At 36.6% G+C, this 57,671-nt stretch carries 54 protein-coding genes and 4 other annotated features (2 of these 58 cut by a window edge); of the genes, 29 read left to right on the top strand and 25 right to left on the bottom strand.

Annotated elements, in window-relative coordinates:
• Positions 1–17, bottom strand: the beginning of a protein-coding gene (locus FD688_RS05805) for a trans-sulfuration enzyme family protein (RefSeq protein ID WP_138742183.1). Its footprint begins 1,144 nt before the window's first position; the window shows 17 of its 1,161 coding nt (coding positions 1–17); it begins with the start codon at positions 15–17; its stop codon lies off the left edge, out of view.
• 808 nt (positions 18–825) lie between these two features.
• On the opposite strand from FD688_RS05805, the gene FD688_RS05800 reads away from it, so the two are divergent.
• The 4 genes from FD688_RS05800 to metF all read left to right on the top strand — a co-directional run bounded on the left by FD688_RS05800 (position 826) and on the right by metF (position 6,373).
• The gene (locus FD688_RS05800) at positions 826–2,097 is read left to right on the top strand and encodes an O-acetylhomoserine aminocarboxypropyltransferase/cysteine synthase family protein (RefSeq protein WP_138742182.1); all 1,272 of its coding nucleotides are present in this window, start codon (positions 826–828) and stop codon (positions 2,095–2,097) included.
• A 14-nt stretch (positions 2,098–2,111) separates the two neighbouring features.
• Positions 2,112–2,894: a homoserine O-acetyltransferase/O-succinyltransferase family protein gene (locus FD688_RS05795; RefSeq protein WP_138742181.1), complete on the top strand. Its 783-nt coding sequence runs from the start codon at positions 2,112–2,114 to the stop codon at positions 2,892–2,894.
• Positions 2,893–3,137: a binding site (T-box leader), on the top strand. (Overlaps the previous gene by 2 nt.)
• 67 nt (positions 3,138–3,204) lie before the next feature.
• Positions 3,205–5,463, top strand: a complete 2,259-nt coding sequence (gene metE / locus FD688_RS05790; RefSeq protein ID WP_138742180.1) for a 5-methyltetrahydropteroyltriglutamate--homocysteine S-methyltransferase — start codon at positions 3,205–3,207, stop codon at positions 5,461–5,463.
• 1 nt (position 5,464) lies between these two features.
• On the top strand, positions 5,465–6,373 hold the full coding sequence (gene metF, locus FD688_RS05785; protein ID WP_138742179.1) for a methylenetetrahydrofolate reductase [NAD(P)H]: 909 nt from the start codon (positions 5,465–5,467) through the stop codon (positions 6,371–6,373).
• A 63-nt stretch (positions 6,374–6,436) separates the two neighbouring features.
• Here metF and FD688_RS05780 read toward each other — a convergent pair whose 3' ends face one another.
• The 9 genes from FD688_RS05780 to FD688_RS05740 all read right to left on the bottom strand — a co-directional run bounded on the left by FD688_RS05780 (position 6,437) and on the right by FD688_RS05740 (position 16,877).
• Positions 6,437–6,793 (bottom strand): YisL family protein, encoded by a 357-nt coding sequence (locus FD688_RS05780; RefSeq protein WP_138742178.1) that lies wholly within the window; start codon positions 6,791–6,793, stop codon positions 6,437–6,439.
• A gap of 18 nt (positions 6,794–6,811) precedes the next feature.
• Positions 6,812–6,994: a DUF6440 family protein gene (locus tag FD688_RS05775; RefSeq protein WP_034530593.1), complete on the bottom strand. Its 183-nt coding sequence runs from the start codon at positions 6,992–6,994 to the stop codon at positions 6,812–6,814.
• Positions 6,995–7,114: 120 nt separating this feature from the next.
• On the bottom strand, positions 7,115–7,849 hold the full coding sequence (locus tag FD688_RS05770; protein ID WP_138742177.1) for an amino acid ABC transporter ATP-binding protein: 735 nt from the start codon (positions 7,847–7,849) through the stop codon (positions 7,115–7,117).
• Positions 7,833–9,323, bottom strand: coding sequence for an ABC transporter substrate-binding protein/permease (locus FD688_RS05765; protein ID WP_138742176.1), 1,491 nt, complete (start codon positions 9,321–9,323; stop codon positions 7,833–7,835). The genes FD688_RS05770 and FD688_RS05765 overlap by 17 nt, the downstream gene beginning before the upstream one ends.
• Positions 9,313–10,710, bottom strand: a complete 1,398-nt coding sequence (gene argH / locus FD688_RS05760; protein ID WP_138742175.1) for an argininosuccinate lyase — start codon at positions 10,708–10,710, stop codon at positions 9,313–9,315. The genes FD688_RS05765 and argH overlap by 11 nt, the downstream gene beginning before the upstream one ends.
• On the bottom strand, positions 10,703–12,004 hold the full coding sequence (locus FD688_RS05755) for an argininosuccinate synthase (protein WP_138742174.1): 1,302 nt from the start codon (positions 12,002–12,004) through the stop codon (positions 10,703–10,705). Before FD688_RS05755 ends, argH begins: the two co-directional genes overlap by 8 nt.
• Before the next feature lie 47 nt (positions 12,005–12,051).
• Positions 12,052–12,273: a binding site (T-box leader), on the bottom strand.
• A 33-nt stretch (positions 12,274–12,306) separates the two neighbouring features.
• Positions 12,307–12,535 (bottom strand) — a binding site (T-box leader).
• 50 nt (positions 12,536–12,585) lie between these two features.
• Positions 12,586–12,808: a binding site (T-box leader), on the bottom strand.
• Positions 12,809–12,859: 51 nt separating this feature from the next.
• Positions 12,860–14,185 carry a C1 family peptidase gene (locus FD688_RS05750; protein ID WP_138742173.1) on the bottom strand — a complete coding sequence of 442 codons (1,326 nt, stop codon included), beginning with the start codon at positions 14,183–14,185 and terminating at the stop codon, positions 12,860–12,862.
• Positions 14,186–14,199: 14 nt separating this feature from the next.
• Positions 14,200–15,516, bottom strand: a complete 1,317-nt coding sequence (locus FD688_RS05745; RefSeq protein WP_138742172.1) for a C1 family peptidase — start codon at positions 15,514–15,516, stop codon at positions 14,200–14,202.
• A 23-nt stretch (positions 15,517–15,539) separates the two neighbouring features.
• On the bottom strand, positions 15,540–16,877 hold the full coding sequence (locus FD688_RS05740) for an aspartate aminotransferase family protein (protein WP_225426114.1): 1,338 nt from the start codon (positions 16,875–16,877) through the stop codon (positions 15,540–15,542).
• A 228-nt stretch (positions 16,878–17,105) separates the two neighbouring features.
• Here FD688_RS05740 and FD688_RS05735 point away from each other — a divergent pair, with 228 nt between their 5' ends.
• On the top strand, positions 17,106–17,834 hold the full coding sequence (locus tag FD688_RS05735) for a hypothetical protein (protein WP_138742170.1): 729 nt from the start codon (positions 17,106–17,108) through the stop codon (positions 17,832–17,834).
• A 24-nt stretch (positions 17,835–17,858) separates the two neighbouring features.
• On the opposite strand, the gene lepB (FD688_RS05730) is transcribed toward FD688_RS05735, so the two are convergent.
• Together lepB (FD688_RS05730) and lepB (FD688_RS05725) are read right to left on the bottom strand one after the other, a co-directional pair.
• Positions 17,859–18,494, bottom strand: coding sequence for a signal peptidase I (gene lepB, locus FD688_RS05730; protein ID WP_138742169.1), 636 nt, complete (start codon positions 18,492–18,494; stop codon positions 17,859–17,861).
• A gap of 15 nt (positions 18,495–18,509) precedes the next feature.
• Complete coding sequence (gene lepB / locus FD688_RS05725; RefSeq protein ID WP_138742168.1) at positions 18,510–19,148, bottom strand: signal peptidase I; 639 nt, start codon at positions 19,146–19,148, stop codon at positions 18,510–18,512.
• Positions 19,149–19,358: 210 nt separating this feature from the next.
• Between lepB (FD688_RS05725) and FD688_RS05720 the strand changes: the two genes are divergently transcribed.
• A complete protein-coding gene (locus tag FD688_RS05720; protein WP_190242925.1) occupies positions 19,359–19,826 on the top strand; it encodes a hypothetical protein in 468 nt (155 codons plus the stop codon).
• A gap of 44 nt (positions 19,827–19,870) precedes the next feature.
• Here the strand turns inward: FD688_RS05720 and mnmG are convergent, their stop codons facing one another.
• From mnmG to rpmH, 6 genes are all read right to left on the bottom strand, one after another.
• Positions 19,871–21,799, bottom strand: a complete 1,929-nt coding sequence (mnmG, locus tag FD688_RS05715) for a tRNA uridine-5-carboxymethylaminomethyl(34) synthesis enzyme MnmG (RefSeq protein WP_054608614.1) — start codon at positions 21,797–21,799, stop codon at positions 19,871–19,873.
• A 41-nt stretch (positions 21,800–21,840) separates the two neighbouring features.
• The gene (gene mnmE / locus FD688_RS05710) at positions 21,841–23,232 is read right to left on the bottom strand and encodes a tRNA uridine-5-carboxymethylaminomethyl(34) synthesis GTPase MnmE (protein WP_138742166.1); all 1,392 of its coding nucleotides are present in this window, start codon (positions 23,230–23,232) and stop codon (positions 21,841–21,843) included.
• A 178-nt stretch (positions 23,233–23,410) separates the two neighbouring features.
• A complete protein-coding gene (gene jag, locus FD688_RS05705) occupies positions 23,411–24,139 on the bottom strand; it encodes an RNA-binding cell elongation regulator Jag/EloR (protein WP_138742165.1) in 729 nt (242 codons plus the stop codon).
• Between the two features lie 106 nt (positions 24,140–24,245).
• Positions 24,246–25,079, bottom strand: coding sequence for a membrane protein insertase YidC (gene yidC, locus FD688_RS05700; protein WP_054450956.1), 834 nt, complete (start codon positions 25,077–25,079; stop codon positions 24,246–24,248).
• On the bottom strand, positions 25,079–25,441 hold the full coding sequence (rnpA, locus tag FD688_RS05695) for a ribonuclease P protein component (RefSeq protein WP_138742164.1): 363 nt from the start codon (positions 25,439–25,441) through the stop codon (positions 25,079–25,081). The genes yidC and rnpA overlap by 1 nt, the downstream gene beginning before the upstream one ends.
• Positions 25,442–25,501: 60 nt before the next feature.
• The gene (rpmH, locus tag FD688_RS05690) at positions 25,502–25,636 is read right to left on the bottom strand and encodes a 50S ribosomal protein L34 (protein ID WP_034530627.1); all 135 of its coding nucleotides are present in this window, start codon (positions 25,634–25,636) and stop codon (positions 25,502–25,504) included.
• A 487-nt stretch (positions 25,637–26,123) separates the two neighbouring features.
• Between rpmH and dnaA the strand changes: the two genes are divergently transcribed.
• From dnaA to FD688_RS05605, 17 genes are all read left to right on the top strand, one after another.
• A complete protein-coding gene (dnaA, locus tag FD688_RS05685; protein ID WP_138742163.1) occupies positions 26,124–27,467 on the top strand; it encodes a chromosomal replication initiator protein DnaA in 1,344 nt (447 codons plus the stop codon).
• Positions 27,468–27,634: 167 nt separating this feature from the next.
• Complete coding sequence (gene dnaN / locus FD688_RS05680; protein WP_053791241.1) at positions 27,635–28,771, top strand: DNA polymerase III subunit beta; 1,137 nt, start codon at positions 27,635–27,637, stop codon at positions 28,769–28,771.
• 131 nt (positions 28,772–28,902) lie between these two features.
• Positions 28,903–29,997, top strand: a complete 1,095-nt coding sequence (locus FD688_RS05675) for a M24 family metallopeptidase (protein ID WP_138742162.1) — start codon at positions 28,903–28,905, stop codon at positions 29,995–29,997.
• 202 nt (positions 29,998–30,199) lie between these two features.
• On the top strand, positions 30,200–30,418 hold the full coding sequence (gene yaaA, locus FD688_RS05670) for a S4 domain-containing protein YaaA (protein WP_171819640.1): 219 nt from the start codon (positions 30,200–30,202) through the stop codon (positions 30,416–30,418).
• Positions 30,419–30,427: 9 nt separating this feature from the next.
• On the top strand, positions 30,428–31,543 hold the full coding sequence (recF, locus tag FD688_RS05665; protein WP_138742161.1) for a DNA replication/repair protein RecF: 1,116 nt from the start codon (positions 30,428–30,430) through the stop codon (positions 31,541–31,543).
• A gap of 23 nt (positions 31,544–31,566) precedes the next feature.
• A complete protein-coding gene (gene gyrB, locus FD688_RS05660) occupies positions 31,567–33,513 on the top strand; it encodes a DNA topoisomerase (ATP-hydrolyzing) subunit B (protein WP_138742160.1) in 1,947 nt (648 codons plus the stop codon).
• Between the two features lie 118 nt (positions 33,514–33,631).
• Positions 33,632–36,109 carry a DNA gyrase subunit A gene (gene gyrA / locus FD688_RS05655; protein WP_412174681.1) on the top strand — a complete coding sequence of 826 codons (2,478 nt, stop codon included), beginning with the start codon at positions 33,632–33,634 and terminating at the stop codon, positions 36,107–36,109.
• A 124-nt stretch (positions 36,110–36,233) separates the two neighbouring features.
• Entirely contained in the window at positions 36,234–36,707 is a 474-nt protein-coding gene (locus FD688_RS05650; RefSeq protein ID WP_138742158.1) for an MFS transporter, read from the top strand.
• Positions 36,658–37,524, top strand: coding sequence for an MFS transporter (locus FD688_RS05645; protein ID WP_138742157.1), 867 nt, complete (start codon positions 36,658–36,660; stop codon positions 37,522–37,524). Before FD688_RS05650 ends, FD688_RS05645 begins: the two co-directional genes overlap by 50 nt.
• A 121-nt stretch (positions 37,525–37,645) precedes the next feature.
• Entirely contained in the window at positions 37,646–38,734 is a 1,089-nt protein-coding gene (locus FD688_RS05640; RefSeq protein WP_138742156.1) for a hypothetical protein, read from the top strand.
• A 184-nt stretch (positions 38,735–38,918) separates the two neighbouring features.
• Complete coding sequence (rpsF, locus tag FD688_RS05635; protein ID WP_034533768.1) at positions 38,919–39,209, top strand: 30S ribosomal protein S6; 291 nt, start codon at positions 38,919–38,921, stop codon at positions 39,207–39,209.
• Between the two features lie 43 nt (positions 39,210–39,252).
• Positions 39,253–39,750, top strand: coding sequence for a single-stranded DNA-binding protein (gene ssb / locus FD688_RS05630; protein WP_053794926.1), 498 nt, complete (start codon positions 39,253–39,255; stop codon positions 39,748–39,750).
• Between the two features lie 28 nt (positions 39,751–39,778).
• Positions 39,779–40,015 carry a 30S ribosomal protein S18 gene (gene rpsR / locus FD688_RS05625; RefSeq protein WP_034530639.1) on the top strand — a complete coding sequence of 79 codons (237 nt, stop codon included), beginning with the start codon at positions 39,779–39,781 and terminating at the stop codon, positions 40,013–40,015.
• A 162-nt stretch (positions 40,016–40,177) separates the two neighbouring features.
• Positions 40,178–42,214, top strand: coding sequence for a DHH family phosphoesterase (locus FD688_RS05620; RefSeq protein ID WP_138742155.1), 2,037 nt, complete (start codon positions 40,178–40,180; stop codon positions 42,212–42,214).
• A gap of 71 nt (positions 42,215–42,285) precedes the next feature.
• Positions 42,286–42,738 (top strand): 50S ribosomal protein L9, encoded by a 453-nt coding sequence (gene rplI, locus FD688_RS05615; protein WP_138742154.1) that lies wholly within the window; start codon positions 42,286–42,288, stop codon positions 42,736–42,738.
• 24 nt (positions 42,739–42,762) lie between these two features.
• Positions 42,763–44,151, top strand: coding sequence for a replicative DNA helicase (dnaB, locus tag FD688_RS05610; RefSeq protein ID WP_138742153.1), 1,389 nt, complete (start codon positions 42,763–42,765; stop codon positions 44,149–44,151).
• A 60-nt stretch (positions 44,152–44,211) separates the two neighbouring features.
• The gene (locus tag FD688_RS05605; RefSeq protein WP_138742152.1) at positions 44,212–45,393 is read left to right on the top strand and encodes an MDR family MFS transporter; all 1,182 of its coding nucleotides are present in this window, start codon (positions 44,212–44,214) and stop codon (positions 45,391–45,393) included.
• Between the two features lie 28 nt (positions 45,394–45,421).
• Here FD688_RS05605 and FD688_RS05600 read toward each other — a convergent pair whose 3' ends face one another.
• Both FD688_RS05600 and FD688_RS05595 read right to left on the bottom strand, forming a co-directional pair.
• Positions 45,422–46,243 (bottom strand): hypothetical protein, encoded by an 822-nt coding sequence (locus FD688_RS05600; RefSeq protein ID WP_138742151.1) that lies wholly within the window; start codon positions 46,241–46,243, stop codon positions 45,422–45,424.
• Positions 46,233–46,556 carry a PadR family transcriptional regulator gene (locus FD688_RS05595; protein ID WP_138742240.1) on the bottom strand — a complete coding sequence of 108 codons (324 nt, stop codon included), beginning with the start codon at positions 46,554–46,556 and terminating at the stop codon, positions 46,233–46,235. Before FD688_RS05595 ends, FD688_RS05600 begins: the two co-directional genes overlap by 11 nt.
• A 606-nt stretch (positions 46,557–47,162) precedes the next feature.
• Between FD688_RS05595 and FD688_RS05590 the strand changes: the two genes are divergently transcribed.
• The 6 genes from FD688_RS05590 to FD688_RS05565 all read left to right on the top strand — a co-directional run bounded on the left by FD688_RS05590 (position 47,163) and on the right by FD688_RS05565 (position 53,416).
• Complete coding sequence (locus tag FD688_RS05590; protein WP_138742150.1) at positions 47,163–48,353, top strand: metal-dependent hydrolase family protein; 1,191 nt, start codon at positions 47,163–47,165, stop codon at positions 48,351–48,353.
• Positions 48,354–48,370: 17 nt separating this feature from the next.
• Positions 48,371–50,011 carry a peptide ABC transporter substrate-binding protein gene (locus FD688_RS05585; RefSeq protein ID WP_190242924.1) on the top strand — a complete coding sequence of 547 codons (1,641 nt, stop codon included), beginning with the start codon at positions 48,371–48,373 and terminating at the stop codon, positions 50,009–50,011.
• A gap of 178 nt (positions 50,012–50,189) precedes the next feature.
• On the top strand, positions 50,190–51,356 hold the full coding sequence (locus tag FD688_RS05580) for an aminotransferase class I/II-fold pyridoxal phosphate-dependent enzyme (RefSeq protein WP_138742148.1): 1,167 nt from the start codon (positions 50,190–50,192) through the stop codon (positions 51,354–51,356).
• On the top strand, positions 51,357–52,346 hold the full coding sequence (locus FD688_RS05575; protein WP_138742147.1) for a D-2-hydroxyacid dehydrogenase: 990 nt from the start codon (positions 51,357–51,359) through the stop codon (positions 52,344–52,346). It abuts the gene before it with no gap.
• Positions 52,347–52,443: 97 nt separating this feature from the next.
• Complete coding sequence (locus FD688_RS05570; RefSeq protein ID WP_138742146.1) at positions 52,444–52,893, top strand: MarR family winged helix-turn-helix transcriptional regulator; 450 nt, start codon at positions 52,444–52,446, stop codon at positions 52,891–52,893.
• A gap of 10 nt (positions 52,894–52,903) precedes the next feature.
• On the top strand, positions 52,904–53,416 hold the full coding sequence (locus tag FD688_RS05565; RefSeq protein ID WP_225426112.1) for a GNAT family N-acetyltransferase: 513 nt from the start codon (positions 52,904–52,906) through the stop codon (positions 53,414–53,416).
• 26 nt (positions 53,417–53,442) lie between these two features.
• Here the strand turns inward: FD688_RS05565 and FD688_RS05560 are convergent, their stop codons facing one another.
• From FD688_RS05560 to FD688_RS05540, 5 genes are all read right to left on the bottom strand, one after another.
• A complete protein-coding gene (locus FD688_RS05560) occupies positions 53,443–53,763 on the bottom strand; it encodes a hypothetical protein (protein ID WP_138742145.1) in 321 nt (106 codons plus the stop codon).
• Positions 53,764–53,850: 87 nt separating this feature from the next.
• Complete coding sequence (locus FD688_RS05555) at positions 53,851–55,218, bottom strand: aspartate ammonia-lyase (RefSeq protein WP_138742144.1); 1,368 nt, start codon at positions 55,216–55,218, stop codon at positions 53,851–53,853.
• Positions 55,219–55,357: 139 nt separating this feature from the next.
• Positions 55,358–56,767 (bottom strand): Fe-S cluster assembly protein SufB, encoded by a 1,410-nt coding sequence (gene sufB, locus FD688_RS05550; RefSeq protein ID WP_138742143.1) that lies wholly within the window; start codon positions 56,765–56,767, stop codon positions 55,358–55,360.
• Complete coding sequence (locus FD688_RS05545; protein WP_138742142.1) at positions 56,751–57,173, bottom strand: hypothetical protein; 423 nt, start codon at positions 57,171–57,173, stop codon at positions 56,751–56,753. The genes sufB and FD688_RS05545 overlap by 17 nt, the downstream gene beginning before the upstream one ends.
• Positions 57,160–57,671: the 3' portion of an aminotransferase class V-fold PLP-dependent enzyme gene (locus tag FD688_RS05540; RefSeq protein WP_138742141.1), read on the bottom strand. The gene runs 703 nt beyond the window's last position; the window shows 512 of its 1,215 coding nt (coding positions 704–1,215); the start codon falls outside the window, past its right edge; the stop codon is at positions 57,160–57,162. Before FD688_RS05540 ends, FD688_RS05545 begins: the two co-directional genes overlap by 14 nt.

Below are 57,671 nucleotides of genomic sequence, written 5' to 3'. Positions count from 1 at the left end.
GTGTTAAAACCTGTCATAATCAATCATCCTTTCAAAATTTAGAAATTAAAAAATCCCGCAGTCTAAACAAGACTACGGGACGTCGGTGCGTGTTACCACCCTGAATTTAAGCAGCCATTACTGACTACTACTCAACAAGTACGTTAATCATAGAGGTCGGATGATTAAGATACTCTGACGCGGTAACGGGCGCACCCGAATTAGACTTACCAAAGATCGCCTAGTTACTGTAATCAAAGACCATTTTCGGATTCTCCACCACACCGAATTTCACCATTCATCGGCTCTCTTGTTGAGGCTTATAAATCTTACTCATCTCTGCAAAGTTTTTTGGTTTTTTTGATTGACTCGAAGTTTACTCGTTATAATTTGTTTGTCAAACTAGATTTTTTAATTTTTGATACAAAAAACACGCCTAAAAGATAGTATATAAACTTTTTAAAAATTATTTCCACTAATCTTTTTCTAATAAAATTTTAATTTAACTGTTGACATTAGAAAAAACTAGGATTATCATTCAAAACAACTTAAACATTTAAGACGTTGAAGAGAAGAGTAACTCAAAACAATCGGTTCAAAGTGAGCATCGGATAGTGAAAAGGTGCAATTGATTGAGAGTTACAGATGAGCTCTGAGTCATGATCGATAGTGCAAGCTAGAAATCCGGTAGGAACCGATACCTTCCCAGACATGTTAGTGTCGTTGAGGCTTTATTAGCAATAATAAAGCGAAGTTGGGTGGTACCGCGGAAGCTTTCGTCCCATGTATTTAGTTATACATGGATCGAAAGCTTTTTTTGTTACCAAAATTTAGGAGGAATGTTTTATGAGTACAGATAAATTTGAAACTTTACAGATTCACGCAGGTCAACATATTGACGAAACTGGCGCCAGTGCAGTACCAATCTATCAAACCAGTTCATATATCTTTAAAGATGCTGCTCAAGCTGCTGGTCGTTTTGCTTTAACTGATCCAGGTAACATTTACACTCGTTTAACCAATCCAACCACTGATGTTTTCGAAAAACGTGTTGCTGCTCTGGAAAATGGTACTAGTGCTGTTGCTTTAGCATCAGGTGCAGCTGCAATTCACGCCGCAATCACTAACATTGCTGGTCAAGGCGATGAAATTGTTTCAGCCGGAACATTATACGGAGGAACATACAATTTATTCAATGCAACATTACCTAAGTTAGGTATTACCACTCACTTCGTAGATTCTGATGAACCAAAAAATTTTGAAAAAGAAATTAACGAACATACTAAGGCCTTATATCTAGAAACAATTGGTAATCCCGATATCAACCTAAGTGATATTGAAGCAATCGCAGACATCGCTCATAAACATAACCTATTATTAATCGTCGACAACACATTCGCATCCCCTTACCTATACCGTCCGTTGGATCACGGAGCAGACGTTGTCGTTGAATCAGCCACTAAGTTCATCGGTGGTCACGGTACCACAATGGGCGGAATTATCGTTGAAAACGGTAAGTTCGACTATCAAACAAGCGGTCGCTATCCTGGTTTCACAACTCCTGATACCCACTATAACGGATTAGTATTTGCAGAATTAAAGCCCGGTGCATTCACCACCAAGGTAAGAGCCGAAATTCTTCGTGATACCGGTGGTGCGATTAGTCCATTCAACTCATTCCTATTAATTCAAAGTCTAGAAACGTTGTCATTGAGAGTATCCAGACACGTTGAAAACACTCGTAAGGTCATTGAATTCTTATCTAACAACGATAAAGTCGCTTGGATTAAATACCCTGAACTACCATCCAGCAAGTACTATGAACAAGCCAAAAAGAGTTTCCCAAAGGGTGTCGGATCAATTTTCACCATTGGTCTAACAGGTGGCGAAGAAGCTGGTAAGAAGTTAATCGAAAATTTAAATCTATTCTCACTACTAGCCAACGTTGGTGACGCCAAATCATTAATTATTCATCCCGCTTCAACAACTCACGCTCAACTAAATGAGGAGGAATTAAAAGAAGCTGGTATCACACCTGACTTGATCAGAATTTCAATTGGAATTGAAAATGCTGATGACATTATTGATGATCTAAAACAAGCTTTCGCAAAAATTTAAAGGAGGTAAAGCCTATGGGTTGTATAAACATCCTATCTGGCTATTCACAAAATAGTCATCAAAAAATTGATGATGCTCTAAGTATTTTGGTGCTAAACCTAATGCCCAATCGGCTCGAGACTGAACACCAAATTATTGATTTACTTAAACAAACCGATTTAAACATTAATTTAACCTTCTGTCGTATGGCCAGCCATCATATAAAACATTTCAATCCAGAAATAATCGAAAAATACGTTACAACTAAAGATGTTTTTGAAGATCACTTTGACGCTTTAATCGTGACCGGAGCCCCACTAGATAGAAAGAATTTCCATGACGTTGATTACTGGAATGAATTCGTTGAATTTATCAAATGGCGTAAAAAACATGTCGACACATGCTTATTCAGCTGTTGGGCCGCGTGGGCTGCCGGGACAATCGATGGCATTCTAACCGGAAAACAGTTGGACCAAAAGATTTACGGGGTCTATACAACCGATGGTATTACAATGCCTCAATCACGTTATTTCATGATTCCACGAAATGACGTCAAAGCTAAAGTTTTAGCAGGAAACGACTCCATCGGAGCAACATTGATTTTCGATTCAAGCACTAATTCATACTACGTTACTGGTCATCTTGAATACGGGACGAAAACTTTAGCTGATGAGTATTTCCGCGATGTCAAAAAAGGTTTGGATACCAAAAAACCAAACAATTACTTTGATAGTCAGAATCACCCCGTCAATTCATGGCATACAGATGCCACCACCTTTTATATCAATTGGTTAAACCAATTTACATCATCTAAATAAATAGATATTGAGCAGATAAGTAAGTTTTTTCAAACGTTTACAGAGAGCTTTGATTACGCTGAGACGAAGCACGCAAGGAAACTGAAAATGGTCTAGGAATTATCTATCATCGTAAGTCTTTGACAAACGATGTTCGGGTACGCCCGTTATCGCGTAAAAGTATTTCTTACGAAGTACTTATTGAGTGTAATGCAGCGATGTATTACAAAATCAGGGTGGTAACACGAAGATTTCGTCCCGTAGTCTACATAGACTGCGGGATTTTTTATTCACCCACTAAAAATTTTTATTTACCTGAGGAGGTAACATTATGAGTACAAGTATTATTGGATTCCCAAGAATTGGAGAAAACCGCGAATTAAAACGTGCTACAGAAAAATATTGGAAAAAAGAAATTGATCAAGAAGAACTATTAAAAATTTCCGATGAACTAAAAGAAAAGAATTGGAAAATTCAAGAAGACGCTAAATTAGGGCTAATCAGTGCCGGTGACTTCTCATTTTTTGACAACGTTTTAGACGCTGCGACTTTATTAAACATCACCCCTAAACGTTATGCTGATTTAGGACTAAATCAATTAGACGAATACTTTGCCCAAGCCCGTGGTTACCAAGATGATAATCATTCAGTTAAGGCTCTACCAATGAAAAAATGGTACAACACCAACTACCACTACATCGTCCCAGAAATTGATGACGATACAGAAATCAAACTAGTAGAAACTAGATTTTTCGATGATATTAAAAAGGCTGTGGCAACACACAATAACGTCAAAGCTTCCTTGATTGGCCCATTTACCATTCTTAAGTTAAGCCGTTACATTGGGAAAAAATCAGCCCGCGACTTTATCGAACCAATCGTTGAAACATACAAAGATATTTTTAATCGTTTAAACAAAATCGATATTAAATGGCTACAAATCGACGAACCATCGTTAGTATTTGATCTAAGTTCTGAAGACAAAAAATTATTCGATGATCTATACACCCGTATCTTAGCTACCCCCCACGATTTTAAAATTAATCTTCAAACATACTTTGGTGATGTTCGTGATATCTATGAAGATTTAAATAAATTACCATTTGATGGACTGGGTTTAGACTTCTTAGAAGGAAAACAAACTGTTGATTTAATCAAAAAATACGGTTTTGACGACAACAAAGTATTATTTGCTGGAGTCGTTAATGGTAAAAACATCTGGCGTAACGAATACAAGAAAACCATTGAACTGCTAAAGAGTCTACCTGTTAAAAACATTGTAATATCAACTTCTTGTTCACTACTACATGTTCCATACACAGTCGATAACGAAACCGAATTAGACCAAGAACTAAAGCAACACTTAGCTTTTGCATACCAAAAACTAGACGAACTACATGACTTAAATGAAATCTTTTTTAATGGCAACACCGAACTATTGGATGAAAATGAAGCATTATTCAAAAACGTTAATCATCCCAAAGATCCAGAGGTTACTAAACGAATCAATAACCTATCAGATGATGATTACACTAGATTACCAAATCGTTCTGAACGTGAATTAATTCAAAAGGAAGAATTCAAATTGCCAGATTTACCAACTACTACTATTGGTTCGTTCCCTCAAACAAAAGACGTTAGAAAAAATCGTTCGCTATACAAGCATCATGAAATCGATAAAAAACAATATGACCAATTTAACAAAGACAAAATTAAACGAATCATTAAATGGCAAGAAGATGCCGGTTTTGATGTTTTAGTCCATGGTGAATATGAACGAAATGACATGGTGGAATACTTTGGTGAAAACCTAGAAGGATTCGCATTCACTAAAAAAGCTTGGGTTCAATCATACGGTACTCGTGCTGTCAAACCACCAATTATTTGGGGTGACGTTAGCCGTAGAAACCCAATTACAGTGGCTGCTTCTACCTACGCTCAAAGTTTAACTGACAAACCAGTTAAGGGAATGCTTACAGGTCCCGTTACTATCTTCAACTGGTCATTCCCACGTGAAGACATTCCGGCAAAAGAATCAGTAACACAAATTGCCTTAGCAATCCAAGACGAAGTATTAGATCTTGAAAAACACGGCATCAAGATTATTCAAATCGATGAAGCCGCACTACGTGAAAAGCTTCCACTACGTAAGAGTGATTGGTACAAAGAATACCTAGACTGGGCAATACCAGCATTCAAATTAGTGCATAGCAAAGTTCAGCCAACTACTCAAATTCATACACATATGTGCTATAGCGAATTTAATGACATCATTAAGGCCATCGATAACATGGATGCTGATGTTATTTCATTCGAAGCATCACGTTCTGATCTATCAATCATCGATAAATTAAAAGCAAATAACTTCGAAACCGAAGTCGGCCCTGGAGTTTATGACATTCATTCTCCACGTGTCCCTAGTCAAGCTGAAATTTATAGCGTTATCAGCGACATCCTAGATAAACTTCACGAAAGTAAAGTTTGGATCAATCCGGACTGTGGTCTAAAGACCCGTGGTGAATCAGAATCATTCGCTAGTCTCAAGAACTTCATCGCCGCTGTTCAACAAAAACGCGGAGAGTTGGGATAATATGAGTCTGAAAGATACATTTAAGAACAAAACGGTGTTCTCACTTGAGGTTTATCCTCCTAAAACACCGGAAGGTACCAAAAAATTAGTGAATGCCTTGACCGGAATTAAGCGAATTAAACCAGATTTTATTTCAATCACCTTAGGTGCTGGCGGATCACAAAATAATAACGCTTTGGAATTATCTAGCATGATTCAAAACGATTTAAACATCCCTGCCATGGCTCACATTCCAGGTATCTATCGTTCCAAAAAAGAAGTCGCTGATTTCTTAAAAGAATTAAGGAAACATAATATTAATAACGTATTAGCCCTTCGTGGAGACATTAATCCAAATGAAAATCCAGTTGGCGATTTTAATCATGCTTCTGAATTAGCTGCATTTATTAAGTCACAAGGTGATTTTGATATCTCCGGTGCTTGTTATCCTCAGAAGCATCCTGAATCAATTGATTTAGTAGATGACACTCTTCATTTGAAAGAAAAAGTAAATAATGGTGTCGGTCATTTAATCACTCAAATGGTATTTGATAATCAAGCATTCTATGACTTTCGTCAACGTTTGAAATTAGCTGGAATTAAAGTCCCTGTTGAAGTCGGTATTATGCCCTGTACCAACTTCAATCAAATTAAACACATTACAGAATTGTCAGGACTAGAAATGCCAAGAAAGTTCGTCGACATCATGAATAAATATGCCAACAACAAAGAGGCAATGCGAGATTCAGGAATCGCCTATGCGGTTGATCAAATCGTTGATTTAGTTGCCAATGGAGTTGATGGCATTCATCTATACACCATGAATAACACCTACGTTGCTAAAAAGATTTGGGAGGCAACCCACTCATTATTTGAAGCCACAAACTATCAATTACAACACCCATTTCTATCTGGAAGTGAAAAGCAATAAAAAAGAGAGTGAACAGTTATGTTCACTCTCTTTTTAAATACGCAGATTCTGCAATAATAACATTTAAATAAAATGAATAAATGGACGACCGCCAGCGACGATTAATCCAATTACAATCACTAAAGCAAAAACCAAGATTAAGCTCATCACCAATCCAACGGTTAAAGACTTCTTAGTCTTTTGAGCATAAGCCACTTCAATCAAACCAATTAAGAAAATGGCTGATAAAACCTTCAAAATCGTGAACATGGCATCACGTTCAAAGGCTTTACTAAATAATACAATTCCCGTCACGATGAATACTAGATAAGATACTCTAGTGGCCATCATGTAAGGTTTAAAATTCTTCTTTTTACATAGTGCAGTAATCACCAAAGCAATTAGTAATACCGCAAAAATTAAATGAATCCATAAAAACATGGTTTCATACTCCCCCGTTTATTTTTCTTTGTGTTCATAATCTTGATCAATTTCAGATTCATCAACAAACAAAGTTCCATCAGGGTTACGTAATGGTGTTAATGTACTTCCATATCCACCGTATTCAACACCTGTTCTTTGGTCGATATAAATGGATACTCCTGTAAATGATTCTTCTACTAGTTTAAAACGTTTAGACAATTGATTTCCTCCTCGGATTAATTCAAAATGTGTCATGTTTAGCTTTATTGTACAAAATAAAATGATAATAATCAAAAAGACCAACATTTATGTTGGTCTTTTTACGTATTTATAAACAGATTAAATCATTTTACTTAAAAAACGTTGGGCGTTAGGGGTTTTTGGATTTTCGAAAAAGTCTTTAGGTGCTTGTTTTTCTTGAATCTTTCCCTCATCCATAAACCAAATTTCATCTGAAACATTCTTAGCGAATTCCATTTCATGGGTAACAATAATCATGGTCATGTCTTTCTTAGCTAAATCTTGCATAACACTTAGCACTTCACCAACTTTTTCAGGGTCTAGTGCTGAAGTGGGTTCGTCAAATAGAATTACCTCAGGATCCATGGCTAGTGCACGGACGATTGCGATACGTTGAGCTTGACCACCTGATAGGCTGTCTGGGTATACGTTTGCCTTATCATCTAGACCAACTGTTTTAAGCAGTTCATGTGCTTTTTCTTCCGCATCAGCCTTGCTCATCCCCTTAACCTTAATGGGTGCCAGTGTGATGTTATCAATAACTGTCTTGTTTTCAAACAAGTTAAAGCTTTGGAACACCATCCCGATGTGAGTTCTTAACTGAATTAATTCCTTATCAGAACTACTTACTAAGTCTTTTCCATCCAATAAAATCTTTCCGGAAGTTGGTTCACCTAACATGTTAATGCAACGAAGGAAAGTACTCTTACCGGCACCAGAAGGACCTAAAAGTGAGATTACTTCACCCTTGTGTACTTCAGCGTTGATGTCAGAAAAGATGGTATTATTTTTAAATTTTTTGGTTAAATTTTCAATTTTAATCATTGGTTCCATGGCTGATCTTCCCTTCTAAGTGTTTCATGATTCTAGAAATTGTAAATGTGATTACAAAGTAAATGATCATAATGACAGCGATTGGTGCGACACCCAGGTAAGTATCAGCTTGAACGGCTCTCATTTGATACATTAGTTCTCCAACCCCAATTACAGAAGCTAATGAACTATCCTTGATCAAAGTTACCAATTCATTACCAAGTGCAGGCCAAATGTTCTTGAACGCTTGAGGTAATACGATGTATTGCATTGATTGTTTCTTGGATAAACCAAGTGATAATGCTGCTTCACTTTGACCGTCAGAGATAGAATTTATTCCACCTCTAATGATTTCAGCAACGTAGGCCCCAGAGTTAATTGAAATAGCGATAATTCCTGAAGTTAATGCTGGAACGTTAACAATAGTACCTAGGCCAAAATAGATAAACATAATTTGAACTAATTGAGGAGTTCCACGAATGAATTCGATGTAGCAAACAGCAATGGAGTGTAATAGCCAGTTGTGACTTAATCTCATTAGTGCAAAAATGATTCCCAAAATGATACCAAAGAATACTGATACCACTGAAATAATCATTGTGTATTCAATTCCTGAGATAAAGAAGTTCTTGTATTGCCACATTGTTTCAAATTGTGATTGTGACTTGTTGTTAGTGATGTGTTTTGCAGCTGCTGGAACGAATTTCTTGGTGTATAGGTTACCTTGGTTCACCTTATCAATTGTCTTATTGGCAGCATTTTCTAAACTAGTAGCACCTTTAGCGAATGCGATTTTATTAGAACTTTCTTGTCCTGGCATCTTAGCATCAATAATCTTTAGGCCAGGGTTATGAGATGCGTATGCTTGAGCAACAGCAGTATCCAATGGAATGGCTTCAATTTTTCCTGACTTTAAAGCAAGAATTAAATCATTGATGTTTTCCATTCCCTTTAGGTTGATGTTCTTGATACCCTTCTTCACGGCGTCGTATTGTACTGATCCGATTTGAGCACCGATAGTTTTACCTTGTAAATCCTTGTATGACTTAATTTTCTTGTCGTCAGCACTGTTCAACACCAAACTCAATCCTGATGAATAGTAAGTCTTACTGAAGTCCACACTCTTAGCTCTTTGTGGCGTTTCGTTCATTCCAGCAATAACCATATCAACCTTTTTAGTTTGAAGCGCAACTAGTAGTGAGTCAAATCCCATTGATTTAACCTTTAGTTTTACTCCTAAATCTTTAGCGATGGTCTTTCCTAATTCGATATCAGCACCATATACTTGTGATCCACCGTTATCTTTTCCAATAAATTCGTATGGAGGATAATCTGGGGCGGTTCCCATTACGATGTATCCTTTTTGCTTAATTTGTTGTAGTGAGTTATCGGAAGCTGATGCTTGAACACTTGGAACAGTAAATGCTGTTACGAATAGTGTTGCAATCATTAACAACATTGTAATTAACACGGAATGTTTCATCTTATTTTTCATGATTCATTTCTCCCTTCAATTTTTCTTTCGCTTTTTCAATCTGTTTATGAACTTCATCGAACCCAGTGGATCCATAACTCTTTCTTCTTTGAATCGCGACATGAGGTTTCAAATCTTCATATATGTCTTCTTCAAATAAGTCAGAATAGTTATGTAGTTGTTCTAATGATAAGTCCTGTAAATAGCAATTTTCAGTAATACATTTAGCAACCAATTCACCGGAGATACGATGAGCTTGCCTAAATGGTAATCCCTTGGCTGATAGGTAATCAGCTAATTCTGTAGCGTTTGAGTAATCCTTTTCAACCGCTTGTAGCATTCTATCCTTATTAACATGCATTGTTGCAATCATTTCAGTCATTAATTGTAAGATTGGTTCAATGTTTTCAACTGTATCAAACACCCCAGCCTTATCTTCTTGTAGGTCCTTGTTGTATGCCAGCGGTAGTGATTTCATCGTTGCTAGTAAGGCGTTTAGATGGCCATACACAACACCTGTCTTTCCCCTAATTAGTTCACACATATCAGGGTTCTTCTTCTGTGGCATGATTGAGCTTCCAGTACTGAAAGCATCTGATAATTCAACATACTTGAACTCGTAACTAGACCATAAGCAAATTTCTTCGCATAGTCTTGATAAATGCATCATTAGAATAGAAGCATTGCTTAAAAATTCAATGGCAAAATCCCTATCTGAGACTGCATCGATAGAATTATTGTAAGGCGCTTCTAAATCCAACTCCTTGGCGGTGAAATGTGGATCAATCGGGAAAGTGGTTCCCGCTAAGGCCGCTGCCCCAATTGGTGACATGTTAGTATGTTTTTGGTTGAATTCGAACCTATCGGCATCACGATTTAGCATTTCGTAGTATGCCATCAGGTAATGGGCAAATGAGATTGGTTGAGCGTGTTGTAAATGGGTATATCCTGGCATGATGGTTTCTAAATTTTCATCTGCTAGGTTAACCAATTCACTTTGAAATTTCCTAATTAATGCAATGATTTGAGGTAAACGTTTCTTAAGATATAAATGAAAATCTAGTGCTACTTGATCATTTCTTGAACGTGCCGTGTGTAACTTTCCAGCTACAGCACCGATTTTTTCAGTTAACACTGTTTCAACATTCATATGAATATCTTCATTTTGATAACTGAAATGAAGTTTACCTTCATTGAATTCTTCTTTAATTTCTTTTAAACCATTCACAATTTGGTCTTTTTCGTCGTCTGTGATGATACCAACATGACTTAGCATTGTGGCATGAGCAATTGATCCCTCAATGTCCTCATTTGCCATTTTAATATCAACATTGATTGAGGCACCAAGCCTCAAGAATAAGTCATTGGCATCGCCATTAAAACGACCACCCCATAGTTTCTCACTCATTAGATTCACCTTCTAACTTGTTTTCAACCAATACCTTTTCTTTTGTTTGTGACTTCATAACATCTTTCATAAAGTTCTTTTGTAAGTTTTTTTGTTTTACTTGTGAAGCAACTTGAGTAGGTAGTCCCCATAGTTTAATGAAACCAACTGAAGCATTTTGATCGAATGAGTCAGCAGCAGTATAAGTTGCTAGGTCTTCATCGTATAGTGATTCATCTGATTTAGAAGCTACTACGTAAACATTACCCTTGAATAACTTCACCTTAACTGTCCCACTAACAGTTTCTTGTGATGATTGGATAAATGACTTTAGTGACTTCATTAGTGGTGAGAACCATAATCCGTTGTAAGTAAGATTAGCAACTTGTTGTTCAATCATTGGCTTGAAGTGAGCTAAATCTCTTTCCATAGTTAGGTTTTCCATGGCCTTGTGGGCCTTTAGTAATACAGTAGCACCTGGGGCTTCGTATACTTCTCTAGATTTAATTCCAACTAAACGGTTTTCGATGTGATCAATACGACCGACTCCGTGTTCACCTGCAATCAAATTAACCTTTTTAATTACATCAGCGAAACTCATTTCCTCGCCGTCAACTGCGACTGGTTTACCTTGTTTAAATGTGATATCCATAAATTCCGGTTGATCCGGAGTTTCTTCGATTGGCTTAGTAATATCAAATGCATCTTCTGGTGCTTGGTTCCATGGATTTTCTAGTACACCACATTCATTAGCACGTCCCCAGATATTAGCATCAATTGAGTATGGAGAATCTAAATCAATCGGAATATCGATATTATGTTTCTTAGCAAATTCAATTTCCTCTTCTCTGTTCCAGTGCCATTGACGAACTGGAGTAACCACCGTCAATTTAGGATCTAGCGAATGAATAGCAACATCGAAACGAACTTGATCGTTTCCTTTACCAGTACATCCATGACAAATATATTCGGCATCTTCTTTATGTGCAATTTCAACTAGTTTTTGACTCATTAAAGGACGAGATAGGGCTGAGCTTAATGGATATTCGCCTTCATACATAGCATTAGCATCCAATGCAGTTAATAGGAAATCTTCAGCGAATTCGTCTAATGCATCAACAACATATGACTTAATGGCACCTACTTTTAACGCCTTTTCTTTAATTTGATTTAAATCTTTATGTTCACCGTAGTCCTCTCCTACATTAATGCAGCAAGCAATTACGTCAAAACCTTGTTCAATTAACCATGCAATTGAAACTGATGTATCTAATCCTCCGGAATATGCTAAAACGATTTTCTTTGATTGTTTCATGTGAAACATCCTCCTTTTTGTATATAAACAATGAAATTTTTATTTCAACAGAGGACGATGTAACCGCGGTACCACCTCACTTCCTAACACCCTCGCGAATGCTAGCTCATAAAGTCAATGACTTCCGCGTTAACGCCGCCGACGTTTGCTTCTACTCATTTCGAAGCTCACTCACAAGTACGATTAATCAAATGTCATTATTAACTCTCATCAACGTTAATTTCTCTGTAAATGATTGGTTTGATTAAATTCTTGATCTTCATGAAAATATTTATATAAAAAAAGTCCTCTAGGAATAAATCCTAGAGGACGAATAATCGTGGTTCCACCTCAGTTTCTGATGCTCTCACGAACATCAGCTCATAAAGTTTTTTCAAACTTTAACGATAACGCGTTAACGGTGAATTCTACTCGTTTCGAATTCAAACTCATAGGTACGATTTAATTAATGTCATCCTTAGCTCTCACCCGGCTTTGCTAAGTTCTCTGTAAATTACTGAATTAATTAAAATTCCTAATCAATGTTTTTAAATTTATATTCAAGTTTTTGGTATAAAAAAAGTCCTCTTGGATAAGATATCCAAGAGGACGAATAAATCGCGGTGCCACCTCAATTTCTAGTATTCTCACAAATACTAGCTCGAGAAGTTAAAATAACTTCTGCGTTAACGCCGCCAACGATTTTTTCTACTCATTTCGAAAAATGACTCTCAGGTACGATTCAATTACCGTGCTACCCACTCTCATAACCGTGAGCTCCCTGTGAAACACTCAATAATTAAAATTCCTGTTCAACGTCTTATTTGATTGTCACTTATATTAATACCATATTAAAAAAAATGCAACACTTTAATTTTATTCTAATGAATCCCAAGGTGCTAATTCTACCGGAGATTGGCTCAACAGTGCGATTTTGTCATTAGATAAATATTTTTTATTTATTACAATTTCATATACATATTCATTCATCCAACCATCATCCATGATGAAGTATCCATTTACACCATTCTTTGTTCCCCATGAATTTTCAACCTTCCATTTAGTTGGTTTATCGTCAACTAGGTCGACGCCTGTTAAAGCAGTAGCATGTGAAACAATGGCATCATGATATTGTAATCTTTGCTTTTTACTCATTGTTAAATCAACATCAAAAAGTTCATCGTAATGGTATAAATTTTCGGCTAAAAAGCCTTTTTTACGGTCAGATTGACGTGCAATATCATTAGCAAACCAAACAGCTTGACCGTCCTTTAATTGCGCAATTGCAGCATCTTTTAATTCTTCCATTGGTAGGTTTAAGAACTCAATCTTACGACCATCAACCACGTTTTCTTGAGCAGATAAACGATACATTTTGTTGTATTCCTTGTCAGGAGAGTTACTTAAGACAACATAATCGTCTAAATCAGCATCTGATAGATACTTTTCATAAAATGATTTAGGCGTTAAATTACGATCAATGTGATAATTGTCATTATCATCCCTATATTCAAAGTCAAACGTCTTTGGTGGTACTCCAAGTGAGTATGCAGCAATCTTGTAAACTTCAGACAGCATTTGTTCCCTAGCATCGTGGATGTCTTCTTCAGACACTCCGTCGTTTACCATGTTACGTAGTTTGTATGCATCATTTCTAAGTTTGTAATTCAAAATTGATTTCAAGTCACCAGTACTTTCAGAAACAGTAGTTTCACTGAACGCAGATGTTGGCACAACCCCATATTTTTGTACTAATGATACGGCCATCGCCCATTGACCACCATCTGCACCTGGTCCCACTTCTAGGAAATATTGAACGGTACGATCGTCTAGTGGCTTGTCAGCAGTGTTAACGATTCGATCGTAGAAAATATTAGCACGTTCAATCTTATCCCAGAAGAATAGATAGTTCTGGGATAATTCGAAGTCTTTAACGTTATACTTAGCACCAAATTGATGTTTTAAAGTATTTAATAACGCAAACATCCAGCAACGACCGGATTGTTTTTGGTTGGAAACCTTACCAGTCTTCACTTCAACAGAAAAGACGGGATTTAGTTTTTCAGTGGCTGTTTCATCGTATGAAACATTTCCAATTCCATTTTGTGTTACGGTTCTTTCCAAAATCGCATTGGTGGGATTTTCATCGTAGGCCGCACGTAATTCTTTTAGGTCTTGTTCGGTAATTTTTGTTTCAGTCATTATCTACGTCCTCCTTATACCGCTGCCCAAGGGTCTAAATCAACTGGGGTTTGTGCTAGTAATTGTCTTTGTGGATCGGTTAGGTACTTCTTGTTGACGATAATTTCAAAGACGTTATTGTCCATCCAGTTATCATCCATTACGAAGTAACCTTTTTCGCCGACCTTTTCTCCCCAAGAGTTTTCGACTTTCCACTTAGATGGTCTGTCGTCAACAATATCGACACCAGTAAGTGTCATCGCGTGGTTAGGAATGTTGTCGTAGTAATCTAAACGTTGAGCCTTGTCCATATTCATATCGATATCAAACAATTCAGCACGGCGGTATAAATCGTCGTCTAACAAACCGTTTTGACGGTCTGATTGTTCGGTCACAGTATTGGCAAACCAGACAGTTTCTCCATCTTTTAATTGCGCAATTGCGGCATCTTTCAATACATCCATTGGCATATTTAAGAATTCGATTTTGCGACCACCCACGATGTTTTGACCGGCCTTGTTACGGAATAATTGTTCCATTTTACGGTTAGGATAGTTTCCCAACACAACGTAATCATCTAAATTAATTTCAAAGTATTTATCAAAAAATTGTTTAGGTGTAATCCCTTCGTCAACATGGTAGTTTTGATTATCATCACGGTATTCAAAGTCAAATGTTTCACGTGGAACACCACATGCAAAACCAGCAATTCTATAGACTTCTTTTAGCATTTCCTTACGTTTTTCAACAATTTCGGCGTCACTGCTACCGGAATGAATCATATCACGTAAAACCATAGCGTCACGACGTAACTTACGATTAAACACTTCCTTTAAATCAGATGTATCCTCAGTTACGTTGCTTTCAGGAAAAGCAGAAGTTGGCATTACACCATACTTTTGTACTAGTGCGACTGCCATACCCCATTCACCACCATCTGCACCCGGTGCAGCTAAGTAGCAGCGAAGTTCGCGATCATCGAACGGCTTATTGGCAGTATCGATAATGCGATCGTAAAAGATGTTGGCACGTTCTACCTTATCCCAGAAAAATAGGTAGCTTTGTGATAGTTCAAAGTCTTTTACGTTGTAGCGTTTCGCAAAGTCGTGTTTTAAAACGTTTAACAATGAGAATAGCCAGCAACGTCCTGAACGTTTTTGGTTTGATACCTTACCAGTATCGATTTCTACAGAGTATGTGTGGTTTAATTTGGCCACTACTCGGTTGTCTTTGGCGGTATTGTTGATGCCGTTTTTCATAACGGAACGTTGTAATACCTTGTTTTTTGGATCACTGTCATATTTTTCGCGCATTGCATCAAAATCAGCTTGCGTTAACTTAGTATGAACCATTAATTACACCCCTAATTAACTTATTAATCAGTACTCCAACCAATAGCCTTGTCGAATTGAATACGACCGTTTGCTTCATCATCCATCGCTTGATCGATAACATCAAAGGCCTTTTCTAGTTGTTCTTCAGTAATTACCAAGGGTGGTTGGAATCTAAGCACATTTCCCCTAACGGTAATCATGATTACCCCTAGTTCAAACATTCGATAGATTAGTTTTGTAGCTACTTTGACGTCAGCTTTTCCGGTCTTAGGATCAATGATATCAATGCCACCATCCAATCCGTACATTCTAACGTCACCAACAAAATTGTACTTCTCTTTCATTCTATCAAAAAAAACCTTAGATTTAACTCCTAAACGATTACTTCGTTCTAGTAAATGTTCATCTTCAATGACATCAATAGTAGCCATTGCAGCCGCTGTGGTAACAGGGTTTCCGGCGGTGGTGTACACGTTTGCGGGTGCATCTAGAGATTCGATAATTTCTTTTTTACCGATTACCGCACTAAGTGGTAAACCAGAAGATAGTGACTTTCCAACGGTCATAAGGTCAGGATAAATGCCGTCAAATTGTTGAATTGACCACCATTTACCGGTACGGCCCATCCCTTGATTGACCTCATCAATTGCAAATAGGATGCCATGTTCGTGGGCAAATTCGTATACTTTCTTTAGGTACTTTTCTGGTGCTTTAACGATTCCGCCATCACCTTGAATTGGTTCAATCAATATGACCGCAACCTCGTCAGCAGGTAAATATGTATCAAACGGTAGCTTAAATTCTTCAAACATACGATCTACAAACTCATCCTCTGTTTCATATTGTTGTCGGTACCATGGACTTGGGAATGGAACTTTGTAGAATCCACTCATTAATGGTCCCATCTTACGATTCATGTTTAAACTAACTCCAGAAGCACTCATTGAACCATATGTAGAACCATGATATGCTCCGGTAAAACTAACAACGTCTTGCCGACCAGTGTATCCACGGGCAAACTTAATTAACGCGTCATTGGCGTCTGATCCAGAGTTACCCCATGATAGTTCAGCCGGGCCATCAATTGGTGCCAAGTCAGTCAATCGTTGAGCCAGTTGAGATGCCGGTAAGTTAGCAAAATATGCCGGAGTATATTGGATTAATTTCTGAGCCTGCTTCGTGATAGCTTCAACAACATGTGGATGGCTATGACCAGTATTAGTAGATGATGCGCTCGCTAATAAATCAATGTATTCATTTCCTTCGACGTCTTTTAAAATCGCACCTTCACCCGATTCAATTACCATATCAAAATACTTGATACGTGAAGCTGATGCGAAACATTCGTCTTCGTCATGCAAAATTTCTTGATTTTTCATATTGAACACCTCATCTCTTATATTCATTAGAAAATGATTAACTTCTAATCATTTTCTAATTTAATTGTCATTAATTATATCTGATTGATTAAAGTTGTCAACATGTGGATAAGTAAACCTATGGTTACATTTAAATTAAATACGTTGATTTAGCTTGATATTTCTGTATTTACTGGTAAATTATTATATGTATATGAGAATATTTTTACATTCCCAGGAGGAAACAATATGAAAAAGAAATGCGCTGCTGCATTTGCAGCTGTTGGTGCCGTATTTTTAATCGGTACTACCGTCCATGCATCCGCTAAACAAACATACACTAACCGAAGTGAATTCGTTAACGTATACAAATATGGGAAGTTACGTCACGGTCGTCACACCATGATGAGATACCGTTACTTTAAAAGAATCGGCCACATGCACGTGGGTAACCGTGTACGTTTCAAGGGATCAAATTTCCTATTCTTACCCAAATTAGGTGGTTACGTTCCCGAATACCAATTGAAGCTTGTAAAACCCGTTAAAAAGTTTAAAAAAGCTAAAAGAGTGGTTGTAAAACCTAAAAAGACTACTATAAAAAAGAAAAAAGATACCAAAGAAGTTAAGAAAACAGTCATCACAAATACAAGCGCTTCTGGCATGAGCTTAAGCAACCGTATGTTTAATACTCAACCTAAACCAAACGTTTCTACAGGTGAACAGAAATTAACTAAAATTGCTGTAAAACCTATCAAAGATATGGTTAACCATACAGATTCAAAACATCCAATCATTGATGATAAAAAGGCTTTCAATCAACCAAGTGATAACAATTCTATGGTAACAAAAATCGTAAACACAGATGGCTCAGGAGCTGCTTTAAGCAATAGTAAACCAGCCTCAGATATCAATTCATCTGTAAGTGATGTTGCAACTACCACATTTTCTACAGCAAGCACAACATCAACAAACAAATAAATAACCAACAAAAAAGCGTTGAATTTAATTCAACGCTTTTTTATTTTTTAAATTATTAATATTGTAACGCTGTGTTGCGTTTCCAGACCATGGGAATGCATACACAACGCCTAGGACCTTTCGTTGTTCAACAAATCCCCAATAACGGCTGTCATTTGAGATTGATCGATTATCACCTAAGACGAAGTACATTCCTTTAGGGACAACTTTTTCATCTTGGTCATCTACCCATTTTTCTCTAGATAACTTGGCAATATCCCAGTTCTTAATGACATCATTCTGAAATTTATATCGAGTTCCCACACTCACTTGTTTCTTACTAATATAGTTTTGCTTGTATAGCTTATTATTAATATATAATTTCCCGTCTTTATAAACGATTTTATCACCCGGAATCCCAACTACACGCTTAACATAGTACGTAGTGGCAAGCTTGGTAGGATCTTCGCCAAATGCATCAAACACAATTACACTATTGCGTTTAATATAAGATTTTTTCATCACCAAAACTCGTTGACCCGTATGTAAGTTGGGGTCCATTGAATGACCATCAACTTTAACTACAGTCGCAAAACTCTTAATTGCAAACCAGGCCAGTACTAAAAATAATAGGTAGATAACCCATGATAACAAACTTTTTTGTTTAGCAGTAAATTTCATGGATTAAATTCCCCTCTAATTGGCTAAATCATTAACATTATGACGGTGCTTAGCAGTACCAGACCATGGGAATAGCTTAGCAACTCCCAATACCTTAGATTTCTTTACAAATCCCCAGTAACGACTGTCGTTTGAGATGCTACGGTTATCTCCCAATACGAAATATTCGCCCTTCGGTACTACCTTTGAATTTTGGTTGTATACCCATTTTGTGCTGGATAAACTTGAGATACTCCAGTTCTTAATTTGATTGTTAGTATCAAAGTATCTAGTACCAACATTTAGTTCCTTTTTACTAATAAAACTTTGGTCAGCGACCTTATTATTAACGTATAATTTTCCATCTTTATATGAAACAGTATCACCTGGCAAACCAATAACACGTTTTACATAATAGTCCTTTGCAGTGGCATTAGGATCTTCTCCATGAGCGTCAAAAATGATGACACTATTACGTTTAATATCAGATTGTTTTAATACCAACATCTTTTCTCCGTTGTATAGGTTTGGATCCATCGAATGGCCATCAACGGTTGCCATCGTAAAGAAGTGGGCAATTGTTAAGTAAATACCTCCTAATACAACTAAGTAAATTAGCCAACTAAGGCATTCTTTTAAAAAACTATTTTTCTTCTTTTTGGTAGAATTTTCCATTTTTATCATTACTCCTAATTTTTATAACCTTATTGTATCATTATTTTAGAGATTGTTTTAAATAATCCCTTGTGATAATTCGCTCTTATAAGTATAATTTAATTGTTAATATTTTAATTAAATGATAAAAAGGAATGACCAAGCATTAATAAAATCGGAAAATTAAATATACATAAGAACATCATCGCGGCATTTCTGGTATGGTTCCTATTGTCCGTACTTTGGGGAATGTTCAATATCGACAAAGAAGCAATGTCACTACAAGTGATTTTAAAAGCAAATTTTCTGACTGCGCTACCACAAATGCTAATTTTCATCGAAGTTGCAATACTATACATAATCATTTCCATGCTACGTACCAGAATTTTCTTAGCATTTCTATCTATTTACACCGTCTATATTGACGCTTTAAATCTGTCTGCAGTGTTTGTATACATAATTGATGGAAACTACTTCTACGCCGCTTTTTGGGCGTTTATGTGGGTACTACTAACAACTTCCATTGTATGCTTTACTGTGGCAGCAAATCATTCGATTTTAAAGCATCGATCTGTAAAAGTTCAACGTCAAAATAAATCCGAATACTTAAAATATCAATTCACACTATTAAAAAACGTCTTGATTCCTGGAATCATTTCATCATTTTTATACACGATTTTAAATAGTTGTATTCGATAATAAAAAAGCCGTCTAAACGATGTTTAGACGGCTTTTAATTTTATCTATTTTTTGATTTTAGCAATTTTACCTTGTTGAATGTAAACACCTAAAATAGCAACATCTGAAGGGTTAACCCCTGAAATTCTAGAAGCTTGGGCCACAGTACGTGGTCTAATCTTTTCTAGTTTTTGACGAGCTTCAGTAGCTAAGCTATCAATTGCGTCATAATCAATATCATCTGGAATTTTCTTAGCTTCCATTTTCTTCATACGAGCAACGTTTTCTTCAGCTTTCTTAATGTATCCAGCATACTTAGTTCTGATTTCAACTTGTTCGACTACACGACGACCCAATGGTTTGTCGGCAGGTTCGATGAACTTCAACAATGTGTTGTAAGTTACATATGGGCGACGTAAGAATACAGATGCCAAGATACCATCCTTAAGTGGCTTATCACCATGAGCTTCAACGAATTCGTTTACTTCATCACTTGGTTTGATACGAGTGTGATCTAATCGGTCTAATTCGTTAATAACGGCTTCTTTCTTTTCTAAGAACTTATTATATCTTTCATCAGAAATTAGACCTAATTCATGACCTTTTTCAGTTAGACGGAAATCAGCATTGTCGTTTCTAAGAAGTAAACGATATTCAGCACGACTAGTTAGCAAACGGTATGGTTCGTTAGTTCCCTTAGTTACTAAGTCATCAACTAACACACCAATGTATGCTTCGTTACGTTTTAGAACCATTGGTTCCTTACCTTGAGCGCGTAGTGCGGCATTGATTCCGGCATATAGACCTTGTCCAGCAGCTTCTTCGTATCCTGAAGTACCGTTAGTTTGACCGGCAGTGTATAGGTTCTTAACAATCTTAGTTTCAAATGTTGGTTTTAATTGATATGGTGCTACAACATCATATTCGATGGCGTAACCAGGTCTCATCATTTCAGCGTGTTCTAGTCCAGCAACACTGTGTAACATCTTTTGTTGTACTTCTTCTGGAAGAGAAGTTGAAAGACTATCACAGTAGTATTCATTGGTTTCACGACCTTCAGGTTCCAAGAAAACTTGGTGTCTGTTCTTGTCAGCAAAACGAACAATCTTATCTTCAATTGATGGACAGTAACGAGGACCAACCCCTTCAATCACACCGGTAAACATAGGTGCACGGTCTAGATTGTCACGAATTATTTGGTGGGTATGTTCGTTGGTATAAGTTAACCAACATGATAGTTGATCTTTAACCGGAATATACTTGTCATCAGGAGTTTCAAAACTGAAGTGGTTAACTTCTTCATCCCCTGGTTGTTCTTCCGTCTTAGAGAAGTCAATGGTACGACCATTAACACGTGGAGGTGTACCGGTCTTGAAACGTTTCAATTCAAAACCTAATTCCTCTAGATTTTCTGATAGCTTTAATGCTGGTTGAGAATTGTTTGGACCAGAAGAATATCTTAATTCACCGATGATAATTCTTCCACGAGCTGCTGTTCCGGCACAAATAACCGTTGTTTTGGAGTAGTACTTAGCACCTGTGAAAGTAACGATACCCTTGCAGACACCATCTTCAACGATTAATGAATCAACAATTCCTTGCTTTAAATCCAAATTAGGTTGATTTTCGATAGTTTCTTTCATTGCACGGTGGTAAGCATGTTTATCAGCTTGCGCACGCAATGCACGAACGGCTGGACCCTTACCAGTGTTTAGCATTCTCATTTGCACGTAAGTCTTATCGATATTTCTACCCATTTCCCCACCTAGTGCATCGATTTCTCTAACAACGGTTCCTTTGGCTGGTCCACCAAGTGATGGATTACATGGCATAAATGCAACCATGTCCAAATTAATTGTTATTAACATTGTTTTGTTTCCCATTCTGGCTGAAGCAAGCGCTGCTTCACTACCAGCATGTCCGGCACCAACAACGATAACGTCGTATTCACCGGCATCGTATTGGATATTTTCTTCACTTACGATTTGGCTCATTTGTTTTCCTCCATTAAAAATGTTTCACATGAAACAATTGACTATTTTCCTAGACAGAATTGGCTGAATAGTTGATCTAATAGCTCACCATTGTAGCTATCACCGGTAATTTCACCAAGTGATTCCCAACATGCGTGCATGTCCATTTGAACTAAATCAACCGGTAGACCTTCATCCAATCCGTTAATTACGCTGTTTAGTGATTCTTTTGCATTGTGTAACAAACTAACGTGTCTGGCATTTGTAACCATAACGTCATTTTGTGAACTTTGAATTCCCTGGGTAAAGAATAGCTTAGCAATCATTTCCTCAAGTGGTTCAGTTCCATTGTCTTGAATGGCAGAAGTAGTAATTACGTTTTCTGCGCCAACTAGATTCTTAACTTCATCAACATCAATTTGTTGAGGCAAGTCGGTCTTATTCAAAATGACAATTCGTTTGGAATCATTAGTTAGTTCGATTAATTGACGATCTTCGTCAGAAAGTTGTTCTGAGTAGTTCAATACCAATAGCACTAGGTCTGAACTAGCGATGGCCTTTCTTGAACGTTCCACACCGATTTTTTCGACCTTATCTTCGGTTTCACGGATTCCGGCTGTATCCACTAACTTCAAAGGAACACCCTTAACGTTAACGTATTCTTCTAACACGTCACGGGTGGTTCCTGGAACATCTGTAACGATGGCCTTATCTTGGTGCAACAAGTGGTTTAAGATACTTGATTTACCAACATTTGGACGACCAACGATAGAAGTAGCAAGTCCATCTCTTAGCACTTGTCCTTGCTTGGCAGTTTCTAACAGTTTTTCAACTTTAGCTTTTAAATCAACCGCATTTTCCTTCAACAACTTAGAAGTCATTACTTCGGCATCGTCATATTCAGGGTAATCAATGTTAACTTCGACATTTGCTAAAACGTCCAAAATTTGTTGTCTAAGCGTTCTAATTAGTCTTGAAAGGTTTCCTTCAAGTTGGCTTTCAGCAGCCTTCATAGAACGAGTAGTTTTAGCATCAATGACATCCATAACTGCTTCTGATTGTGAAAGGTCAATTCTTCCATTTAAGAATGCACGTTTAGTAAATTCACCTGGTTCAGCAAGACGAGCACCATAACTTAAAATCAATTGAAGAATAGTGTTAGTGGCTAAGATACCACCATGACAGTTAACCTCAATCACGTCTTCACATGTGTAAGTCTTTGGAGCTCTCATTACTGATACCATTACTTCGTCAACGTCTTCGTTAGTGTCTGGATCAAAGACATGTCCGTAATTAATGGTGTGTGAGGCAACTTTGTTTAAGTCCTTACCTCGATAAATTTTACTAATTACCTTTAAAGCGTCATCCCCACTAATTCGAACGATGGAGATACCCCCTTCACCAGGTGGTGTTGAAATCGCTGCAATTGTATCAAAATCTGTAGTCGTTGCCATGTTCCTCTTCCTTTCTCAATTATCAAAATCCGTATTGTGGTCTAGCGCACAAAAAAAGTGCCCACTCCACGCCAAAAAAACTCAGCATGGATAAAGCACTTTGACTACTTCATCTATCTCTGATAAGAATGATACTTTATATAATAAAAACTTTATCCGCTTTTGTCAATTTATATGACTATCCTTGCGGTTCTACAACGACAGCACGGTAAGGTTCGCGACCCGATGAAAATGTGTTGACGTATAGATTATCTTCTAGTTGGTTATGAATAACCTTTCTCTCGAAAGAAGGCATTGGATCTAGGTATACAGGTTGTCCTGTTGCAACTGCTTCTCTGGCTGTTTTTTCAGCTAATTTCTTCAAAATTTCAGTACGACGGTGACGATAATCAGCTGTATCTAGTTGAATTGACAAACGGCTATATCCAATGTGGTTCAAGTAGATTTGTGCCAAGTTTTGTAAAGCATTGATGGTTAGTCCATGTTTACCAATTAGTAGACCTTCTTGTTCAGTCTTGAAATTAATACGAGCGAACTTACGGTTAATAATCTTAGGTTGTAATTCGGCTGAAACGCCCAATTCTTCAACAATTGGCTTCAAATAAACCACTAAATCTTCCATGGCTTGTTCGTTTGAATGATGACGTTTCTTAGTTTCTGTTGTTTCTTCTGATTGGTTGTTAATCTTAATGTTTTTTGTTGGTGTTTCTGCGATTTCTTGAGTGTTTGATGCATTTTGATGTTTTTTAACGTCGATTTCGACGATTGCATCACGTTTTCCGATTCCAAAAAAGCCTTTACGGTTTGTTTGAACAATGTTGATTTCAGCATTGCTCTTATCAACGTTTAGTGACTTTAGTCCTTCCTCGATCGCTTCACTGACTGTTTTAGCAGTAAATGTTGACATGTTGGGACTCCTTTTAAAAATAAACTATGTTATTAATAATATCACAAAATAGCGGTCCAATGATACACAAAAAAAGCGTCTGATTATAAAATCAGACGCTTTTTTATTATTTACGACGAGATTTTTTAGCTTTGCGAATTGCTTTTTCAACATTACGCTTGTGTTGCTTTTCAGCACGAAGCTTTTCTTCTCGTTCTCTTTGAATCTTCCAAGGATTTTGAATAAACAATGTTTGTACAGCTTGGAAGGCATTTGTTACTACCCAATAAATTGAGATCGCAGCAGGAATATTTAATGCCATGAAGAAAATGATAACGGGCATCCCGAACATCATTCCTTTTGTCATCCCATTTTGCTCAGGTTGTGACTTCATTGCTAGCCATGAACTAATGAAAGTAAATACGGCGGCTAGAACCGGCATAATAAAGTATGGGTCTTTGTGTCCTAATTGTAACCATAGGAAATGACCTGACTTCAAAACATCTGTACGCCAGATAGCTTGGTATAAGGCCCACAAGATTGGCAATTGAACTAGTAGTGGTAAACAACCAGCAACAGGATTAACGCCTGCTTCAGCATATAGCTTTTGTTGTTCTTCACGAAGTAACTTAACAGTTTCAGTATCCTTTGATGAATACTTCTTTTGAAGTTCCTTTAACTTAGGTTGTAGTTCTTGCGTCTTCTTCATACTCTTGGTTTGATAAATCATCAAAGGCAAGATAATGATACGAACGATGATGGTAAAAGCAACGATACCCATTCCATAGTTAGAACCAAAGAATTTAGCTAACCAAATGATGGCTCTTGAGAAATTAAGTACGATAACTCCATCCCATAGACCGGTACTGTGTGAAGTAATTGGTTTATTACTACATGCAGTCAAGAAAAATACCAATCCTAAAATTGAAGTAAGTGAAAGATACTTTTTAAATTTTTTCATTAGTCTTCTCCCTCAACATAATCAGAATCAAGCAAGTTTGCTAATTTTAAAACATGCACCATATTCTTCTTAACTTCTTCCATTGATAGTTGGTCGGCTCTTGGACGAGCAATAACCAAAAAATCAACATCTTGTTTTAGATATGGCTTTAATTCTGTCAAACTTTGTCTAACTCGTCTTTTAACCCAGTTTCTATGAACGGCATTTCCAATCTTCTTACCAACTGAGATACCGACTCTAAAATGGGGTTGATCAGGCTTTTCCATTTGATAAATGACAAAAGTCCGATTAGCAACTGAATTATGTTTTTCAAAAACATTTTGGAATTCTGCTTCTTTTTTGACGCGGTATGACTTACGCATAATCCATCTCCATTAAATTTTGTTCAATATAATGAAAAAGACCACTGAATGGTCAGTGGTCTATACAGTCAATGACTTTCTACCTTTTTTACGACGGCGAGCTAAAACTTTACGACCGTTGCTAGTGCTCATACGACTACGGAAACCGTGAGTACGTGCGTGCTTACGTTTCTTTGGTTGGTAAGTTCTCTTCATTACTAACCCTCCCTTATATATTTTGTGTGTTTCTTTTCTATGTCAAATACATTTCCTAAACATAATACCATAAAAAAATTAATGATGAAACATAAAAATCAAATTCTTTCCCTAAAGAGATCCATTTTTTATCCACATTTCAATTTGTTTCATACACATTTTTTGATTTTTCCTGTTGATTAAAATTTTGCAATTAACAGTCTTTTCCACAAGTTTTCCACAAGTAAACAACCTGTTATTAGAATTATTCACAAGTTGTGCATAACTTTTTGTTTTTATTGATATATCGGTTATACTTACCTGTGGATTATTAACAATTTTCTGTGGAAAACTAAAAAATGAGATGATTTTAATCAAGTTATCAACAGGTTGTGGAAAATAAAATTAACAAGGTGTGAAACAATTATACACAAGTAAATATGCTTGTGGAAAACTTTTTTTTTTAATGGTAAAATTACTAAAGATTTTTAACGGGAGGAAATGATTCATGGATAAAGACTCATTATGGGAAGCAATCAGTGAAGCTTTTGAAAAAAATTACTCCACTACAACCTATTCAACATGGATTGCTACAGTTAAGCCCATTAGCTTAGTCGGAAATGAGCTAACGCTAGAACTTCCATCTCCTCTCCATCGTGATTATTGGGAAGATAAGTTAGAGGACTCTTTAGTAGAGTATTCATATCAAATAACTAAAAGAGATATCGTTCCAAAATTTGTTTTAGAAGGAGATCTTAGGAGTTCTAATAAGAAAAATGATGCCGTTAAAGAGAATTCAGGCAGCGTAAACAATAATGAATTCTTACAAAACAGCCATCTAAATCCTAACTATACATTTGAATCCTTCGTTATCGGTAAAGGTAACCAAATGGCGCATGCAGCGGCGCTAGTTGTTTCCGAAGATCCAGGAAAAATGTATAACCCACTTCTTTTGTACGGAGGTGTCGGTTTAGGAAAAACCCACTTGATGCATGCAATTGGTAACAAAATCTTAGAAGACAATCCAACTGCAAACATTATGTATGTAACTAGTGAATCATTTACCAACGATTTCATTAATGCCATTCAAAATAATGAAACAGAAGCATTCAGACAAGAATACAGAAACGTTGATGCATTACTAGTTGATGATGTTCAGTTCTTTGCTGATAAGGACGGGACTCAAGAAGAATTCTTCCATACATTTAATGATTTGTACGAAAATAAAAAACAAATTGTTTTAACTTCTGATCGTTTACCTAATGAAATTGCAAAGTTGCAAGATCGTTTAGTTTCTCGATTTGCTTGGGGACTTCCAGTAGATATTACTCCTCCAGACTTAGAAACAAGAATTGCTATCTTGCGTGCAAAAGCAGAAGGAGACGGGATTCAAGTTCCCCCAGATACGCTTAACTACATAGCTGGTCAATTTGATTCAAACGTTCGTGAACTAGAAGGAGCATTGTCACGTGTTCATGCATTCGCTAACTTCAAAAAAGTTCCAATCACAACTGATTTGGTTTCAGAAGCTCTACGCGGTCTTAACCGAGAAGATTCAAAACCAGAAATTACGGTTGAAAACATAATCAAATCAGTTTCAAATTATTACAACGTTTCTATAGACGACTTAAAAGGGAAAAAACGTGTTAAAACAATCGTTATCCCTCGTCAAATAGCAATGTATTTAAGTCGTACCTTAACTAATAGTTCTCTTCCAAAGATTGGCAGCGCCTTTGGCGGTAAAGATCATACAACTGTCATCCATGCTTACGATAAAATAGCCGATGCAGTTCAATCTGATTCAACAATCAAAGAACAAATCCAAGAACTAAAGGAAACATTAGAGAGATAAAGTCTGTGGAAAAATGTGGTGACTTATCCACAACTTATCCACATGTGTAAAACTTTGTATCCGTAAGAGCAAATAGAGTTTTCCACAGTATACACAGGCCCTACTACTACTGTTTTAACTATATATATTAATTAATATTAAATATTACATGCGAGGAGACATTCAAAATGAAATTTTCAATCAAACGATCAGCATTCATTCAAGGGATAAACATGGTTTCAAGAGCTATTTCATCAAAAACCACTATTCCTATTTTGACCGGTCTAAAGTTAAGTGCATCAAATGAAGGTTTGATTTTAACTGGTAGCAATGCTGATGTTTCTATCGAAACTGTTATTGATAGAAACGATGCAGATAACGAACTAATCATCGAAGAAGAAGGTTCAATTGTCTTACCTGCTAGATTTTTCAGTGGAATTGTTAAAAAATTACCTAGTGATAAAATGACACTTTCTGTTGCTAATGGTTTTCAAACTGAAATCACTTCAGGAACATCATCATTCACTATCAATGGTTTAGATGCAGCAGATTATCCTCACTTACCTGAAATCGAAAACGATAACGAAATTTCATTATCAGGTGACGTATTCAAGGAAATCATTAACCAAACTGTTATCGCCGTATCAAACCAAGAAAGTCGCCCTATCTTAACTGGTGTTCACTTCGTGCTAAAGGACGGTACTTTATTTGCTGTCGCTACTGATTCACACCGTCTAAGTCAACGTAAAGTGGCCCTACCTGATAACCAAGGTGAATACGACGTTATCATTCCTGGAAGCAGTCTTTCAGAATTATCAAAGATGATTTCAGATGATACTGAAAACGTTAAAATGAAGATCACCGAAAACCAAGTGTTATTCACTATTGGAAACACTTACTTCTACTCTAGACTACTTGAAGGAACATACCCTGACACTTCTAGATTGATTCCTAAAGAATCAGAAACTAATGTTCAATTTGATGCCTATGAATTACTTGGTGCAATTGAAAGAGCTTCTCTTTTATCTCACGAATCAAGAAATAACGTTGTTAAACTAACTATCAAGGCAAATGTTAAACAAGTAACCATCTCTGGTAATTCTCCAGATGTTGGTAACGTTGAAGAAGAAGTTGAAAGCAAAGAAGTTGCTGGAAATGACTTAGAAATTTCATTCAACCCTGATTACATGAAGGACGCTTTACGTGCATTTGGACACTCAATGATTAATGTTTCATTCACGTCATCACTACGTCCATTTACCCTTGTTCCTTCTGAAGATGCTGAAAACTTCATCGAATTAATCACTCCAGTACGTACATTTTAGGGATTTTAATAATTAATTTAATAAAACGCGATTTTCGTCTAATAAAGAGGTCGCGTTTTTTAATTTACGAATTAATAATTGTTTGAAATTTTGTAATTTTAGTCTAAGATATACTAAAAGGAGGGGTTTGCATGTCTAAGATAAAGTCAATCCAGGATTGGACCTACAACAATGGATTAGATTTCACATATCTAAGTGATCCTAAAACAATTCAATACTTAACTGGGTTTTATAGTGATCCGGTGGAGAGGGTATTAGCATTAATCGTATTTCCTGAAAAGGATCCTTTTATGTTTGCACCCGCATTGGAAGTAGAAGCAATTAAAGATACTGGTTTTCCATATGATGTTTATGGATACTTAGATCATGAAAATCCATGGCAAAAGATTGCTGCTCATATCCAACAAAGAGTAGCAACGCCAAAATCAGCAGGAATTGAAAAAGAAAGCTTAACAGTTGCACGTCTAGAAAATTTACACAGAGAGTTGCAAGATGTAACTTTTGAAACGGACGTGACTGATTATTTGAACACAATGCGTTTGATTAAGACTCCAGACGAAATCGAAAAGCTAAAGGAAGCGGGTAAAGAAGCAGACTTTGCTTTTGAAAAAGGTTTCGCTGCATTAAAAGCAGGGAAGTCAGAAAAATCAGTCGTAGCTGAATTGGAATACGCACTAAAGCAAAAAGGTGTCATGGAAATGAGTTTTGATACCTTAGTTCAAGCAGGAGCACATGCTGCTGAACCACATGGTGCGACCTCTGATAATTTAGTAAAAGAAAATGAAATGGTGCTATTTGATCTAGGAACAGTGCATGATGGTTATATCTCAGATGCAACCAGAACTGTTGCAGTTGGTGAAATTAGCGACAAACAAAAAGAAATCTATGATGTCTGTCTAGAAGCACAATTAGCTGCGATGGATTTCGTTAAACCAGGTGTAACAGCCGAAGAAGTTAATAAGGTCGCAAGAGACATTATCGAAAAGGCAGGATATGGTAAATACTTCATCCACCGTCTAGGCCATGGAATGGGAATGTCTGAACACGAATTCCCATCAATCATGGAAGGTAATAAGATGGTATTGAAACCAGGGATGTGTTTCTCAATTGAACCTGGAATTTACGTGCCAGGATTCGCTGGAGTTCGAATCGAAGATTGTGTTTATGTAACTGAAGATGGCTGCGAACCATTTACCCATACACCAAAAGAAATTAAATATTTATAAAATAAGACCCCTTAGAAGCTTATCTAAGGGGTTCTTTTTGCGTTTAAATTGATTTTTTTAGGATATGAGCGATTTTGGCATAGATTTAACAAAATAGTAAGCACTTTTATATAATTGCTTAGAAAGGCGAAAATCAGCTTATAAACTATACTTTTGACCATCAAAAGGGTATAATAATACATAGGAAAAGGTGGGTGAAGTTTTGAAAAAGAATGTTTTCATCGATACCGAATATATAACATTAGGTCAGTTGTTAAAGGAAGAGGATATCGTATCTTCCGGTGGTCAAGCTAAGTGGTATTTGAAGGACCATGCAGTGAAACTAAACGATGAACCTGAAGATCGTCGTGGTAAGAAGTTATACGACGGTGATAACGTTGAAGTTATTGATGTTGGTTTGTTTTTTATTCGCAAAAAGTAGGCTTTATTTATGAAATTAAGAGAACTCAAATTACGTAATTTTCGTAATTATAGCGATGTAGAGGTGCAGTTCTCACCTTCAATTAACGTCTTATTGGGTGATAATGCCCAGGGAAAGACCAACATGTTAGAAGCAATCTATGTTTTGGCATTAACGCGTAGTCATCGTACCAATAATAATCGTGATTTGATTAATTGGGAAAATGAAAATGCACAGGTCTATGGCGAGATTGAAAAGGAACTAGGCACCACTAAATTGGAAATCGATTTGGGGAAGAAAGGCAAACGTGCGAAGGTAAATCAACTCGAACAGGCCAAGCTATCCTCTTATGTGGGTGAACTAAACGTGATTTTGTTTGCTCCGGAAGACTTATCCATCGTTAAGGGAGCGCCAACGGTTCGTCGTCGTTTCATGGACATGGAGTTTGGTCAAATGAGTAGCCAGTATTTATACAATAATTCTCAATACCGCAAGATTTTAAAACAACGAAATAATTACCTAAAGCAGCTACAGCTAAAAGAGGCTTCAGATAAGCTTTATCTAGATGTCTTATCTGATCAATTAGCTGCATATGGTGCCAAGATAATTTTTCAACGTTTAGAATTATTGAAGAAGTTGCAGGGATGGGCAGCAAATATTCATTCCGAAATTTCTCAAGGTAAGGAAAAATTGAAGTTTAAATATGTTTGCGCATTAAAGAAAAAACAGCAGACCAATGAAAATGACATTTACACAGGTTTAAAGGAATTGTTTGAAGAAAACAAGGACAAAGAAATTAGACAGGGTAATACGTTATATGGTCCACATCGTGATGATTTACAGTTTATTATCAACGGAAAAGATGTTTCGACATTTGGCTCACAGGGCCAACAAAGAACATCAGCACTTTCGGTTAAGTTAGCCGAAATTGATTTGATGAAGGAAGAAACGAATGAATATCCAATCCTATTATTGGATGATGTTTTATCCGAGTTAGACGATAATCGTCAGACTCATTTATTGAAGTCAATTCAAGATAAAGTGCAAACGTTTTTGACGACTACGAGTCTAAGCGGAATTGCTCGTGATCTAATATCTGATCCAAAAGTGTTCAATATTTCAAGCGGGCAAGTCGTAGAAGAATAGTCTGAATTAGGGGAGGAATAAAGTTGACTGAAAATGAAAAAGAAGAACAAAGAAGAAAAGCTGACGAATATAATGCCAGTCAAATTCAAGTTCTAGAAGGTCTAGAAGCGGTACGTAAACGTCCAGGTATGTACATTGGATCTACCAGTGTTCAAGGTCTCCACCATTTAGTATGGGAAATTATTGATAATGGGATTGATGAAGCCCTAGCTGGGTTCGCTGATACCATTCACGTGACTGTTGAAAAGGATAATAGTATCACAATTGTCGATAATGGACGTGGGATTCCTACTGATATCCAAGAAAAGACCGGAAAACCAGCCCTAGAAACAGTATTTACCATTTTGCATGCCGGAGGTAAGTTCGGTGGTGGCGGATACAAAGTTTCTGGTGGTCTTCACGGGGTTGGGGCATCAGTTGTTAATGCATTATCAACTGAATTAGATGTAACCGTAACCCGTGATGGTAAGAAGTACTACATGGACTTTAAACGTGGTCACGTTAATACCAACATGAAGTTTATTGGTGATGATGACCCTGATAACCATGGTACTAAGGTTCACTTCCTTCCAGATCCAGATATCTTCACTGAAACAACTACTTACAACATCAAAACTTTGACTGAAAGAATTAGAGAACTTGCTTTCTTAAACAAGGGACTAAAAATTTCACTTCGTGATAATCGTCAAGAAGAACCAACCTACGAAGAGTTCCACTACGAAGGTGGTATTAAGCACTACGTTGAATACATCGATAGTGACAAGACACCATTGTTCGAAGAACCAATCTATGTTGAAGGTATGGAAAATGACATTTCAGTTGAAGTGGCACTTCAATACACTGATGATTACCACAGTGAAATGAGAACATTTACCAACAATATTCACACCATCGAAGGTGGTACTCACGAAGAAGGTTTCAAACGCGCATTAACTCGTGTTATTAACGATTATGCTCGTAAGAATAACCTACTAAAAGAAAAAGACGATAACTTAACTGGTCCTGACGTTCGTGAAGGTTTGACAGCTGTTATTTCTGTTAAACATCCGGACCCACAATTCGAAGGACAAACTAAGACTAAGTTAGGTAACTCAGACGCAAGAACTGCTACTGATCACATTTTCTCAGAACACTTTGCTAAGTTCTTATTTGAAAACCCAACACTAGGTAAGCAAATTGTTGAAAAGGGTGCATTAGCTTCTCGTGTTCGTGCCGCTGCTAAGCGTGCTCGTGAAGTTACTAGAAAGAAATCAGGGCTAGAAATTTCTAACTTACCTGGTAAGTTAGCTAACAATACTAGTCGTGACCCTGAAATTTCTGAACTATTCATTGTCGAAGGGGACTCCGCGGGTGGATCTGCTAAGCAAGGTCGTTCTCGTTTGACTCAAGCCATCTTGCCAATTAGAGGTAAGATTTTGAACGTTCAAAAGGCGACAATGGACAAAATTTTAGCCAATGAAGAAATCAGATCAATGTTTACAGCAATGGGTACTGGTTTTGGTAATGACTTTGATATTGAAAAGGTTCATTACCACAAACTAATTATTATGACCGATGCCGATGTCGATGGTGCCCATATTCAAACGCTTCTATTGACTTTGATTTACAACTACATGCGTCCATTAATCGACGCTGGATATGTCTACATCGCTCAGCCACCTTTGTATCGTTTACAACAAGGTAAGATGATTAGATACATTGCAAATGATGATGAATTGGAACAATGGAAGGCTCAATTGCCTGCATCTCCAAAACCTAGCATCTCTCGTTACAAGGGTCTTGGTGAAATGGATGCCGAACAACTTTGGGATACTACTATGAACCCAGATAACCGTCGTTTACAAAGAGTTGAAGCCAAGGATGCTGCACAAGCTGCCGAAATCTTTGATATGTTGATGGGTAACAAGGTAGAACCACGTCGTAAATTCATTGAAGAAAACGCCACATTCGTTGAAAACTTAGACATTTAACATGGATGTTTCATGTGAAACATTTTAATGTAACGACCATGAATTGGAGGTAAAAACATTGGCCAATAATGAAGATTTATCAAGCCATCGTATTGAAAACGTTGACTTATCTGAAAAAATGAAAACATCATTCTTGGACTACGCAATGAGTGTTATCGTTGCGCGTGCCCTTCCTGATGTTCGAGATGGAATGAAACCAGTTCATAGAAGAATTCTATACGATATGCGTGAACTTGGTTTAACACCTGATAAACCATTCCGTAAGTCTGCCAGAATCGTAGGGGATACTCTTGGTAAGTATCACCCCCATGGTGACGCGGCGGTCTATGGATCAATGGTTAGAATGGCCCAAACATTTAGTTATAGATATCCATTGGTTAATGGACATGGTAACTTTGGTTCTGTCGATGGTGATGGTGCCGCTGCCATGCGTTATACCGAAGCAAAACTAAGTAAAATTGGTATGGAAATGTTAAGAGACATCAACAAAGATACTGTTGATTTTCAAGACAACTTTGATGGTAGTGAAAGAGAACCAGAAGTACTACCTTCCCGTTTCCCAAATCTACTTGTTAATGGTGCTTCAGGAATTGCTGTTGGGATGGCTACAAACATTCCACCTCACAATTTAAGTGAAGTAATCTCAGCAATTCATATTTTAATGAACAATCCAGAAGCTACTACTGCTGACTTGATGGAAGCATTACCTGGACCTGACTTTCCAACAGGTGGTGTCGTTTTAGGTAAGTCTGGAATTAGAAGAGCTTATGAATCAGGTAAGGGTAGCATTGTGCTACGCGCTAAAACAGAAATTGAAGAACAAAAGAGTGGTAAGCAACGCATTATCGCCACTGAAATTCCATACATGGTTAACAAGGCGAAGTTAATTGAACACATCGCCAACCTAGTGCGAGATAAACGACTAGATGGAATTACCGATATCAATGATGAATCTGACCGTGACGGTATGAGAATCGTTATTGATGTTAGACGTGATGCATCTGCTCAAGTTGTTTTAAATAATCTGTACAAGCTAACATTAATGCAAACTAGCTTTAGTTTTAACATGCTAGCTATCGTTGACGGTACTCCAAGAATTTTAAGCTTGAAAGAAATCTTAAATGAATACTTGGAACACCAAGTTAACGTTATTAAACGTCGTACTGAATACGAATTAGCTAAAGCTGAAAATCGTGCTCACATCCTAGCCGGTTTAATCGTTGCTTTGGATAACATTGATCGCGTTATTACAATTATCCGTGAATCACAAACCTCAGCAATCGCTAAGGATCAATTAATGAGTGAATTCTCACTAACTGATAAGCAAGCCCAAGCTATCTTGGATATGCGTCTTGTTCGTTTGACTGGTTTGGAACGCGACAAAATTGTTAGCGAACATGCTGAACTATTAAAAGACATCGAACATTACAAGGAAATTCTAGGTAGTCGTGAAAAGATTAATGAATTAATCTATCAAGAATTATTAGAAATCCAAGAAAAATACGGTGATGAAAGAAAAACTGAACTACGTGTTGGAGAAGTTCTAAGTATCGAAGACGAAGATTTAATCGCTGAAGAAGATATCATGATTACATTGACTCACAACGGTTACATCAAGCGTACAGCTACTTCAGAATTTAAGAGTCAAAACCGAGGTGGTCGTGGTGTTCAAGGAATGGGTGTCCATGATGATGACTTCATCGAACACTTACTAGCAACTACTACCCACCACTCATTACTATTCTTTACCAACTTAGGTAAGGTTTACAGAATGAAGGGTTACGAAATTCCTGAATACGGTCGTTCTGCTAAGGGTATTCCAATCATTAACCTATTAGGAATTGATACAGATGAAAAGATTCAAGCTGTTATTCCAGTTGATGATAAAGAAAGTAACGACGGTAGATTCTTATTCTTCACAACCCTAAAGGGAACTGTAAAACGTACACCAATCGATGAATTCCAAAACATCAGAAGTAATGGTCTAAAGGCTATTCACTTGAAGGATGAAGATGAATTGATGCGTGTATCAACAGTATCTGAAGACCAAAACATTATTATTGGTACACACTTAGGTTACTGTGTCAGCTTCAAGGTTTCAGATGTTCGTTCAATGGGACGTTCTGCTACAGGGGTTCGTGGTATTCGTCTAAGAGAAAATGATTACGTAGTTGGTGGAGATGTATTGGATCCAAACGACAACGTCTTCGTTATCTCTGAAAACGGTTATGGTAAGCAAACTCCTGCTTCCGAATACCAAATCAAAGGCCGTGGCGGTAAGGGTATCAAGACAGTTAACGTGACTGAAAAGAACGGTCCATTAGCTGGATTGACTACTGTTTCCGGTGATGAAGATATCATGCTTGTTACTGATAAGGGTGTTATGATTAGATTTAGTATTTCTGACGTTTCACAAACTGGCCGTGCTACTCTAGGGGTTCACTTAATTAAGATTGATGAAGATTCTAGAGTGTCAACTGTTGCCCGTGTTCAAAAAGAAGACGAAACAGAAGATAATGCTGAAGAACAAACTGCTAATGTAAGTTCTGATGATGCAGAATCAACTGAAGAAATAAATAATAACGACGAAGAATAATCGTCAAACAAAAAAAGCTTTCATTTAGGACGTCAAATCCTATGATGAAAGCTTTTTTATTGTGGTTGTTCATCAATAAATCTATAATTAAGCCTTAATATACTTAAAAATAGGGGGTGAGCGGATGGAAAATCAAAATCAACTAACGCAGAGCCATTCCAATCAACAAATTATTAAGTCGTTGACTAGTAACGGCTTGGGGGCTTTTAGTTACGGGATTTTTCAGTACGGAATTAGTTTCATGCTATTGCATGCCACCCATTCTCCATTGAGTTTTGGGATGAATATTGCAGTTGGTCCCTTGATTAGTTTATTGACCTTTATTCCGATTGGAAATTTTGTCGATACTCATAATCATAAGAGAATTATCTTTTGGGGATATGTCTTAAGAATGATTGGCTTTTTCGCTTTGGCATTAGCGCTACCATTTTTCCATGGTGAAGCATTATTGATTCCGGTCGCAATTTTCATTGCGATTGATTCTATTTTGGTGAATCTTAGAAATACGGCGTACTCAGCATCAATTCGACAATTAGTTCGGATGTCAGATGTGGCAAAAATTAACTTCGCTCACCACCGCTGTAGCATCCGCTTCTAGAATATTATCACCTGTCCTAGGAATTACGTTGTATGCTTTGATTAGTGTTGAGGGATTAATCGCCCTAGAGATTGTAGCAACATTAGTAGCAATGTTAATTATGATGTCGCTTCATTTCTACGAGATAAAAGTTGAAAAACAAGAACGAGTTTCGCAAAAAGAGCAATTCAAACAAACACTCCAATACGTAAAAAAACGGCCATTTATTCGTGATAGTATTGTGGCGGAAATTGTGGTTAATTTCTTCTACACAGCCGTCGTTACCGGGAGCCCATTTATCATCGTTAACCAATTAGGTTTGCCTAATTCAGTTGTGATTTGGACGGAAACTGGATACTCGATTGGTTATCTGACAGGTAGTTTGATTACTAGTCGATTAAGACAACAAAATCATTTTGGTATCAAGATTATGTCAACCATGATTCTAGTTGGGATTAGTTTGGTCGGATTAGGTTTCTTATTCACGGTTACCAAGAATCAAATGATTATTTCGGTAATTGGGATGCTATTGTCATTATTAATGGAATTATCCTTTGCTATATTTGATTTGGCAATTGAAATTCGCCTACAAAGTACAGTTGAACATAATATCTTAGGCAGAGTTAGCTCCACACTCTATACGGTTGGTTACGCCATCATGCCATTTGGAACCTTGGTATACACATGGTTATACGACATGTTTCCACGTGGTAGCTTTATAATGATGATTAGTGGTCTGATTTTAATCACCTACACCGTTTTGAGTATTTCCCAATTTGTTAGAAACATCCAAAAGGATGATTCATATGTAAAGGAACATGCTGATCAAATTAATTAAGAAGGATAATATGGGATGAGACTAATTGGACTTAAAGTATAATAATTTAATGAAATATTAATTAAAATTATGTTAAATTGGTGATAATATTAGAATATACAAGAATTGAGGGGGATTTTTTATGAATTTAAGGAGAGATTTAAAGACATTGTTGTTTGTCTTTTCACTATTCCTTTTGCTTGCAATGGGGATTAACGCTAATGCTAGTGTTAAAACGTACAATCAAAAGGGATATGCTTTGAAGGGTGGATATGCAACACACTTTGTAAACAACGGAAACTATGCATATATTCCTAAGTATAGCTATGGTGCTAGCAAGGGTTATTATGAAAACTTAACTTACCAAACATCATCATACACAATGAATGCTAATGGCGGTAATTTCCATCGTAATGCGAAAACTAGTTTCTATCTTCCAGTTACTTATAACACGAGTGGAGACCTTGGGAATCCACAAAGTGTTGCTATTTCTAAGTCGGGTCAATACGCTTACGTAATGTACCCAGATACTAATACTACTATTGTTAGATACGATCTTTGGAAACTTCACAGCTTAGGTGTTGATACCAATAACATGGCTCAATTAAGATTAGGACTTAGAAGTCGTGATCCACAAATTATGTCTGCAATTAAGTTTGGTCCTAAGTTTAACGCCGGTCATGGTCAATCGTTAGCATTGAACCCAAAGACTAACATGCTTTGGTATGTAAAGATGAATGTTGTTGCACAATCTGCTGCATTGGTTGAAGTTAGCCCAACTACTTTAAAACCAGTGAAGCAAATTAATTTCAAATTCAGTCCATCATATTCAATCAACAATGAATTAGCAATCGACAACAACGGGAACTTCTATACATACGTTAAATACCGTATGCAAGGGAAATCTGCCGGTAGAATTGTTATCTTCAAGGGACAGGTTAAGAAAAATCACGTTACCTTCCACGCTATTAAGCAAGGTCTAGCAAATGGTCAAGGTTTCCAAACTCAAGGAATGGGTTATAATCCAGCAAGTAACCGTTTATACTTTGTTTCCGATGGTGTTATTTCATCAGTTCCTGTAAACAAACTAAACAAATTACGTCCAAGGGATGTTAGAACAACCAAGTTCAAGACTAACCTAGAATTTGAAGGAATTGCCTTTAACCAAGCAGGTTTAGGATACATTCTAACAATTCGTGGATCACAACTATTTACAATTAATAACTTTTAAGAATAACGGGAATGTTTCTTTGCGTATATATAAATGTATCGCACAAAAACAATCCCGTTTTTTTGTATTGAATATTTTATTTTTTAATGTTAAACTTATTGAACGTGAGTATTGGTTATAAATAACTCGTACTCCTTACTCAACCCAATAGGTTGGGTCTAAAGTCCACAAGGAGGTGTAATTCATGGAAGAACACAAATATGAAATTACTTACATCATTCGTCCAGATATGGAAGAAGGAGCTAAGAACGACTTAGTTGCTAAGTTCGACAAGGTTCTAACTGATAATGGTGCTAAGATTATTGATTCAAAAGACTGGTCAAAGCGTCGTTTTGCTTACGAAATCGCCGGTTACAATGAAGGTGTATACCACATTGTTAACCTAACTACTGCAGAAAAGACTGCTCTAGACGAATTCGACCGTCAATCAAAATTCAGTGATGACATTCTACGTCAAATGACTGTAAGAAGATAATTTAGAATTTAAACGTTTTAAAAAGAGAGGAGTAATTTTCAGCATGATTAATCGTACAACTTTAACTGGTAGATTAACACGGGATGTTGATTTGCGATACACTCCAAGCGGTTCAGCCGTAGGTAACTTCACTTTAGCTGTTGATCGTAATTTTACCAACCAACAAGGTGAAAGAGAAGCAGATTTTATCAACTGTGTTATCTGGCGTAAATCCGCTGAAAACTTTGCTAACTTCACCCATAAGGGTGCTTTGGTTGGAATTGATGGACGTATTCAAACAAGAAATTACGAAAATCAACAAGGCCAAAGAGTATATGTTACTGAAGTAGTTGTAGAAAACTTTGCATTACTAGAACCTCGTTCAAGTAACCAAGGTAACAACAACGCCGGCAACAATGCTCCTCAAGCAAATGCAGGAAATAACAATCCTTTTGCTTCATCAAACAATGCTGCCCCATCTAATGGTGGTAACAACTCAGCGGATCCATTCGCTAACTCTGGTGATCAAATTGATATTTCCGATGATGATTTACCATTTTAATGTGTAAATAAAAGAGGAGGGAAATTTAATGGCTCAACAAAGAAGAGGTGGCCGTCGTCGCCGTAAGGTTGACTTCATCGCCGCAAACCACATCGAATACATCGATTACAAAGATACTAACCTATTAAGTCGTTTCGTATCTGAAAGAGGTAAGATTTTACCACGTCGTGTTACTGGTACTAGCGCAAAGAACCAACGTAAGTTAACTCTTGCTATCAAGCGTGCTCGTATCATGGGCTTAATGCCATTCGTTTCAGAAGACTAAAAATAACTTTTGACTGGGATTGATTTTTTATCAATCTCAGTTTTTTTATATTTAAAATTATTGATATAAAGGGGATACAAATAATGTTTGTAGCTCCTTTTTTTGAATAATCGCTTAATGTGATAAAATAAAGATATAAAAAATAAAAAAAGAGGAGTTACAATGAAAAAATTGTTCTCGCTAACTAACCTACCTCCATTTCTAAAGAACCAAGTTCTTAGATGGATTGCGTTAGCTTTAACCGTATTGTCAATCTTTGGTCTGGTTGTTTCTTTCCTATACGATTGGAAATCTGGTGTCCTTTTCTTAGTATTCGTATGTTCATTGTTATCTTACATCTTTAAGAAAATGAACGACTTAAGTATTAGCACCGATAATTACATTTCAGACCTTTCATACCGTATGCACCGTGGTGAACAAGAGACACTTTTGGAAATGCCAGTGGGTGTATTAATGATTAGTGAAACAGGAGCAATTGAATGGGTAAACCCATATTTGACTCCTTATTTTGGTGACCAAGATTTACTTGGTAAGACCGTTGAAGAAGTAAACGAAGAATTATCCGATATCCTGGAAAACAATTGGGATAATCCTGACTATGCAACTGTAAAGTGGGAAGACCATTACTTTACAATGTTGATTCAAAAGGAATATCGCACCATCTACATGATGGATATTACTAAGTACTACCAAATTGAAAAAGACTACAATGATGAAAAAATCGCTGTTGGACAAGTCTTCTTGGATAACTACGATGAAATTACTCAATCAATGACTGATCAAGAAATTTCAAACCTAAATAACTACGTTACCAATGAATTGACTATTTGGGCACAAAAATTTGGTTTCTTCATCAAACAAGTTGACGAAGATCACTACATCATGATGGCCTATTCAAAGGTTCTAAAAGATATCGAAGATGATAAGTTTAGTATCCTAGACGAAATTCGTGAATCTACATCTAAGCAAAACTACCCAGTTACCTTGAGTATTGGGATTGCTTATGGTGAAGACAACCTAAATGACCTATCTGAACAAGCCCAAAGCGATTTGGACTTAGCTTTAGGTCGTGGTGGTGACCAAGTTGTTGTGAAAGCTAAAGATCACGAAGCACGTTTCTATGGTGGTAAGACCAACCCAATGGAAAAACGTACCAGAGTTCGTGCTCGTATGATTTCTCAAGCCTTACAAGAACTATTCAAGGAAGCAGACACTATCTTTGTGCAAGGACACAGTCAACCAGATATGGATTCAATAGGTGCCTGCCTTGGTATTCATCGTTTAGCTAAGATGAACAACAAGCACTGTTATGTGGTTATTCCAGATGGAACATTCCATTCTGATGTTCAACGTTTGATTGATAAAACTAAAGAAGACAAAAATCTAGCTGACGACATTATTACACCAGATGAAGCCTTACAACTAGCTGACGACAATAGTTTACTAATCATGGTTGACCACTCTAAGCCATCAATGAGTGTTTCTGAAGACCTATATAATAGATTGGAAAGTAAGGTTATGATTATTGATCACCATAGACGTGGTGAAGAATTCCCTGAAAACCCAGTCTTGGTATACATTGAACCATATGCTTCTTCCACCTGTGAATTGATTACCGAAATGTTCGAATATCAATCACAAGATGCAGAACCTGTAAGCAAACTAGAAGCTACAGCAATGTTAACCGGTATCTTTGTTGATACTAAGCAATTTACCTTACGTACTGGAACTAGAACTTTTGACGCTGCATCATACCTACGTTCAGCTGGTGCTGATTCGGAAGAAATGCAACAATTTATGCGTGAAAATCCTGATGCCTACATGGCAAGAATGCACTTAATTTCAATGGCTAAGGTCGTTGAAGGTCATGAAAATATGATGTATGTAGCCGGTGAAGAGGACAAGGTTTACGATCCTGTTACTGCTGCTCAAGCAGCTGACTCAATGCTAAACATGTCTGGTGTAGAAGCTTCTTACGTTATCTCTCATCGTCCAGATGACCTAATCGGTATTTCTGCAAGAAGTAACGGTGAAGTAAATGTGCAAAGAGTGATGGAAGAACTAGGTGGTGGTGGCCACTTGTCAAGTGGTGCTACTCAAATTGCCGACAAGACAATTGAAGAAGTGGAACAAATGCTTTTGGATTCCATCAATGAAGTAAAAAGCGAAGAAGCTCCTGAAGAATCAGAAGACAATTAATTAATTCATTCATTTAAAAAAACACCTAGAGAGTTTATAATAATATAAAGATATTAAGAGGAGTGATTTGAATGAAAGTTATATTTTTAGAAGATGTTCGCGGTAAAGGTAAGCGTGGAGAAATCAAGAACGTTTCCGACGGATATGCACAAAACTTCTTAATTAAACAAGGCAAAGCTAAAGAAGCAACTAATTCAGCATTAAGCCAACTTCAAGGTGAAAAGCACGCCGAAGCAAAAGAAGCTGCAGCTGAATTGCAAGAAGCAAAAGACTTAAAGACAAAACTAGAAGATGATAAAACAGTCGTTGAATTATCTGCTAAAGTTGGTGCTGACGGACGTTTATTCGGATCAGTATCCTCAAAACAAATCGTTGCAGAAATGCAAAAACAACATGGCTTAAAGATTGATAAGCGTAAGATTGAATTGGGTGAACCAATTAGAACTTTAGGTTACACTAACGTTCCAGTTAAACTACACAAGCAAGTTACTGCTACAATCAGAGTTCATGTAAGTGAAAAATAATCTTAAAGGAAATCGAGGGGTAGTATGAGTAACGATTATATTAATGGTCAAACACCACCACAAGATTTAAATGGTGAAAAAGCCGTCTTGGGTGCTGTCCTATTAGATAATGAAAAATTAGCAGAAACCCAAGAATTTATTACCTCTAACGATTTTTATCGACATGCTCATCAGTTGATTTTTGCTGCTATGGAGACCTTGGGTGACAGGGATGAACCAATTGATGCGTCGACTTTGAGAACCGAGCTTGAAGGTGGCCATAATCTAGAAGATGCGGGTGGTGTTGCTTACCTAGCTGAATTAGCAACCACCACACCAACAGCGGCTAATGCTGTTTACTATGCTAAAAATGTTCATCAAAAAGCAGTTGCTAGACGTCTGATTAAGACAGCTACTGATATTGTGACCGAAAGTTACAACAACAACGGAGACATTGATGAACTATTGGACAATGCTGAACGTTCAATCTTAAACGTTTCAGAAGATAGAAACAGTAATGGTTTCAAGTTCATTGGGGATGTTTTAGGGCAATCCCTAGACAGTATTCAAGAATTAGCTCAACAAAAATCAACCGTTACTGGTTTGTCGACTGGTTTTCCAGCCCTAGATAAAATGACAACTGGTTTGCATGATGATGAATTAGTAATTCTAGCCGCTCGTCCAGCCGTTGGGAAGACTGCGTTTGCCTTAAACTTGGCGCAAAACGTGGGTACCAAGTCTGGGAAAGCTGTTGCAATTTTTAGTTTGGAAATGAGTGCCGAATCACTAGTTAGTCGTATGATTTGTGCCGAAGGTAGTATCGACGCTAACCACTTGAGAACTGGTCAATTGACTGGTGAAGAATGGCAAAGTGTCTACATGGCAATGGGTAGTCTATCCAATGCCAGCATCTATATCGATGACACTGCCGGAACTAAGATTTCCGAAATTCGTGCTAAATCAAGACGTTTAGCCAAGGACACTAACAACCTTGGTTTAATCGTGGTTGATTATTTGCAACTAGTTGATGGTGGAAGCCAAGAAAACCGTCAACAAGAAGTTTCATATATTTCACGTCAATTGAAAAAGATTGCCAAGGAACTGGGTGTTCCAGTTATCGCATTATCCCAATTGTCTCGTGGAGTTGAACAACGACAAGACAAGCGTCCGGTTCTATCTGATATTCGTGAATCTGGATCAATCGAACAAGATGCTGATATCGTTGCCTTTCTATACCGTGATGATTATTACGAAAGAGAAGACGGCGACGACGATGAAGAAGAATCAGAAGTAGAAGAAAACAACGACGTAGGTGAAGTTGAAGTAATTATCGAAAAGAACCGTTCAGGTCCTCGTGGAACTGTTAAGTTACTATTTATCAAATCACATAATAAATTCTCATCTATCGCATATAATCCAGATGATGAGGGTTAATTAAAACTAAATCCTTAGCGTTTGCTAAGGATTTTTTTGTCAAAATTCGGGGGTGAGATAATGAATGAAATTAAACTGCATTGGTTATTTTTAGGCTCATTAATTAATAACATTGCTGTAAGTACAGTCTGGCCGCTTACGACTGTCTATATGCATGATGCATTGGGAAAGTCATTGACTGAAGTCGGCATAATTTTGTTCCTATACTCAAGTTCTAACGTTTTGGGTAATTATATATCGGGGAAACTATTTGACCGCCATAATCGCTATATTTTGACGATAATGGGGATTATTACTTCCGTATTGATATCTTTGGGATTAATTTTCTTCAATGGCTGGCCATATTATCCAATTGGATTGGTATTATTTGGCTTTACGACCGGTTGGAACCTAACGATGATTAATTCCTTAGGAACCACGGTTAAAATGAAGTCAGGACGTTTTATTTTTAATATGTTGTACTTAGCGCAAAATGTTGGGGTAGTTTTTGGAACGATTGCGGTTGGATTTATCTATCCAATCGGAATTGGCTACGTCTTTATGTTGACCACTGCCATATTGATTATTTACGGAATTAGTGCCATTTTGACCTATCACAAAGATGGTTCAATCTATCCAATTAAACGTGATGCAATGAAGAAGACAAAGGTTAAGTTACCACGTCCAAACTGGATTATTGTAACTACTTTCTTTGTGACTTTAGCCATTGTTTGGATTGTCTATGAACAATGGGTATCCAACATGTCGGTATACATTACTGGATCTGGAATTCCATTATCAATGTATAGTTTGTTGTGGACTTTAAATGCATTCCTGTTGGTAGTGTTCCAACTATTGATCAACTGGATTGCACAAAAACACGACAGTCTATACTTCCAAATTTATTTTGGAATTCTATTTATTGGTTTGTCATTCTTCACTCTAATCTTTACGCATACCTATACCGGATTCGTCATTTCGATGATTGTGCTAACATTAGGAGAAGCATCCGTAATTCCTTCAATTCCAGCGTTGGTCAATGAATTAACACCGGTTGAAGTAAAGGGTAAGTATCAAGGATTAACCAATGCCTGGGCCGCAATTGGTAAGGCGATTGGACCATTGGTCGGTGGAATTATCATTGATGCTACGTCTTATGGATTGTTATTTATCATTTGTACAATCACGTGTGTAGTAATTATTCTAGGATCTGAATTAATCGTTAGATATTCACGTAAAAAAGTAACTAAATATTCAGAATAAAAAAAGAACCCATTGAAGGGTTCTTTTTTTATTTGTTTGCTTTTAAAATTTTCCAAATTGTTCTTACGTTAATGATTAATATAAAAACTAAAAAGATTAGAACAATCCATGCTAGGTTTTGGGAATGACCATGATAAAGATATTTTTCAAAAACAGGAATTCTGATAATGATTCCAATAACGGAAAAGCCTATTTCGTATAGATACACGGCAGATGAAAAGGGGAGATTTTTTCGTTCAATTATATAAATGACAGTTGATATGATGAATATACCAATGATTGTTAATATTCCGGATAGACCAGGTAAATGAATTGTTAGAGGGGTTTTTATTAAGACCCCGCCAATAATGAAAGTCAAAAATAAAATTACTAATATTGAGTAATTAACCCCTTTTACTAGTTTATTCTTTTGATATGTTTCATTTCCTAGTACCCATAAAACTAGAAGGGCAAAAAAGAAGACGGTGATACCCATTAATAGTATTCTTCCAAAGTCCATCTTTGAATTAGGATCAATCATTTGTGGAATACTGAAGAAAGTAATGTAGCCAAAGAAAATATAACAAGCTAATTTAAAGGTGTCAAAAAATGATTTTGGTAGGTTATCAATAATTTCAGCCGCTAGTTTTTCGGGCTCTTTACCAAAATAACTTTCTGCATCTTGTCCATTGTTTTGGGCTTCAATTAAATCATTTAGGATTTCTAATAAAGTGGTTTCGACATCCTCGTCTTTTTGGAAGACGGCTTTGGCACGGATATAGAGTAAGAGATTTTCATAGTATTTTTTATTTTCGGTATTTAATTTTTCTCTAAGTTCATTATTTTGCTCGATTAGTTGTTCAGTTTTCATATTTTTTCCCTCTTTCGTTGATTAATTTTTTTACGTTTAGCGATAAGTGGTTCCATTGGCTTATAAATGATTCTAGAGCTTGTTTACCATTGACGGTGATGTAGTAGTATTTTCTCTTGGGTCCTTCTTTTGACGGCATCATTTTACTAAAGATTAATTCTTTCTTTTCCATGCTTATAAGAAGAGGGTAGATTGTCCCCTTAGGAACGTTTTCAAAACCATATTGGGAAAGTCCCTGACTTATTTCATATCCATAATATGGCTTTTGGTTAATTAAGATAAGAAGGCATCCTTGGAGGATTCCTTTTAACATTTGACTGGATATATCTTGAGATTTTTTTGTTCCCAAAGCACTTTCTCCTTTGCTAGTTTGTATAACATACTAGTGATTGTAAACAACTTTCACTAATTTGTAAAGCAAACTAGTTAATTTACAAAAAAGGTTTAAATTCTGTCTGCATCATTAGAATTAAATGAGACTGTTAAATGCTGATATGTAGATGTTATTATTTTATCTAATGTTATCATCGAAAATGTAAATGATAAAATGGTTAGAAAATTATTGACCTTTTTGAACGGAGAGTCTAGTATTTGAAATGTTCAATAAATAAAAAACAAATAACTAATAAAACATTTTTGATGAAGGTAATTAGATCTTTAGCCGTACTAAGCGAGTGTCGTTGCTGAAAGGGCATTATGACTACTGATTGAAAGACTTGATTGTATAAGTTCACTTTTCTAGGTGAAATGGTTGTACCCATTATCGTACCGCGTATGAAACATTAATTTGTGTAGTACGAGCGAGAAAATATTTGTGAAAATATTTTGAATCTGGGTGGTACCACGTTACAAACGTCCCTTGGCCAATTGGCTGAGGGGCGTTTTTTAGTTATTTGTTAAAAAGTTGGGAGAGATTTATATGCATAGAAAAATTTTTAAGAACGCCAACATCTTTGATGGAGTCCACGAAGATGTCTTTAAAGATTTTAGTTTTGCAGTCGATGTAGAAACGGGAAAGATTATTGAAATTGCTCAAGAAATTTTGCCAGCATCAGATGATGAAGTAATTGATGTAAATCATAAGTTTGTCGCTCCGGGTTTAATCAATGCCCATACTCATATCACCAGTGATCCTAACGTTAGCACTGGAGGTGATAAGGACGTTGTAGAAACCATAGTCGATGCAATTAAGGCATTACGTGCATTCTTAAAATCTGGCTGTACATACGTCAGACAATGTGGTGCTAGATACGGAATCGATATACCAATTAAACGTTTAATCACCGAAGGCAAAATCAACAATGTTCCACACGTGATGGCTTCAGGTAAAGCTTACACAATGACTGGTGGACATGGGGATTATGCCAACGGCGGAAACGTTGTTGATTCCCCAGATGAAATGAGAAAGAAGATTCGTGAAGGATTAAAAGCTGGTGCTGATTGCATTAAAATCATGGCATCTGGAGGTGTCATGTCACCTGGCGACTTTATGGATGAAGCTCAATTAACGATTGATGAAATGAAGGTTGCTGTTTACGAAGCACATAACAAACATAAGATTGTTGCAGCACATGCTGAAGGCAATCCAGGAATCAGAAATGCTATTGAAGCTGGTGTAGATTCTATCGAACACGGCTTTTACGTTGATGATGAGGAAATTGCAATGATGAAAGAACGAGGTACATATATTGTTCCTACCATTATCGCTGCAGCATCTGTAACTGAAAAAGGAAAAGATACTTTGCCAGAGTGGGAGCATCAAAAGATGGCTAACGCAATGGATGATGCATATACCAATGTCAAAAAAGCGTACAAAAACGGTGTCAATATCGCTTTAGGAACTGATGCAGGAACACCTTATAACTACTTTGATATGACCACACCTAAAGAATTAGAAATGATGGTTGAACGCATCGGAATGAGTGAATTTGAAGCATACAGAACCTCTTATAAGGCCGCCGAGTTAATGAAAATTGATGATGAATACGGCTCAATCGAGAAAGATAAATATGCGGATTTCATAATCATTGATGACAATCCAATGGAAGATATCAAAGCAGTTCAACAAAAAGACAAAGAAGTTTATGTAAGCGGAAAAAAAGAATTTTAAACTAGGGGATGAGTCTTATGAAGAAAAACAAAATGATTATCGGATCAACTATGATTATGATGGCCATTGGATTAGCTGCCTGTGGTAAGTCAAACTCAGCAAGTCAAACATCTAATAATGGAACAACTAAACCAATTAATTGGATGGAAACAGCTGATTTAAGCACTCTTGATCCATCTAAAGTTGCTGATGCGGTTACTTCAAATACAATTTCTAATATCCAACAGGGATTATTAGTCAGTGGCAATAATGGAAAAATTAATTATGGAATTGCTAAGAGCTATGATGTTTCAAAGGATGGTAAAACATATACATTTCATTTACGTGATGCTAAATGGAGTAATGGTGAAGATGTAACAGCTGATGATTTTGTTTATGGTATTCAACGTACAGTTGATCCAAAGACAACTTCACAAAGTTCATATGATATGGACCATATAAAAAACTACGATGAAGTGCAAAAAGGAACAAAACCGGTCACAGACTTAGGAGTATATGCACCTAATAAACACACCGTAGTATTTAATCTTTCCTCACCACAACCTTATTTTAAATACCTAGTTACTGGTACAGATTTCTTTCCACAAAAGAAAGCTTACGTAGAAGAAAAAGGATCAAAATTTGGCTCTAGTTCAGACAACGACATATATGATGGTCCATTTACTATGACAGGTTGGAATGGAACCAATGATACCTGGAATTTGGTAAAAAATAAGTACTACTGGAATGCTAAAAATACTAAAATTGATAAAGTTAAAGTTAGTGCTGAAAAAGATAGCAACACTGCTTTCAATGAATATCAATCTGGTCAATTAGATGAAATGATGCTTTCAAGTAAAGAACAAGTAAAACACTTCAAAAATAGTCCAGAATATCATCAAAGAACTAATTCAGGTGTTTATTTTATCGAAATGAATGAAAAGAAAGTTCCAGCTTTTAGAAATTCAAATATTCGTAAAGCTATGTCGATGATTATTAATAGAAGCCAATTTACTAAAGATGTAATGGGTGATGGATCAGTACCGGCAAAAGGTATAGCCGCCCAAGGAATTTCATATAATAATGGTAATGATTTTGCAGACGCATCATACGTAAAAGATGCAGTTACTTATAATAAAGCTAAAGCCATTCAATACTGGAAAAAAGGGATGAAAGAAATTGGCAAGAAATCAATAACTATTGATTTGCTATATGATGACACTACATTAGGTAAATCAGTAAATGAATTTCTTCAAAATGTTGCTTTTAGTCAACTACCGGGATTGAAAGTGACAACTACAACTATTCCAATGAAGAATAGAATGGCTCGTCAAAACAGTGGTAATTTTGACATTACTGTTGCTGGATGGGAAACAAATTATCCAGATCCAATTTCATACTTGCAATTAATGACTAGTGATAGTTCAACTAACTATGGTAAGTGGAGTAACAAAGAGTACGATCAACTTGTAAAAGCCGCTTCAACAACTGATGCCAATAATCCAGCAAAACGTTGGAATGATATGGTTAAGGCTGAAAAAATTTTAATGAATGAACAAGGAATTATTCCTTTCTATCAAAGATCGCAACCACAAGTTCTAAAGACCAATATTAAGAACGTTGGTTATTCAGCAACGGGAGCAATGTGGTACCTAGGTGATGCATACATTGAAAAATAATAATAAAAAAGAACCCATTGAAGGGTTCTTTTTTATTTCTCCATGTTTTATTTGATGAAATATTTTCATTTTTCTAATACTAAATTAATAATTAGTTTGACATATTCACTTTTAATAGCATATTATGGATGAAATATTTCTAATCTTTTTCTAATATAAAACAAGGAGGTTGATTAATATGTCAAAATTAATTAACAAAATTAGTAAACGAATGGGAAACGTTAAACCAGATGCGATTTTGGCATTTGGAGCTTCGATTTCCGATGTTGATGGATTAATTCCATTAACCATCGGAGAACCCGATTTCAATACCCCTGATCATATTAAGGAGGCAGCTATCAAGGCGATTAATGATAATCAGAGTCATTACAGTGATTCTCGCGGGATTCTTGAATTGCGTGAAGCTGCCGTTAACTTTTTAGCAGATAAATATGGGTTACATTACGATGCTGATACTGAATTTATCGCTACAGTTGGGGTAACAGAAGCTGTATTTTTAACATTTGCATCAATCCTAGATACAGGAGATGGCGTTATTATTCCTTCTCCAGCATTTTCTCCATATTTTAATAATGTAGCTTTTTTTGGTGCACATCCGATTGAAGTTGATGCATCCAAAGATGATTTCGTACTAACTCCTTATAAATTAGAAGAAGCGATTAGACAGCATCCAGAAGTTAAAGCGGTTATTATTAATACTCCTAATAATCCGACAGGTGTTTCATACACTAGAGAACAATTGAAAGAACTGGCAGATGTAATTAAGAAATACGATATTTTCTGTATTAGTGATGAAATCTACAGTGAATTAAACTACGAGCATGAACATGCATCTATTGCAGAATTTATTAAAGATCAAACGATTGTATATAATGGTTTATCAAAATCTCATGCGATGACTGGATGGAGAGTCGGTTTGGTATATGGCCCTGCCGATATTATTAATGTGATTAAATCTGTACACGAATACAACGTTAGTTCTATAACTGACAATGCTCAATTTGCTGCTGCTGAAGCGTTGAATCATGGTAGAGATGATGGACCGGAAATGAAGAAGATTTATGAAAAACGACGTGCGTTATTACGCCAAGGCTTATCTGATATTGGTATTGAAAGCGCCAATCCAAGCGGTGCATTTTATATTTTTGCTAAAATACCAGAACAATTTGGTGAAGATGATTTTGCCTTTTGTACGAAACTAGCGAAAGAAGCTAAAGTTGGTACAATGCCTGGAAGTGCTTTTGGAAAAGCTGGAAAAGGTTATTTCCGTTTGAGTTATGCAACTAGTGAAGATAACTTAAATGAAGCATTGAAACGCATTGCTAAATTAGTGGAGGATAACTAGATGAAAATATTAATGTTCAATACCCAACCATACGAGATAGAAGATTTTGAAGCAATTGCCGATGAATTGAATGTGCAAATTGATCACATAAATGAAGCACTAACATTGGATAACGTTGATAAAACCAAGGACTATGATGCTATTACCATTCAACAACATGGTGCCCTTTCTGGTGATAGTTTATACAAACGTTTGGCTGAAAATGGAATCAAACAAATATCATTACGTAGTACTGGATACGAAATTATCGATTTAAATTTAGCCAACAAATACAATTTAAAAGTAACCAACGTGCCTGGATACTCCCCTCGTTCGGTCAGTGAATTAGTATTAGCTGATACGATGGCGTTATTACGACGCTTAAAAGACTACAGTAAACGTGAGGAGAGAAACGACTTTAGTTGGACTGGCGGACAAGCCCGTGAGATTCATAACTTAACTGTTGGAGTAATCGGTGCTGGAACCATCGGAAGTGCATCCGCACGCATTTTTAAAGCGCTAGGAGCACGTGTACTAGCGTATGATCCCGTGCAAAGAACTGATCTGGCTGATACAGTCGAATATGTTGATGTAAACTACCTATTATCCGAATCTGATGTCGTAACTATGCACACACCTTTGACTCCTGAAATGGACCATTTTATGAATTTTGAGCGATTCAAGAAAATGAAAAATGACGCTATTTTCATTAATGCTTCCCGTGGTGGAGTCGTTGATACTGATGCGCTAGTTGCTGCTCTAGAAGCAGGTGAAATCGGTGCTGCAGGAATCGATGTTTTCGATGGTGAAGCAGGAATTACCAGTGTCAATCTTGGTGACAAGGGATATGACAATGACAATTTAAAGACTTTGATTGAGATGGATAATGTAATTGTTACTCCACATATTGCTTTCTTTACCGATGTTGCGGTCCACAATATGGCGTTATTCTCGGTGAGAGATGCTATCAAGATTGCTAGTGGTCAAAAGGCCTTATATCAAGTTAATTAAAGAAAAAAAGGACTCGTTTTGAGTTCTTTTTTATTTGACAGTTTTAACATTTGTGATATAGTTGCATTTGCAACAAAAATAAAAGGTGTGATATTTTATGGATTCGTTGAAAAAGATAGGAGTTATTGCTAGGTCGCTGGATTCAATTAGTAATATCGAGTTTAAAGAGTACTCATTATCTAAAGGCCAATATCTTTATTTAGTTCGTATTGGTGAAAATCCAGGAATTATATTGCAAGATTTATGTGAACTCATTTGTGTTGATAAGACAACTGGTAGCAGGGCAGTTAATAACTTGGTAAAAGCTAGTCTTGTTGTCAAGAAGACGGAAAAGACAAACAAGAAAAATCAACTTCTATACTTAACTACAAAAGGTGAAGAGCTTTATAAAGTAGTGGCGAGAGAAAATGAATATTCCAACAATGTTGCCCTAAAGGGTTTTACGGAAGAAGAAAAAACAATATTTAATAGATTGCTAGATAAGGCTAAAGACAATATTTATAAGGATTGGCAAGAAGTTAAAAATGGTGGAAAAAGAAACTATTAGGAGTAATTATATGATTGATTTAAAAAGAATAAAAAATTCTGACGTGATAGAACTACAAAAAATAAGCATTGAAACTTTTAATGATACTTTTGGCGAATATAATAGTTTAGAAGACTTAAATGAAATGTTTGAGAATAATTATAATTCTGAACAATTAAAGTCTGAAATAAATAATCAAAGTACGGATTTTGAGTTTATCTATGTAGATGGAAAAATAGCAGGTTACCTCAAAATAAATTGGGGCTCGGCTCAATCTGAGGATATGGGTAATTCATTTCTTGAAGTAGAAAGAATCTACATAAGAAAAGCATTCAAACGACAAGGATTAGGAACTAAATTAATGGATTATGCCATTGAAAAAGCTAAAAAGCTAGGTAAACAATACATTTGGTTAGGTGTTTGGGAAAATAATTCTAATGCGATTGGTTTTTATCAATCCAAGAAATTTATTCCTTTCTCAGATCATATTTTCATGGTCGGTGAGGATAAACAAAGAGATATATTGATGAAAAAGAAGATATAAAAAAAGAACTCATTTTGAGTTCTTTTTTAGTTATATAAACTATATACGCATAATAGGATTGAAATGATTAAATTAATCAAAATGATTGTAAAACCAAGTGTTCCGTTTACAACTAAAATAATTCCTAAAATGAAAACAATGATTCCAATCACAGCGTTGATTAACCAATCCTTTTTCCAGAAAAATAGCACAATTTCAATCAAGGTTAAAATGGTAATTAACCATAATACTGTTAGTGAAAAGTCAGTCACGTACAAGTCTGAAATATCTTTGATGGTAATAATTAACATGTAGACGGTCATCAAAAGACTGATGGCAGCTAACACACCTTTAGTAGTTTTTTGCATTTGTATTCAACTCCTGACTTTATTTTAAATGTCGAAGGGATGCTTGTAAAACTAAAAATAAAAAGAGCTCTAAACGAGCTCTTTTTATTAAATTTCACCATTAACTAGATATTCTGGTGAGAATAGTTGTTTAACTTTTTCAGGAGATAAAATATGGTTTTGGATTAATAGATTTGGAACGGTTTTATGTTCTTTAGTGGCTGTCTTAATTAGTTCGGTGGTCTTGTTATATCCCAAGATAGGAGATAGGACTGTAGCGGTCACAGCTGACTTACGAACATCATCTAGACACTGTTTAACATTTACATCGATACCGTCTAGACAGTGATCTACTAATGTTTCGATTGCGCGTGCCAAGTGAACTTCGGCAGTTAGGATGCTCTTAAACATGATGGGTTCAAAGGCATTTAGTTCTAACTGACCGGCTTCTGAAGCGGCAGTGACTGTGGCGTCAAAACCGATTACTTCAAAGGCGACCTGGTTTACAACTTCTGGGATAACAGGATTAACTTTGTTAGGCATGATTGATGAACCGGCTTGTCTCTTCGGTAGGATTAATTCATTTAAACCAGATTGTGGTCCGCTCCCAAGTAGACGTAAATCATTACTGAATTTGGATAAGTCAACGGCCAACGTCTTTAAACTAGAGGAGAATGCTACGAAATGATCCGTATTTTGTATTGCGTCGACTAAATCTTCATCCTGTTTTAGTTCAATACCGGTAATCTTGTTAATTTCTTCTACAATATGCTCACGGTAGTATTTAGTGGTGTTGGTTCCAGTACCAATGGCAGTTCCTCCCATGCTAATGGTTTTTAGTTCATTTTCTGCGCTGTTGATTCGTTTTAAATCACGACGAAATAATGAAGCATAAGCATGGAATGTCTTTCCGTAAGTAGTGGGAACAGCGTCTTGAAGTTGGGTTCGACCTAACTTAATTGTGAACTGGAATTTCTTTGATAGTTCATCTAGGATTTCGATTAAGCGATTAATTTCGCCGGTTAGTTTTGGCAAACGTTTAATCATTGCTAGTTTACCAGCGGTTGGGTAGGTATCGTTAGTAGATTGTGCCTGGTTAACATCATCGTTTGGATGAATGAAGACATCAGGATGTAATTTCATTGCGACATTGGCAATTACTTCATTTACGTTCATATTTGTGGAAGTTCCGGCACCACCTTGGATAGCTGGAGTGATAAAACTCTCTGGGGAGGGGTGCTCAAGCAAGTAGTCACAAGCATCTACAATCGTGTTATATTTTATAACATCAGTTGCTTTTGCGCCGTAATTTGCAGTGATTGAAGCTTTTTTTATTTGAACGTAACTTTCAATCAAAAGTGGATCAACTTTCTCTTTCGTAATCGGGAAGTTCATTGCAGCTCTAAGGGAATTGATTCCATACAAAGCATCATCAGGAACTTCTAGTTTACCAACACAATCTTTTTCGATACGCATAAAAACATCTCCTAAATAGTTATATGTTATAAAATGTTACATTAAGTATAAACTAAATATTCAATTAGTCAAATGAAATATATAAGATTGTTTCACATGAAACAAAACGCCCCTAGAAAAAACTCTAGGAGCGTTATTTTTAACCAACTGAATCTTCCATTTGATAATCAATTAGTTTATTTAATTCCATTGCATATTCCATTGGAAGTTGATTTGAGAAGGGCTCAATGAATCCCATGATGATCATCTTAGTAGCCTGGGTTTCTGATAATCCACGGCTCATTAAGTAGTACAAGTCGGTTTCTGAAATTTTTGAAACCTTGGCTTCGTGTTCTATTTCTGAATCACCATTGTAAATATCATTGTGCGGAATTGTATCACTCATCGAATCATCATCCATGATGATGGTGTCACATTCAATATGTGATTTTGAGTAGTGAGCATCCTCAATCATACGAATTGTTCCACGGTAGTTACAAATTCCGCCATCTTTGCAAATTGATTTTGATACTACATTGGATGAAGTGTGAGGAGCATGGTGTCGCATGATGCATCCAGTGTCTTGATAAATATCACCGCTGGCAAATGCGATTGATAGCATTGTTCCGTTTGCATAAGGACCATTCAAATCGATACTTGGGTACTTCATTGTGACCTTTGATCCAAGGTTTCCGTCGACCCATTCCATTGTCGCATTTTCATCTGCGGAAGCACGCTTGGTTTCTAGACTGTAAACATTGTCTGACCAATTCTGAATGGTGGTGTAACGACAAAAGGCGTTCTTCTTCACGAAGACTTCGACGTCGGCTGCATGCAAACTATCTTCTGAATAGTTAGGGGCTGTGCAACCTTCGACGTAGTTAACACTGGCATCTTCATCTACGATAATTAGTGTTCTTTCGAATTGTCCGGTTCTACCAGCATTGATTCTAAAGAAAGCCTGAATTGGAATCTTGGCATGGACACCTTTTGGAACATACAAGAAAACACCACCAGACCAAACCGCTGTGTTTAGTGCAGCGAATTTGTTCATTTGTGGAGTTACTAGTTGTCCGAAATATTCTTTAACTAAGTCGGGGTGTTCCTTTAATGCCGTATCAGTATCTGAAAAGATGATTCCCATGTCGGCGAATTCTTTTTTGATGTTGGCGTAGACAGCTTCTGATTCGTATTGAGCTTCGGCACCTGCTAGGTACTTACGTTCTGCTTCTGGAACCCCAATTTTTTCAAAGGTATTCTTAATATCTTCTGGAACATCGTCCCAACTACGTGATACTGAATCAGTCGCTCTTTGGAAATATCTAATTTTGTTTAATTCGAGATCAGATAAGTCAGGTCCAAAATCAGGCATAGGTAGTTTTTGAAAAATTTTAAAAGCATTTAAACGAATATCTAACATCCATTTTGGCTCGTTTTTTTGTTCAGAAATCTCGCGGATAATATCTTCAGTTAAACCATCACCCGTTGAAAAAACTGGTTTGACATTATCCTTAAAACCATATTGGTAATCATCATTTAAGTGTTGGATTGATTTATCGATTGATATCATCTCCGTTAATTAATTGATAAATTGCTTTGAAGGGAAGCATGGCACATTTAATTCTGATGGGTAAGTGTACTACTGATTTAAAGGCAACTAAATCGCCTAATAATTCTTGGTCAAAATCTTCGTGTGTCATCATTTTGGACATGTTTAAAACGAGTTCATTGATCTGATCAGCAGATTTATCTTGAATTGATTCGAGCATCATCTTGGTGGCACCCTTACAAATAATGCATCCGTCACACGCCACTTTTAGGTTGGTTACATTGGGATATTTTTCATCATCTGCCATCGAAATGTCATCACCACATGTAGGATTAGTTAGATGGACGTCTGAATCAAACTGATTATTATTTGGGCATTCACTAGCTTTTTGCATGATGATACGTTGATAAATGTTACTTAGATCCATTAAAAAATTCCTTCATTTCGTTAATACAGTCGACTAGTCGATTGCATTCTTCAATCGTGTTGTAAATGTAGAGACTAGCGCGTAAAGTCGCGTTGACTCCCAGCTTGTGGGTTAGTGGTTCGGCACAGTGTTGACCAGCTCTAACGTCGATATTCATAGAGTCAAGGAAGGTTGCAGCGTCGTGTGGGTGAATATTATCTACGTTAAAAGAGACGATTCCAGTTTGGCGCTTAGTTGGTCCATATACTGAAACGTCGTCTAAAGAATTAAGTTGGTCATATAGGTATTGACCTAGTTTCTCACATTGTTCCTGCACGTTAGTCATTTTAAGTTCTTTTAGATAAGAAATCGCAGCGTCTAAACCGATGACACCCTCAACGTTGGGGGTGCCGGCTTCTAGACGGTATGGAATATCTTTGACCTTGTAGTCGGTAGTTGAGACTGATTCAATCATTTCTCCACCAACACGGGGGCAATTCATGTGTTCTAATAAATCTT

Source organism: Apilactobacillus kunkeei (genome assembly GCF_005930975.1).
Lineage (GTDB): Bacteria > Bacillota > Bacilli > Lactobacillales > Lactobacillaceae > Apilactobacillus > Apilactobacillus kunkeei_E.
Note: the sequence above shows the minus strand (reverse complement) of the source record. Positions and strands in the feature narration are given on the sequence as shown.

Bases quoted from the DNA above. Each gene is read 5' to 3' on its own strand.
- lepB (WP_138742169.1), bottom strand. From the start codon at position 18,494: ATGAAATTTACTGCTAAACAAAAAAGTTTGTTATCATGGGTTATCTAC.
- metE (WP_138742180.1), top strand. From the start codon at position 3,205: ATGAGTACAAGTATTATTGGATTCCCAAGAATTGGAGAAAACCGCGAA.
- rpmH (WP_034530627.1), bottom strand. From the start codon at position 25,636: ATGAAGAGAACTTACCAACCAAAGAAACGTAAGCACGCACGTACTCAC.
- FD688_RS05605 (WP_138742152.1), top strand. From the start codon at position 44,212: ATGAATGAAATTAAACTGCATTGGTTATTTTTAGGCTCATTAATTAAT.
- FD688_RS05580 (WP_138742148.1), top strand. From the start codon at position 50,190: ATGTCAAAATTAATTAACAAAATTAGTAAACGAATGGGAAACGTTAAA.
- FD688_RS05740 (WP_225426114.1), bottom strand. From the start codon at position 16,877: ATGAAAAATCAAGAAATTTTGCATGACGAAGACGAATGTTTCGCATCA.
- rpsR (WP_034530639.1), top strand. From the start codon at position 39,779: ATGGCTCAACAAAGAAGAGGTGGCCGTCGTCGCCGTAAGGTTGACTTC.
- FD688_RS05735 (WP_138742170.1), top strand. From the start codon at position 17,106: ATGAAAAAGAAATGCGCTGCTGCATTTGCAGCTGTTGGTGCCGTATTT.
- FD688_RS05780 (WP_138742178.1), bottom strand. From the start codon at position 6,793: ATGTTTTTATGGATTCATTTAATTTTTGCGGTATTACTAATTGCTTTG.
- FD688_RS05755 (WP_138742174.1), bottom strand. From the start codon at position 12,004: ATGAAACAATCAAAGAAAATCGTTTTAGCATATTCCGGAGGATTAGAT.
- FD688_RS05675 (WP_138742162.1), top strand. From the start codon at position 28,903: ATGTCTAAGATAAAGTCAATCCAGGATTGGACCTACAACAATGGATTA.
- rpsF (WP_034533768.1), top strand. From the start codon at position 38,919: ATGGAAGAACACAAATATGAAATTACTTACATCATTCGTCCAGATATG.
- FD688_RS05650 (WP_138742158.1), top strand. From the start codon at position 36,234: ATGGAAAATCAAAATCAACTAACGCAGAGCCATTCCAATCAACAAATT.
- FD688_RS05595 (WP_138742240.1), bottom strand. From the start codon at position 46,556: ATGTTAAAAGGAATCCTCCAAGGATGCCTTCTTATCTTAATTAACCAA.
- dnaA (WP_138742163.1), top strand. From the start codon at position 26,124: ATGGATAAAGACTCATTATGGGAAGCAATCAGTGAAGCTTTTGAAAAA.
- recF (WP_138742161.1), top strand. From the start codon at position 30,428: ATGAAATTAAGAGAACTCAAATTACGTAATTTTCGTAATTATAGCGAT.
- FD688_RS05795 (WP_138742181.1), top strand. From the start codon at position 2,112: ATGGGTTGTATAAACATCCTATCTGGCTATTCACAAAATAGTCATCAA.
- yidC (WP_054450956.1), bottom strand. From the start codon at position 25,079: ATGAAAAAATTTAAAAAGTATCTTTCACTTACTTCAATTTTAGGATTG.
- FD688_RS05590 (WP_138742150.1), top strand. From the start codon at position 47,163: ATGCATAGAAAAATTTTTAAGAACGCCAACATCTTTGATGGAGTCCAC.
- FD688_RS05585 (WP_190242924.1), top strand. From the start codon at position 48,371: ATGAAGAAAAACAAAATGATTATCGGATCAACTATGATTATGATGGCC.
- FD688_RS05770 (WP_138742177.1), bottom strand. From the start codon at position 7,849: ATGGAACCAATGATTAAAATTGAAAATTTAACCAAAAAATTTAAAAAT.
- jag (WP_138742165.1), bottom strand. From the start codon at position 24,139: ATGTCAACATTTACTGCTAAAACAGTCAGTGAAGCGATCGAGGAAGGA.
- FD688_RS05560 (WP_138742145.1), bottom strand. From the start codon at position 53,763: ATGCAAAAAACTACTAAAGGTGTGTTAGCTGCCATCAGTCTTTTGATG.
- FD688_RS05800 (WP_138742182.1), top strand. From the start codon at position 826: ATGAGTACAGATAAATTTGAAACTTTACAGATTCACGCAGGTCAACAT.
- lepB (WP_138742168.1), bottom strand. From the start codon at position 19,148: ATGGAAAATTCTACCAAAAAGAAGAAAAATAGTTTTTTAAAAGAATGC.
- dnaN (WP_053791241.1), top strand. From the start codon at position 27,635: ATGAAATTTTCAATCAAACGATCAGCATTCATTCAAGGGATAAACATG.
- mnmG (WP_054608614.1), bottom strand. From the start codon at position 21,799: ATGAGCCAAATCGTAAGTGAAGAAAATATCCAATACGATGCCGGTGAA.
- FD688_RS05645 (WP_138742157.1), top strand. From the start codon at position 36,658: ATGTGGCAAAAATTAACTTCGCTCACCACCGCTGTAGCATCCGCTTCT.
- metF (WP_138742179.1), top strand. From the start codon at position 5,465: ATGAGTCTGAAAGATACATTTAAGAACAAAACGGTGTTCTCACTTGAG.
- FD688_RS05620 (WP_138742155.1), top strand. From the start codon at position 40,178: ATGAAAAAATTGTTCTCGCTAACTAACCTACCTCCATTTCTAAAGAAC.
- dnaB (WP_138742153.1), top strand. From the start codon at position 42,763: ATGAGTAACGATTATATTAATGGTCAAACACCACCACAAGATTTAAAT.
- FD688_RS05565 (WP_225426112.1), top strand. From the start codon at position 52,904: ATGATTGATTTAAAAAGAATAAAAAATTCTGACGTGATAGAACTACAA.
- FD688_RS05545 (WP_138742142.1), bottom strand. From the start codon at position 57,173: ATGGATCTAAGTAACATTTATCAACGTATCATCATGCAAAAAGCTAGT.
- argH (WP_138742175.1), bottom strand. From the start codon at position 10,710: ATGAGTGAGAAACTATGGGGTGGTCGTTTTAATGGCGATGCCAATGAC.
- FD688_RS05555 (WP_138742144.1), bottom strand. From the start codon at position 55,218: ATGCGTATCGAAAAAGATTGTGTTGGTAAACTAGAAGTTCCTGATGAT.
- ssb (WP_053794926.1), top strand. From the start codon at position 39,253: ATGATTAATCGTACAACTTTAACTGGTAGATTAACACGGGATGTTGAT.
- gyrA (WP_412174681.1), top strand. From the start codon at position 33,632: ATGAAAACATCATTCTTGGACTACGCAATGAGTGTTATCGTTGCGCGT.
- FD688_RS05640 (WP_138742156.1), top strand. From the start codon at position 37,646: ATGAATTTAAGGAGAGATTTAAAGACATTGTTGTTTGTCTTTTCACTA.
- FD688_RS05570 (WP_138742146.1), top strand. From the start codon at position 52,444: ATGGATTCGTTGAAAAAGATAGGAGTTATTGCTAGGTCGCTGGATTCA.
- sufB (WP_138742143.1), bottom strand. From the start codon at position 56,767: ATGATATCAATCGATAAATCAATCCAACACTTAAATGATGATTACCAA.
- rplI (WP_138742154.1), top strand. From the start codon at position 42,286: ATGAAAGTTATATTTTTAGAAGATGTTCGCGGTAAAGGTAAGCGTGGA.
- FD688_RS05750 (WP_138742173.1), bottom strand. From the start codon at position 14,185: ATGACTGAAACAAAAATTACCGAACAAGACCTAAAAGAATTACGTGCG.
- mnmE (WP_138742166.1), bottom strand. From the start codon at position 23,232: ATGGCAACGACTACAGATTTTGATACAATTGCAGCGATTTCAACACCA.
- FD688_RS05600 (WP_138742151.1), bottom strand. From the start codon at position 46,243: ATGAAAACTGAACAACTAATCGAGCAAAATAATGAACTTAGAGAAAAA.
- FD688_RS05765 (WP_138742176.1), bottom strand. From the start codon at position 9,323: ATGAAAAATAAGATGAAACATTCCGTGTTAATTACAATGTTGTTAATG.
- rnpA (WP_138742164.1), bottom strand. From the start codon at position 25,441: ATGCGTAAGTCATACCGCGTCAAAAAAGAAGCAGAATTCCAAAATGTT.
- FD688_RS05745 (WP_138742172.1), bottom strand. From the start codon at position 15,516: ATGGTTCATACTAAGTTAACGCAAGCTGATTTTGATGCAATGCGCGAA.
- FD688_RS05575 (WP_138742147.1), top strand. From the start codon at position 51,357: ATGAAAATATTAATGTTCAATACCCAACCATACGAGATAGAAGATTTT.